At 44.9% G+C, this 46567-nt stretch carries 34 protein-coding genes and 1 riboswitch; of the genes, 23 read left to right on the forward strand and 11 right to left on the reverse strand.

What is annotated here, in order from left to right; all coding sequences use genetic code 11:
• Positions 1 to 81 precede the first annotated feature (81 nt).
• Positions 82 to 399, reverse strand: a complete 318-nt coding sequence (trxA, locus tag AC3A14_RS09745; protein WP_318732188.1) for a thioredoxin — start codon at positions 397 to 399, stop codon at positions 82 to 84.
• A 217-nt stretch (positions 400 to 616) separates the two neighbouring features.
• On the opposite strand from trxA, the gene fabG reads away from it, so the two are divergent.
• Entirely contained in the window at positions 617 to 1363 is a 747-nt protein-coding gene (fabG, locus tag AC3A14_RS09750) for a 3-oxoacyl-[acyl-carrier-protein] reductase (RefSeq protein ID WP_318732187.1), read from the forward strand.
• A 62-nt stretch (positions 1364 to 1425) separates the two neighbouring features.
• Here the strand turns inward: fabG and AC3A14_RS09755 are convergent, their stop codons facing one another.
• Positions 1426 to 2502, reverse strand: a complete 1077-nt coding sequence (locus AC3A14_RS09755; protein ID WP_318732186.1) for an ATP-dependent 6-phosphofructokinase — start codon at positions 2500 to 2502, stop codon at positions 1426 to 1428.
• Positions 2503 to 2648: 146 nt separating this feature from the next.
• On the opposite strand from AC3A14_RS09755, the gene era reads away from it, so the two are divergent.
• Positions 2649 to 3626, forward strand: a complete 978-nt coding sequence (era, locus tag AC3A14_RS09760; RefSeq protein ID WP_318732185.1) for a GTPase Era — start codon at positions 2649 to 2651, stop codon at positions 3624 to 3626.
• A 140-nt stretch (positions 3627 to 3766) separates the two neighbouring features.
• Here the strand turns inward: era and AC3A14_RS09765 are convergent, their stop codons facing one another.
• The 3 genes from AC3A14_RS09765 to AC3A14_RS09775 form a co-directional block, all read right to left on the reverse strand.
• A complete protein-coding gene (locus AC3A14_RS09765) occupies positions 3767 to 5569 on the reverse strand; it encodes a M3 family oligoendopeptidase (RefSeq protein WP_318732184.1) in 1803 nt (600 codons plus the stop codon).
• Between the two features lie 166 nt (positions 5570 to 5735).
• Positions 5736 to 7103, reverse strand: coding sequence for a UDP-glucose dehydrogenase family protein (locus AC3A14_RS09770; RefSeq protein WP_318732183.1), 1368 nt, complete (start codon positions 7101 to 7103; stop codon positions 5736 to 5738).
• An 81-nt stretch (positions 7104 to 7184) separates the two neighbouring features.
• On the reverse strand, positions 7185 to 8129 hold the full coding sequence (locus AC3A14_RS09775; RefSeq protein ID WP_318732182.1) for a UDP-glucuronic acid decarboxylase family protein: 945 nt from the start codon (positions 8127 to 8129) through the stop codon (positions 7185 to 7187).
• A gap of 190 nt (positions 8130 to 8319) precedes the next feature.
• Between AC3A14_RS09775 and AC3A14_RS09780 the strand changes: the two genes are divergently transcribed.
• Together AC3A14_RS09780 and AC3A14_RS09785 are read left to right on the forward strand one after the other, a co-directional pair.
• A complete protein-coding gene (locus tag AC3A14_RS09780; RefSeq protein WP_318732181.1) occupies positions 8320 to 10644 on the forward strand; it encodes an eCIS core domain-containing protein in 2325 nt (774 codons plus the stop codon).
• A 259-nt stretch (positions 10645 to 10903) separates the two neighbouring features.
• Positions 10904 to 11938 (forward strand): DNA cytosine methyltransferase, encoded by a 1035-nt coding sequence (locus AC3A14_RS09785; protein WP_318732180.1) that lies wholly within the window; start codon positions 10904 to 10906, stop codon positions 11936 to 11938.
• A gap of 5 nt (positions 11939 to 11943) precedes the next feature.
• On the opposite strand, the gene AC3A14_RS09790 is transcribed toward AC3A14_RS09785, so the two are convergent.
• From AC3A14_RS09790 to thiC, 3 genes are all read right to left on the reverse strand, one after another.
• On the reverse strand, positions 11944 to 12636 hold the full coding sequence (locus AC3A14_RS09790) for an MAE_28990/MAE_18760 family HEPN-like nuclease (RefSeq protein ID WP_318732179.1): 693 nt from the start codon (positions 12634 to 12636) through the stop codon (positions 11944 to 11946).
• Positions 12637 to 12638: 2 nt separating this feature from the next.
• Complete coding sequence (locus AC3A14_RS09795) at positions 12639 to 13739, reverse strand: DUF262 domain-containing protein (RefSeq protein ID WP_318732178.1); 1101 nt, start codon at positions 13737 to 13739, stop codon at positions 12639 to 12641.
• Between the two features lie 346 nt (positions 13740 to 14085).
• Entirely contained in the window at positions 14086 to 15471 is a 1386-nt protein-coding gene (gene thiC, locus AC3A14_RS09800; RefSeq protein ID WP_318732177.1) for a phosphomethylpyrimidine synthase, read from the reverse strand.
• Between the two features lie 8 nt (positions 15472 to 15479).
• Positions 15480 to 15578: riboswitch (TPP riboswitch) on the reverse strand.
• Positions 15579 to 15898: 320 nt separating this feature from the next.
• Here thiC and AC3A14_RS09805 point away from each other — a divergent pair.
• The 5 genes from AC3A14_RS09805 to AC3A14_RS09825 all read left to right on the forward strand — a co-directional run bounded on the left by AC3A14_RS09805 (position 15899) and on the right by AC3A14_RS09825 (position 23060).
• Positions 15899 to 16285: a hypothetical protein gene (locus AC3A14_RS09805; protein WP_318698271.1), complete on the forward strand. Its 387-nt coding sequence runs from the start codon at positions 15899 to 15901 to the stop codon at positions 16283 to 16285.
• A 146-nt stretch (positions 16286 to 16431) separates the two neighbouring features.
• Positions 16432 to 17397: a CAF17-like 4Fe-4S cluster assembly/insertion protein YgfZ gene (gene ygfZ / locus AC3A14_RS09810; RefSeq protein ID WP_318732176.1), complete on the forward strand. Its 966-nt coding sequence runs from the start codon at positions 16432 to 16434 to the stop codon at positions 17395 to 17397.
• A 174-nt stretch (positions 17398 to 17571) separates the two neighbouring features.
• Positions 17572 to 20898 carry a PAS domain S-box protein gene (locus AC3A14_RS09815; RefSeq protein WP_318732175.1) on the forward strand — a complete coding sequence of 1109 codons (3327 nt, stop codon included), beginning with the start codon at positions 17572 to 17574 and terminating at the stop codon, positions 20896 to 20898.
• Between the two features lie 15 nt (positions 20899 to 20913).
• Positions 20914 to 21615 (forward strand): response regulator, encoded by a 702-nt coding sequence (locus AC3A14_RS09820; RefSeq protein ID WP_318732189.1) that lies wholly within the window; start codon positions 20914 to 20916, stop codon positions 21613 to 21615.
• 2 nt (positions 21616 to 21617) lie between these two features.
• Positions 21618 to 23060, forward strand: coding sequence for a diguanylate cyclase domain-containing protein (locus AC3A14_RS09825; protein WP_318732174.1), 1443 nt, complete (start codon positions 21618 to 21620; stop codon positions 23058 to 23060).
• A gap of 89 nt (positions 23061 to 23149) precedes the next feature.
• On the opposite strand, the gene AC3A14_RS09830 is transcribed toward AC3A14_RS09825, so the two are convergent.
• Entirely contained in the window at positions 23150 to 24970 is a 1821-nt protein-coding gene (locus tag AC3A14_RS09830) for an aspartate kinase (protein WP_318732173.1), read from the reverse strand.
• 419 nt (positions 24971 to 25389) lie between these two features.
• Here AC3A14_RS09830 and sat point away from each other — a divergent pair, with 419 nt between their 5' ends.
• From sat to AC3A14_RS09845, 3 genes are all read left to right on the forward strand, one after another.
• A complete protein-coding gene (sat, locus tag AC3A14_RS09835; RefSeq protein ID WP_318698266.1) occupies positions 25390 to 26562 on the forward strand; it encodes a sulfate adenylyltransferase in 1173 nt (390 codons plus the stop codon).
• 141 nt (positions 26563 to 26703) lie between these two features.
• Entirely contained in the window at positions 26704 to 29013 is a 2310-nt protein-coding gene (locus AC3A14_RS09840) for a caspase family protein (protein WP_318732172.1), read from the forward strand.
• A 93-nt stretch (positions 29014 to 29106) separates the two neighbouring features.
• Positions 29107 to 30777, forward strand: coding sequence for a tetratricopeptide repeat protein (locus tag AC3A14_RS09845; protein ID WP_318732171.1), 1671 nt, complete (start codon positions 29107 to 29109; stop codon positions 30775 to 30777).
• A 53-nt stretch (positions 30778 to 30830) separates the two neighbouring features.
• Here AC3A14_RS09845 and AC3A14_RS09850 read toward each other — a convergent pair whose 3' ends face one another.
• Entirely contained in the window at positions 30831 to 31538 is a 708-nt protein-coding gene (locus AC3A14_RS09850) for a YdcF family protein (protein ID WP_318732170.1), read from the reverse strand.
• Between the two features lie 287 nt (positions 31539 to 31825).
• Between AC3A14_RS09850 and ctpB the strand changes: the two genes are divergently transcribed.
• From ctpB to AC3A14_RS09895, 9 genes are all read left to right on the forward strand, one after another.
• Entirely contained in the window at positions 31826 to 33130 is a 1305-nt protein-coding gene (ctpB, locus tag AC3A14_RS09855; protein WP_318732169.1) for a carboxyl-terminal processing protease CtpB, read from the forward strand.
• A gap of 212 nt (positions 33131 to 33342) precedes the next feature.
• Entirely contained in the window at positions 33343 to 33912 is a 570-nt protein-coding gene (locus AC3A14_RS09860; RefSeq protein ID WP_318732168.1) for a Uma2 family endonuclease, read from the forward strand.
• A 144-nt stretch (positions 33913 to 34056) separates the two neighbouring features.
• Complete coding sequence (locus tag AC3A14_RS09865; protein WP_318732167.1) at positions 34057 to 34554, forward strand: ureidoglycolate lyase; 498 nt, start codon at positions 34057 to 34059, stop codon at positions 34552 to 34554.
• A 101-nt stretch (positions 34555 to 34655) separates the two neighbouring features.
• A complete protein-coding gene (locus AC3A14_RS09870; RefSeq protein WP_318732166.1) occupies positions 34656 to 35378 on the forward strand; it encodes an HAD family hydrolase in 723 nt (240 codons plus the stop codon).
• Positions 35379 to 35478: 100 nt separating this feature from the next.
• Positions 35479 to 35838 carry a hypothetical protein gene (locus tag AC3A14_RS09875; RefSeq protein ID WP_318719981.1) on the forward strand — a complete coding sequence of 120 codons (360 nt, stop codon included), beginning with the start codon at positions 35479 to 35481 and terminating at the stop codon, positions 35836 to 35838.
• Between the two features lie 131 nt (positions 35839 to 35969).
• Positions 35970 to 37604 (forward strand): alpha-D-glucose phosphate-specific phosphoglucomutase, encoded by a 1635-nt coding sequence (locus tag AC3A14_RS09880; protein ID WP_318698257.1) that lies wholly within the window; start codon positions 35970 to 35972, stop codon positions 37602 to 37604.
• 100 nt (positions 37605 to 37704) lie between these two features.
• Complete coding sequence (locus tag AC3A14_RS09885) at positions 37705 to 38076, forward strand: cyclic nucleotide-binding domain-containing protein (protein ID WP_318698256.1); 372 nt, start codon at positions 37705 to 37707, stop codon at positions 38074 to 38076.
• Between the two features lie 196 nt (positions 38077 to 38272).
• On the forward strand, positions 38273 to 39271 hold the full coding sequence (locus tag AC3A14_RS09890) for a transaldolase (RefSeq protein WP_318698255.1): 999 nt from the start codon (positions 38273 to 38275) through the stop codon (positions 39269 to 39271).
• A 90-nt stretch (positions 39272 to 39361) separates the two neighbouring features.
• Positions 39362 to 39883: a tetratricopeptide repeat protein gene (locus tag AC3A14_RS09895; RefSeq protein WP_318698254.1), complete on the forward strand. Its 522-nt coding sequence runs from the start codon at positions 39362 to 39364 to the stop codon at positions 39881 to 39883.
• 499 nt (positions 39884 to 40382) lie between these two features.
• Here AC3A14_RS09895 and gltB read toward each other — a convergent pair whose 3' ends face one another.
• Positions 40383 to 45014 carry a glutamate synthase large subunit gene (gltB, locus tag AC3A14_RS09900; protein WP_318732165.1) on the reverse strand — a complete coding sequence of 1544 codons (4632 nt, stop codon included), beginning with the start codon at positions 45012 to 45014 and terminating at the stop codon, positions 40383 to 40385.
• A gap of 427 nt (positions 45015 to 45441) precedes the next feature.
• On the opposite strand from gltB, the gene AC3A14_RS09905 reads away from it, so the two are divergent.
• The gene (locus AC3A14_RS09905) at positions 45442 to 45906 is read left to right on the forward strand and encodes a hypothetical protein (protein WP_318732164.1); all 465 of its coding nucleotides are present in this window, start codon (positions 45442 to 45444) and stop codon (positions 45904 to 45906) included.
• Positions 45896 to 46339 (forward strand): tyrosine-type recombinase/integrase, encoded by a 444-nt coding sequence (locus AC3A14_RS09910; protein WP_413039064.1) that lies wholly within the window; start codon positions 45896 to 45898, stop codon positions 46337 to 46339. Before AC3A14_RS09905 ends, AC3A14_RS09910 begins: the two co-directional genes overlap by 11 nt.
• The last annotated feature ends 228 nt before the right edge of the window (positions 46340 to 46567 follow it).

A 46567-nucleotide genomic window follows, 5' to 3' on the forward strand; every position in this document is an offset into this window, starting at 1 on the left:
GTGGATTACACAATCTCTATTTTGTCAAGACCTTTAATTGATGACACGCCCTAGACTTTGGGGAAAATTTCTTCAAGTTCGTTAAATCAGGGTTTGGAGGCGAGCAATCAGGGGTTCTGCCTTAATCACGCCTTCAATTTTATCGACGGTTTTCCCCTGTTTAAAGAGGATCAGGGTCGGCAGAGCTTCCACCTGGTACTCAGAAGCGAGTTGGGGGTATTTATCTGAATCAATCTTCACGACTTGGAGAGCTTGGCCCATCTGAGTCTGTACTTGCTCCAAAATTGGCACCATTATTTTGCAGGGGCCGCACCAAGTGGCGTAGAAATCGACCAAAACTGGAACATCGGATTGGGCCAGGAGGTCAGCAAAACTCTTAAATTGTTTGTTAACCGCCATATTATATCAATTAAAAATTGGGTATGGGTTAAAGCAGAGTTACTTCTAGCAACGCTAATACAGGCTCTACAGGGCTACTCTCACCCATTTTACTTCCATTCGATGGTAGCAAACATTTAAGGATTTAATCTCAAATTCTGCAAAAGTTAGGCAATTCCCCCCGTTCTAAGGCAAAATGCCCTCAGCCTAACTTAAGAAATAGCAGGAGAAGTGGTTTATGGGAAACCAATTACAAAATCAAGTGGCCTTAGTAACCGGAGCGTCTAGGGGAATTGGTCGGGCGATCGCCCTTTCCTTAGCCGCAGAAGGGGCGAAAGTAGCAGTTAACTATGCCAGCTCTAGCGGTGCAGCCGAAGAAGTCGTCAGTCAAATCAAAGACCAAGGAGGAGAAGCGATCGCTCTCGGAGCGGATGTTTCCCAAGCAGAAGCCGTTGATACTCTGGTTAAAGCCGTTATGGATGAATGGGGACAGATTGATGTCCTTGTCAATAACGCCGGGATTACCAGAGATGGCTTACTCCTACGGATGAAACCGGAAGACTGGCAAGCCGTCATTAACCTCAACCTGACCGGAGTATTTCTCTGTACCCGTGCCATCAGTAAAATCATGATCAAAAAACGTCGAGGCCGAATTATCAACATTGCCTCGGTTTCTGGACAAATGGGAAATCCAGGTCAAGCCAACTATAGTGCCGCCAAAGCTGGAGTAATTGGATTTACCAAAACAGTTGCCAAAGAAATCGCCACTCGTGGCGTAACCGCTAATGCGGTTGCTCCTGGTTTTATCGCTACCGACATGACCAAAGATCTAGCAGCAGATGAAATCCTGAAACTGATTCCCCTGGGTCGCTATGGTCAACCCGAGGAAGTCGCGGGAATGGTGCGTTTCTTAGCGGCCGATCCCGCCGCCGCCTATATTACGGGTCAAGTCTTTAACGTTGATGGTGGTATGGTGATGGCCTAATGTCTCGATCCGGTTCGAGATCGGACAAGGGGCCCCTAGCCCCTTGTTGAAACTTGGGAGAACTAATCGCCCAAACAAATTCCTAGACCTCTGGCTGTTTTCACCAACGTGCCTTCAGGATCGACGGTTTGGTAATCTTTAATTGCATCTGAAATGGGCACACTCACGACTTTCCGATGTTGCCAAGTTACCACGTGATCGTACATCTCCTGAGCCACTAAATCGACGGCTGCTACTCCAAATGCCGAAGCCACCAGGCGGTCAATGGGTGCAGGAATCCCTCCCCGTTGGGTATGCCCTAACACCGTCACCCGTGTTTCTGCGCCGATTTCCGAGGTAATCCCTTTAGCAATCTCCTGCCCAATACCTCCATAGCGACTCTCTCCGAGACCAACCACATTGGTCATCGATCCACCTTCAACGCTTTTCACCGCTTCAGAGACAATCACCAGAGAATAGCTTTTACCCAGCTCTCGACGGTTAACAATGTGCTTACAAACCTTCTGAATATCGTAGGGAATTTCGGGAATCAGGATCACATCTGCACCACCAGCAATTCCAGCACTGATGGCAATATGACCCGCATCCCGGCCCATCACTTCTAGAATTAAGACTCGGCTATGGCTGGCGGCAGTAAATTGGAGGCGGTCTAAGGCTTCTGTGGCAATATTAACCGCCGTTTGGAAGCCAATGGAGCGTTCGGTAATGCCAATGTCATTATCAATGGTTTTGGGGATACCGATAATGTTCATATTGCCTTGTTGGGCCAGTTTACGCAGAATAGCTAGAGATCCATCTCCACCAATCACTAATAGGGCATCAAGCTCTAATTGGTGATATCCTTCGATCATTTCTTGGGAGCGATCGAGTAATGTCCCATCGGGCATGGGATAAGCGAAAGGGTCACCCTTGTTGGTGGTTCCTAATATGGTTCCGCCAGTGAGCAATAATCCACGAATGTTTGTACGGGTTAATTCTTTCACTTTTGGAGGACGCTCCAATAAGCCTAATGTGGCTTGATGAATTCCAAAGACTTCATAACCGTAGGTTCCTATGGCATGATAGACCACAGCCCGAATCGCAGCATTGAGACCTGCACAGTCTCCGCCACTGGTCAAAATACCAATGCGTTTTCCCATAACCTTGTGTCCTCCGGTAGCCTTTAAGTTGAATGAAGACAAAGGGCTAAGTAGCCCTTACAGGAGTAAATTAAACTCAAATTCTCTCAAAGTTCGATAACCTCAACTTGACTTAATCTTTGTTCTTTCCTAACTTACGATCCCCCATGACTCATTCTCGCGATCCCCAATCTGAAGCCTTGGACGATATTTCTCCTGCATCCTTTAATTTAATTCCTGAACCCCCTGCTGGCTTTAAGTCTGGGTTTGTGGGGATTATCGGTCGCCCCAATGTGGGTAAATCCACTATTATGAATCAGTTGGTGGGACAGAAAATTGCGATTACTTCCCCGGTGGCCCAAACGACACGCAACCGCTTACGGGGCATTCTGACGACTTCAGCCGCCCAATTTATTTTTGTGGATACCCCTGGAATTCATAAACCCCACCATGAGTTAGGGAAGGTTTTGGTGGAAAATGCGAAGTTGGCAATTAAATCGGTAGATGTGGTGTTATTTGTGGTCGATAGTTCTGTGCCTGCGGGAGGAGGCGATCGCTACATTGTTGAGCTACTCTCTAGTGTGAAACTGCCGATTATTCTTGGTCTCAATAAAGCGGATCAACAACCCGATGATTCTGAAGCGATCGACCAAACCTACGAACAACTCGCCCAAGCTCACCACTGGCCAATCCTAAAATTTTCTGCCCTTACGGGTGAGGGATTAGACTCTCTACAAAACCTGCTGGCAGACAATCTAGAACCCGGCCCCTACTATTATCCTCCCGATTTGGTCACTGACCAACCGGAACGCTTTATCATGGGCGAATTAATCCGGGAACAAATCTTACTCCTTACGCGCCAAGAAGTTCCTCATTCGGTAGCCGTAGAGATTGAACGAGTCGAAGAAACCCCAAAAATCACCCGCGTTTTTGCGGCTATTAATGTGGAACGAGACTCCCAAAAAGCCATTTTGATTGGTAAAAAGGGAGCCATGTTAAAAAGCATTGGTATGGCTGCACGAGAACAAATGCAAAAACTGATTTTAGGTCAAGTTTATCTGGAATTATTTGTTAAAGTCAGACCCAAATGGCGACAATCTCGCACTCGTCTTTCTCAATTTGGCTATCAAGTGGGAGAGGATTAATATAGCGCGAAACGCTAGGGAAGAGAGGATGGTAGCTAGGTTTTAGGATTCAACAGTGTTCTCACTTTGTCCTCCTCTTAGCCTAGCCCGCCCTTCGATAATTTTCTACAAAACAATGAACCATGAATAATTATTCGTTATTAATTTTTAAGGGTTAACGTTTCCTCCAATTGATCGATCAACCCTTGAACATATTCCAGCGCATGGCCAATCGTCGCTGGATCGGTTAAATCAACACCTACATACTGTTTGAGTGCTTTCACCTGATCCACACTTCCTCCTGTCGATAACAACTCTAAATATCCAGGGACAAACTCTTTACCCTGTTGTCGATATTGTTGATAACAAGCCAAGCTAACAATATGGGAAGCGGTGTATTGATAGCAATAGAATGGCTTAAAGAAAATATGACTAATTCTTGCCCAATCATATTGATGTTCGGGCAAAAGGGTAATCGCATCTCCGCAAAGCTGTTCATACAACTTCATCCATTCCTGATTGACAAAATGACGATCGAAACTGCCTTGGGTGGCTCGTTCGTGGATGAGTAATTCTAAGCGACTGATGGTACTCTGCCGGAAGAGTAAGCTTAATTGATCTTCGAGTTGTCCGGTCAAAATGGAGAGCTTTAAGTCCGGATCGGAGGATCCCAGGAGAAAATCTAGTAACAACAATTCGTTAAATGTGGAAGCGACTTCAGCGATAACCATGGGGGGATTGCTGTTAAAATAGCTTTGGCGATCGTCAATCCAGGCAAAATGTAAACCATGGCCCATTTCGTGGGCTAAGGTAAATAGGGAATTATAATCCTCTGTGTAGGAGAGGAGTAAATAACTATGTTTACCATGGCTATAGGCACAAAAAGCGCCACCTTGTTTTCCTGGTCTAACTTTGGCCTCTACCCAATTTTTGAGGAAAAATTCTTCGGCACGACGAGCATAGTTAATATCAAATTGCTCTAAGGCTTTTAACAGGGTTTCCACTCCTAAATTATACGGTAAGGAAGGGCTAGGATCTTGCGTCCAAGGGGCATAAATGTCACAACTACGGATGGGTTCCCCTAGGGTTTTAGCTTTGAGATGGTAATAGCGTTGGAAAAGATCGTAGCGGTCAGCCATCCCGGTCATAATGGCTTGGAATACGGGTTCAGAAACCTGGTCTTCTAAAAGTTGTTTGCTGAGGGTAGAGTCATAGCCTCGCATTTTGTTTTCGAGCTTATGATCTTGGGCAATACTGTTGAGAATATAGCCATAGAGCAAGTTATGCTGCTGCATGACTTCCCGGAGGGAAATATAGGACTGGTAGCGAATTTCTGGGGAAGGATGCAAACGTAAGGCAGAAAGATCGGCTTCGGTTTGGGCAGTTTTTCCTTCTGGGATGGTGACTGGGGTATAGTTTTGTTCGCCTAGGTGCAGAGAACGGAGTTGAATAAAGGTGCTACGACCGGTTAAGTTATCCTGATTTCGGGTTTGTTCAACTTCTTCGGAAAGGGCATAGGGGCGAAATTTGGCAATTTGTTCCAGGTAATGGTAATAGGAGGCTAAAATGGGTGATTTTTGCAGTTTTTCGAGTTGGGATATGGGTAACTTTTTGAGTTCTAAATCAAAAAAGAGAACCTCATTTTCTAGGGTGGTTACTGCTTCCATGATTTGGTCAAGCAGTTGTTTGGCGAGGCTGTTACGGGTATCGGCGGAAAAGACTAAGCTTGGATAGGTCCAAAGGTAGCCACAGGATTGAAAGAGGGTTTCGAGCTGTTGTAAGCAGTCGAGGATTTGCTCTGGGGAGAGTTGGTCAATTTGGCCGCGATAGGTTTGGCGAAAGGTGGTGGCTTGCTGTTGTAGATGCTCCAGGTCTTGTTGAATTTTGGGGTCTTCTAGTCGTTGGTAGAGGTCAGAAAGATCCCATTCTTGGGGGGTTTGGAGTGGGTTGCTGAGTGTGGTCATAGGAGAGATTAGGTCAAAGGCAACAGATTATGGTGCTATAGTTGATTTTAGGTTAGATGGGATTAATTTGACTGAGGAACAGAAACAAAAAAATAAGGGGGACTGAACCCCCTTTTACCGATCGCAATGACAGGCTGAAGTTAAGCGAAGTATTGCTCGAGAAAAACTAGTGGCCAATGCCTACATAACGGAAGCCGGCAGCCTCTAGGGTTTTGCGATCGAGGAAATTCCGACCATCAATCATGACAGGATGGGCCATTTTCTGGGCCATTTTGCCATAATCCAAGTTCAAGAATTGCTGCCAATCGGTGACTAATACCAAAGCATCACACCCATCAGCCAGCATTTCTGGATCAGTTTCTACAATCACATCCGAGAGACCATGACGCATTCCTGACTGGGAGATAATGGGATCGTAGGCTTTCAATTTTGCTCCTAAGCGGCTGAGTTGTTCGATCAAGTTCAGAGCTGGAGCATCCCGCATGTCATCGGTATCGGGTTTGAAGGTGAGTCCGAGCAGTCCAATGGTTTTCCCTTTGAGGATTTTCAGTTCCTGTTGTAGTTTTTCCACTGCCATGAGCCGTTGGCGTTTGTTGACTGTGACGGCTGCTTTGAGCAGTTCGGCTTCATAATTATAGTCATCGGCAGTATGAATTAAGGCAGAAACATCTTTGGGGAAACAGGAGCCACCCCAACCAATTCCGGCTTGTAGAAACTTATTACCAATCCGAGAATCGAGTCCAATACCTTTGGCAACTTGGGTAACATCTGCACCGACTTTATCGCAAATATTCGCCACTTCGTTGATAAAGCTAATTTTAGTGGCGAGGAAAGCGTTCGCAGCGTATTTGATCATCTCCGCAGAACTGAGATCGGTAACCACGACGGGAACCGGAGGTAAGGAGGCATCTGTGCCGACTTTGCGTTCTACAATGGGGGTATAAAGTTCTTGCATCAGAGCGATCGCCTTTTCGTTATTGCTGCCTAAGACGATGCGATCGGGGTTAAAAGTATCATAGACAGCCGATCCTTCCCGCAGAAATTCAGGGTTACTGACCACATCAAATTCCGCTTTAATCTCTTGCTCGCTCAAGCCTTCTTCTTTCTTGCGTTCAGCCATACCATCGAGGACAATCATCCGTACCCAGTCCCCCGATCCAATCGGAACGGTTGATTTATTAACAATCACTTTATAACCATCTCGCAGATGAGACCCAATGCCACGAGCCACGGCTTCCACATATCGGGTATCGCTATCTCCAGAGGGTAGAGCTGGCGTTCCTACAGCAATAAATAAGATATCCCCATGAGCCACTCCAGCCTTTAAATCGGAGCTAAATTCTAAGTTCCCTGCCTGGGCAGATTTTTGCATTAATTCAGACAATCCCGGTTCATAAATCGGGGATTGTCCGGACTTCATCAGCTTGACTTTCTCTTCATTGTTGTCAATACAGATGATGTGGTGGCCGCATTCCGCTAGACAGACACCGGTCACCAAACCAACGTAACCTGTACCAATTACACAAACTTTCATGGGTATACCTCAAGAGACTTGATTTTAGATTTACAGAGAGTAGATGCTTGCCTTATTGGATCTCTTCAATACCGAAAGGGATTATTCAGAGGGAAATAGGCGATCTCCAAAATCGGCGATCGTTTTGTCTAATCCTTCATTCAAGGGAATCGTCGGTTTCCATCCTAGCCATTCCTTAGCGCGAGTAATATCCGGTTTCCGTTTTCGGGGGTCATCCGCAGGAAGAGGCTGATACTGAATTTGGGCATCTGGATTAACCCTTTGTTGAATTTTTTGGGCTAATTCCAGAATTGTATACTCATCAGGATTTCCCAAATTGACCGGCCCTTCTTCTTCACGATTATCGCGATTCATCAACCGAATTAACCCTTCTACCAAATCAGAAACATAGCAGAAACTGCGGGTTTGAGAGCCATCACCATAAACAGTGAGCGGAATTCTCTTGAGGGCTTGTACCACAAAATTACTTACCACTCGACCATCATTTTCCAGCATTCGAGGGCCATAAGTATTAAAAATCCGAGCGACGCGAATTTCTAGACCATGCTCTCGATAGTAGTCAAAACATAGGGTTTCAGCAATTCGTTTGCCTTCGTCATAACAGGAACGAATGCCGATGGTATTTACGTTTCCCCGATATTCTTCCATCTGGGGGTGAACATCAGGATCGCCATAGATTTCTGAAGTAGATGCTAGTAATATGCGTGCCTTTACTCGCTTGGCTAGTCCTAACATATTAATAGTTCCCAAGACGCTGGTTTTGGTGGTCTTGATGGGATTGTATTGGTAGTGAATGGGTGATGCTGGACAAGCCAAGTGATAGATCTGATCGACCTCTAACCGGATGGGTTCGGTAACATCATGTCGGATCAGCTCAAAAAAGGGATTATCGAGCCACTGAAGAATATTTCGTTTGTTGCCTGTGTAGAAGTTATCTAAACAGATGACTTCATCACCCGCTTCCATCAAACGGTCAATGAGGTGGGAGCCAACAAAGCCAGCTCCCCCCGTTACAAGGATTCTCATAATGTGTGCAGGTATATTAAGCCAGCAAGGTTATATTAGCCTTTTCCTGGCTGATTTGGTGAGAACTGGAACATTAGTTAAAGTCTGAATTTGAGCGCCCTAGCTCTAGCATCATTATTGACATCTGGGTATAGCTTTCGATAGGGTAAGCAAAGAGTTAAAGTCGCTGGGCGATCGCCCAGAAACCACTATGGCACGTGGACAAATGCGAATCAAAAAACGTCCCTTCACTTCACCTAAGGGCAAAAAAGGATCGATTCTGCAAGCCAAGTTAAACTCTATGGCAGAGGGCAATAATTATACTCCTTCCATGGGCAAAGATTGCCCCCTAGTGCGGAGTGGCAATATCTTAAAGCAAATCATGGAACGAGATGCCCTCAAAGCGCAATCACAACAGGAACAAGGAACTGGGACATCTCAACTCTCACACAAACAGAGCAGCAGAACCCCCTTGTACCCCAATGTCATTCAGTCCTTAACTTCTGGAGTGGTGCAACGAAATGATCGAGAAAAGCCGGTTAATCTATACCCAACTGGGAAAGGGCGGTCTTTACCGGATGAGATTGTAGACAATTTTACTGGGCAAGGGCATCCGGAAGTCGAAGAAGCTGAAGTTCATGTTGATGATGCTGCTGCTCAAAGTATTGGCGCTCAGGCTTATACAACCGGGAAAAAACATATCGTGGTGCAATCAAGGGTCGCCAATGATAAAAAAGTATTAACCCATGAAGCCACCCATGTCGCCCAGCAACATAACATGGATGTGGAGCCAACTATTCCCAATACTCCGATCAATGATACGTTGGAAAAAGATGCCCAAGAGAATGAACAACGGATTACTCAAAATCAACCGGTTTCGGTACAACTCAAGGGTGGAGCCAGTATTCAACGTTCTACGAATCTTATACAGCGATCGCCAGAAACCATTTGGGGAACCCATGAAGATGCCTTAACTCAAGTCATAAAAAGCCCTGGGAAAGTACGTAAAGTTCTCAAAAAAGACTTTTATTCCAACTGGTTTATCGCCAAAGATTATTTAGTCGCCAACAAATGGCACAACAAATCCAAACGTGCCATTTCCGAGAAAAAGTCTCGCTTTGAAAAACTCATGCGGGCCCTATTAGCCGTCCGCGAATATGATACGAATAAACTACTGCGGCACATTCGCGATACCAAACTTCCTGCACAATATCCCCACATGAGGAAGATGGACCCTGCAAAACGACTTTCTTGGGCAGCCGCAGGTAGCACGACTCTAACCTCTGATATTGATGTTAACCTCAAAGGTGCTGGTTCAATTGCTGCTGTTGGTTTATTTAACAAACTCTTCAAAACCCAAGAAAAATGGGCTTATGATGCAGGGACAGTCTACGATGTCAATGTTTATGCCCAAGATTTTATGACCCCAGGTCAAACCAAAACCCTATCTGGAGGACATAAAAAACTCGGCTCTCCCTTTGAAAAACAAGAACAGGATAACCAAGTAACTTTAACTCCTGTCGAAGAAGTTTCACCTCTAACCGATGAAGATAGCATTGCCTTTGAAACCTTCTCCGCGAATCAAGATGTGTGGTCAATGGCTAAGATGCGGATGTATATGACGGATAATGAATGGAATGCTTATAAAGCCGATATGTTGGGCACAGAAATGAATAAGCAAATGATTGCGAACGATCCAGACAGCTATCAGAAAAAAGAACAACTGAAGCAGCAACTTTTAGATGCCGAATATTATTACGAAGACTATCTTGAGAGCATTGAACATGAAGTAAATATCATTAATACCAATGCCAACCATGTTTACGACCGGCTGCATGAGACTCTCGATCAAGGTGGCAATACAGTTTCCGAACACCACAAAGAGGAAACTAAAAAAATGATTGCAGCCAATCTGATTTATGAGCGCAAACTCAATCGAGTACAAACCCTGCGAAATCAGCTCCAAACACTGAAGCAACAGCGCCCTCGCACTCAAGAGGTCATTAAAGACATGAAAGAATGTGGCATTAACTTAAAAAATGCTCTTTCAGAAGCGATTATGTTTTCTAATGAAGCTTACTTTAGTCAAGGAGCAGTTCAGGATGTTGTCCTTGGTTATCAGATTGGACAAGGAATGGCCAAGAAAACAGGCAAAACAGTCGATTTGCAACTGGCAAACCAACTCAGATTACAATCGATGCGCGAACAAGTGGGCGATACCCTGAAAGTCTTGAAAGAATATGCCAATCAACCGGCATGGAAGGGAGTTTATAAAGCAGGTAAATACATTGACCGTATGATCTTAGCGGCAACTTCCCTACTTCCTAATGGATTATCGAATAATTTAACTCAAGATTTCACATTCATCCGAAACCTGGGACAAAAGGCAACTCAGCTCAAAGGTCAAGGAGCTGATCAAACGACTCAACGAGTAGAACTGAATAATCTAATTGGTCAGTCCAGTCTTGCCGATATTCGACGCATTATTATTCGGATTGGTACAATAGTGGATCAACACGCTAATCAAGTGTGGTGATGGCTAATGGGAAAACCATTTTTCCCTTCAAGCGGTAAGGTAGGAGAATAAGTCCTAATTAAACTTCTACAACTCTTACTCTGTCTACCCTACGATTATTTTACTTTATCCTCTTTTCACACACCACAAGCTCTTGATTACCATATGAAATCAAGCCCAAATGTCAAGCGTATGAGATCTTTAGTAAAACTTGTTTTAAGTTACCTCAAAATACGCTAAACTACTCCGTTGGATTGAATATCTTTATAAGAGGGAGTGAATGAATAGAAGTATCTCCACAGTAGATTTATTTTGTGGTGCTGGAGGGCTGACACACGGTTTTGAGCAAGCTGGCATTCCAGTCAACGCAGGATATGATATTGATCTGGCCTGTAAATTTCCTTATGAACACAATAACCCAGCCAAATTTATCTTACAGGATGTGGAAAATCTTAGCGGTTCCGATTTAGCTGAACATTTTTCTGGAATTAGCATTAAAGTTTTAGTCGGATGTGCCCCTTGTCAGCCATTTTCAAGTTATGCAAGACGTTATGATAAGTCTGTAAATTCAAAGTGGAAACTATTGCAAGATTTTGCTCGAATTGTCAAACAATGCGAACCAGATATTATTTCAATGGAAAATGTACTGCACTTAAAAAATCATGCAATTTTTCAGGAATTCATTAGCCAGTTGAAAGCCTTAAAGTATTACGTTAATTCTCATGAAGTCAATTGTCTTAATTACGGAATTCCTCAATCTCGAAAACGATTGGTCTTGCTGGCTTCAAAATTTGGCAAAATCAACCTCATTCCACCAACACATAACCCGAATAATTACCAAACCGTCAGACAAACTATTGAAAATTTAGAATCCCTGTCAGCAGGGCAATTTTCTCAAGTAGATCGTCTCCATAAATGTAGTAAACTTTCTGAACTCAATCTGCGCCGTATTCGTGCTTCTAAACCGGGAGGGACTTGGCGAGATTGGTCTCAAGACTTAATTGCAGAATGCCACTTAAAAAGCAGTGGTAAAACCTATCCAGCAGTATATGGTAGAATGGAATGGGATAAACCCAGTCCAACTATTACCACACAGTGTTTTGGTTTTGGTAACGGTCGGTTTGGTCATCCCGAACAAGATCGAGCTATTTCCCTGAGAGAAGCAGCTTTATTACAAACTTTTCCAAGAACATATCAGTTTGTTCCCTCTGATCGACCAGTAGTCTTTGATGTAGTAGGTCGATTAATTGGCAATGCTGTGCCTGTTAAGTTAGGCATGGTTATCGCTCGAAGTATTTTAGAACACATCAAATAGTCAAATTAAGGAGCTTGTATGGAATTATCTAAGTATTCTTGATTTTCTAAATAGTCTTGAATATTTTTTAATATTTGCTGAAGATATTCTATGACCTCTTCCTTCACTTTCAGTAAATCCTCAATACTCGTCTTTTGCCCAATTTCTGCAAAGGATTTATTACCATGTGCTAAATCGTTCCGATGCTGCATTATCTCATATAAATGTTCGCCATGTTTGGTTTTGGAGTAGTCAGTATCAAAAGAGAATCCATACTTTCTCGCTGTTTTGGTAATCTCATCTCGATCGACATTACCTGAAAACAATTCTCTCCGATTCAATCCAGCAGTAATAATATCAAGAGAAATATCCTTCATTCTAGAATGAATAGTATCAGAAGATCGATTCTTGAAGTTATGAATAACTATTTTCTTGATTTCGACTCTCATCAAGTTATAAGAAATCTTTTTACTACTTATTTCATCAAATATAGCTTCTATGGCATTCCGCATAGTTGATTCAACAAGATTGTATAAGATCAAAAAAGCATTCGCTTTAAAAATCTTAGCCAGCTCGGGATTAATAGCAATAGTTTTTTGCTCACCCTTCTCTCCGGACAATACTAATTTTGTTTTTTCTTGGATTAACCCCTCTAGAAATTCAAAATATTGATTAATTTCTTGGACACGGGTATGAAAATCTAAAAGAACTGTTTGCATAGTTAACTTAGAAGTTGATCTCGAACATATTCAATCCGTCGAATGACTTTAGGTCTGGAGTTGCTTGCATCTGAAGTCGTATATTCTTTGAATTCTGGCGAGTCCAGCCATGTAATTGACTTAGGTTTAAGATCGGGTTTTTCTCTCAAGGCAAGTGCAACACCGACAGAAATTGCCTCAAAGCGAATTCTCGGTGTTTTGACATGACCTTTAGATTTACTAAATCCATTGGGGAAGTATTTTTCAACAAAATCTAACATATTATGAAATTCGGTTCGCATGGCATTCTGGTTAATTCTAGAATCGTTATTTTTCTCTAGATATTCATTCAGAAATGCATTAACCTGTCTGTTGAAACTCTGATAGTTCTCTAAATATGCAAAGAAGCGTAAAACAAATTCTTCTGGTTCTCGTTTTTTAACCAGTGCTGCTGATATAGGGCAGAGTTTAATAAATTTTGAATCTTTACCAAGTTCTTCAAGAAGATTGACTAAGGGGCCAGGAGATATACCTCTACGCTTTTCCATTTCATTGAGTTGAACACTACCCGTATTAATACGTTCAAACATATCTCGGCGTGTTTCTTCATCAGCTTTCTCACTCAGCACAATCATGCGAATAGTAACACGGTTAAAACGCCTCTGTCTTGCCAGAGGTAAATCACTGAATTTGAAGTCGTTAAGCAGCTTTAACTTTTCTAGCCCGCAGAGCTTTAGATCGTTATTGAGAAATCTATCTAAAGTTCGGATACGTTGGGTTCCATCAACAATTTCTAACCGACCTAAGTCTTCCTCATTATCTTCTTGTTTTGGTCGCAAATCAGCTACAAAAATATAGGGTATGGGGAGTCCTAGCAATAGAGATTCAATAAACTTTGACTGCCGAGTTTCTTCCCAGATCATCTCTCTTTGATAGTCAGGTATATACAACTCATTCGTATCTTCTTCCAATCCTTCCTTATATTTTTTTACAAGAACTTCTACTGGATATTCCTTGGTGTCATATTCAACTACTTTTTTCTTCTCTCGAATTTCAAGTTCTGCTTCCTCTTTTTGTTCATTTGTTATCTCTGGTTCCACTAGTATTTTGGTAGATTTTGTCATGTAATTCTCCAGTTATAATGGGCAAAAATTCGTCAAACTCTCTACAATTGAGCAATCCTAACATCGTCGTTTTCTTATCGTCGCCGGAATCTTAAGATGAACCAAGGCTTTTTATAAAATACTAGGCTTGACACTCAAGCAGATTTGATTGCGGTCATCTTCAGTATAGCCTATGACTACAGCACCAATAGGAGAACCAACATCAGGATACATTTCTGGAATCATTTCTCCAGTATCTACAAAATCGGTAATCTGAACAATACCTCATTTTTAGAATTCTAGGATATTGGTAATATTGAAACTAAAAAACCCCAGGTTGTAGCAACTGGGGGTATAGGGGTGAAACTTAAACTTGAGCGACTTCTTTCTTTTGCTCTTCCTGAGCTAAGTATTTCTCTAACTCGGTGAGCGCGTCTGCATCTACCTTGGTTTGCATGGGGCAGAATTTAGGCCCGCACATGGAGCAGAATTCAGCCGTTTTGTAGATATCTGCGGGGAGGGTTTCGTCGTGATATTCCCGCGCGCGGTCGGGGTCGAGGGAGAGTTCAAACTGGCGATTCCAGTCGAAATTATACCGAGCGGCAGAGAGTTGGTCATCTCGGTCTCTGGCTCCTAGGCGGTGTCGGGCAATATCAGCAGCGTGAGCAGCGATTTTATAGGCAATTAAGCCATTGCGTACATCTTCGGCGTTGGGAAGTCCTAAATGTTCTTTGGGAGTAACGTAACAGAGCATGGCAGTTCCATGCCAACCGGCGATCGCCGCTCCAATGGCAGAGGTGATATGATCGTAACCAGGCGCAATGTCGGTCACCAACGGCCCCAGCACATAGAACGGAGCTTCCGAACACTCCTCCATCTGCTTCTTCACATTAAACTCAATTTGATCCATCGGTACATGGCCCGGCCCTTCAACCATCACCTGTACATTATGTTCCCAAGCTTTGCGGGTAAGTTGACCTAACGTCTTCAACTCCGCCAATTGTGCCTCATCCGAAGCATCATGGGTACAACCCGGACGCAGAGAATCCCCTAAACTAAACGAAACATCATGTTTCTTAAAGATTTCAATAATATCATTGAAATGGGTATACAGAGGATTTTGCTTATGATGGTGTAACATCCACCGAGCAATAATACCACCACCACGGGAAACAATCCCAGTAATCCGACTTCTCACCAACGGCAAATGTTCAATCAAAATCCCTGCATGGATGGTCATATAATCCACCCCTTGCTGGGCATGTTTATCGATAATATGCAAAAAGTCATCTGGCGTAAGTTTCTCTATTCTACCATTCACACTTTCTAGCGCTTGGTAGATGGGAACGGTACCAATCGGAACCGGGGACGCTTTAATAATCGCTGTACGAATCTCGTCTAAGTTTCCGCCTCCCGTAGACAAGTCCATCACCGTATCTGCACCATATTTAACCGCCAGATTCAGCTTATCGACTTCTTCTTGCAAATTAGAAGAATTGGGAGAAGCACCCAGGTTAGCATTCACCTTACACTTAGAAGCAATCCCGATCGCCATTGGCTCTAAATTTGGGTGATTAACATTCGCCGGAATAATCATCCGTCCCCGCGCAACCTCATCCCGAATCAATTCAGGGGTCAGATTTTCCCGTTGCGCCACATACTGCATCTCTTCCGTAATCAGGCCTTGACGAGCATAATTCATCTGCGTGACATTGGCTTGTCCCCGCCGTTTAGCAACCCATTCAGTTCGCATATGTTTAGTCCTCGAAGTGACAGCTTCCCTCCGCCGGTACTAGCCGGACTCAGGTTCTAAGGGTTTACTCTCAGCCCGATCGCCATCAGGCACCCCTAGCTTGCGCTAAATTTTAACATAATTTGGGCAGGCTAAGAGAAAAATTTGGCCTAGGGGGTCAGGTAGATAGTGCAGACACACATTTTTAATTCTCTTAAGCTTAAGTTCAATTATCTTTCTCTAATTGCTGGAGTCATTTCTCCAGTATCTACAAAATATTGTCCTTTTCCCTTTTGAGTTGCTTTATAGATAGTAACCATTTACATCTTACTTGGTGATGGTAATTGATTGAACATAAATTTACCAGATGGGCTAACCTGAACCACCAGAGTGATTGACAACTGAACCCTAAGTCTTCAACAATAATTAAAAGCCTTTAGCTGACTTCATGAGACCTAAATTTAAGGACACAATCGCATGGCAACAAGCCGAACTACTGATGCAACCTTCCCTCTTGAGGGTAGTCGATAATCTGCGTCAAGTTTTGGAAACCTCACCCTGGAAAGGAACTTATGAAGAGGTGCAAGACCCCTATCCTGGTTATGTATTGTGCTTAACCTATCAGGGAGAAGAAATGCGAGTGAATCTGTGGGAGCTATGTTTCCGTATTTGTTTTCTAGAATACCCAATGACCCATTCTCCCTATGACGCACAGAACGTAGAGATTGATACGAGCTTAATTGATGATACGGGAGATGTTGATTGGATACAATTGGAAGAAAAAACCAAGCAAACGATCGCGGAACTGTTTGAGAGTTTACCCAAAATGAGTTAATGGAGGCGTAGGGGCGGGTTGTTCCTAGGTGTAGGAAATCCACAGGTAACTCTAATAAGCCCGCCCAGTCATTGAATTAGGAGAGTTTTTCCTGCCATTGTTGATTAGGATTAAAGGTGACCTTTTAAGAAGCATCCGTAATTATTATGCCTGAAGAAACAGAAACTTTACTCTACGATCGCACCCATTGGGGCAGAATTGAAGTTAAAGGAAGCGATCGCATCCGCTTTCTACACAACCAGAGTACCAATGATTTCGAGCGCCTGCAACCCGGACAAGGCTGTGATACCGTCTTCGTTACCTCGACTGCTCGTACCCTGGATTTAGTCACAGCTTATCTGACCGAAGAGAGCGTGATTTTACTGGTTTCTCCCAATAGACAGGAACAGCTCTTCAAGTGGATGGATCGGTATATCTTCCCAATGGATCGAGTCGAGCTGGCGGATATTACTGAAAATACTGCTTGTATAAGTTTAATTGGAACTGACAGCGATCGCCTCTTAGAGACCCTTGAAATCGCCCCCTTAACCCACGCTCCCCAAGGAACCCACCAGCAAATTACCCTAGGGGAAATTCCCCTCAGAATAGCAGTAGGCAGTGGGTTAGCAACGGCTGGCTATACCCTTATGTTTGAGGCTCAACACCGAAGAGTTTTAGTCGAAAAACTGATAGCAAAAGGAGCAAAAGAAATCACCGATCTAGATTGGGAGCAGCTACGAATTCAACAAGGTCGTCCCGCACCCGATCGCGAATTAACCGAAGATTATAATCCCCTAGAAGCCGGATTATGGCAAACCATTTCCTTTGAAAAAGGCTGTTACATTGGTCAAGAAACCATCGCTCGTTTAAACACATATCAAGGGGTGAAACAGCAACTTTGGGGTCTCCAACTTTCCCAACCTGTTGATCCTGGAACCCCCATCCAAGTGGGAGAACAGAAAGCCGGAAGCATCACCAGTTGTATCGCTCTTTCAGAAGGAGCGATCGCCCTAGCCTATATTCGCACCAAAACAGGAGGAAAAGGCCTCACCGTTCAAGTCGGCAACCAATCCGCAACTCTCATCGATCTGCCCTTTCTATCTCGTGGGTATTTAGACACCCCATCCCAATAAACAGACCCTCCTTAGTCCCCAACCACACTCAGGTTCTAAAGTTGTCATTAGATGAGGTATTCGATAAGCTATTGAATATACCCTTAACTTCGATTCTCTGATAGTGTGGCTGGGCAATATTTCAAATTAAAATTACCGTGGATTTTCGGGTGTGTCCTATCTCTAGGAATCCTAGTGGTTTGGTCAAAGCTAGAAAGTCAAGACCGGGAATTAGTGCAACAGTCTATTCTAGAAGAGGCTGAAACACTACAAATTCATCTAGAATCACAGTTCAAGGAACAAATTTTAGCCCTACAACGGATGGGAGATCGCTGGGAAGCTGCGGGGGGAACCCCTGAAGTTCTGTGGCAAAAAGACGCTCTCAACTATGTTGAAGATTTTGCCGGACTGCAAGCTTTAGCCTGGGTGGATATGAACCATCAAATTCGTTGGAGTGTCAGTCCTGAAGATCCCCAACTGATTGCCCATATCAACTTAAATCAAAATGCAGATTATAAACGCACTCTAGAGCGCTCATACGACTACCAACAAATGACTCTAACAGAAAATTTTTTACTTTCTGGAGGAGATCGGGGTATTTTGATTGTTGATCCCCTATTCTTAGAGCTTGATCCAAACGCAGAAGACAGTACTTTTAATGGATGTATCGTTTCAGTTGTGAATTTAGAGACTTTGTTCGATCATCTTTTACAACCCTTGCGTCATCATCATTATCAATTAATCATTACTCAGGGAGAGCAAGTCATCTACCAAAAAGAACTCTCTCAAGAAATTGATATAGATCGCAAAGTCATAAAAACGGTTAACCTTTATGGTCAAATGCTCAAATTTACATTATATCCAAAAAAATGGTGGATTCAAAAACTTCATGCTCCTTTTCCCTCTCAATTTTTAGCCGGAGGATTATTAACCAGTTGGAGTATTGCCATTGGGATTGCTATGCTCCAAAGTTGGCGAAATAAACTCAATGTTATTCAGACGATCAATCAGAAACTCAATCAAGAAATGATGGATCGTCAACAAGCAGAATTAAAACTAGAAGAAAGAGAGGCAATGCTACGGAGTTTTTATAATAGCTCTCCCATAATGATGGGAATTGTAGAACTGCTCGAAAATGATGTTTTACATCTGTCCGATAATCAGGCATCCGCTCGTTTTTTTGGTACAACTCCAGAAGCAATGGCCAATCAGCGAGCGAGTCTAATGGGCGCTCCCCCCGAACATATTCAGCAATGGATTAGCCATTACCGAGAAGCAATGGCAACCCAAGAGGCAGTTGAATTTGAGTATGAAAACTATGTAGAAAACAGGTCATATTTCTTGTGGGCAACCGTGAGTTTTATCGGATTTGTCCATCCAGAGCGTCCCCGATTTTCCTATTTAGTACAAGATATTAGCGATCGCCGACTCGCCCAAATTGCTCTGGAAAACAGTGAACAACGCTTTCGAGTGCTAGTCTCCCATTCTCCGGTTGGTATTTTTCAGACCAATCTCCAAGGTCAATGCCTCTATGTTAATCCCCAATGGGCTGAGATGACAGGACGCTATCAACCCGAAAGCTATTTAGGAGATGCTTGGCAGCAAGCCCTACATCCAGAGGATCGAGAAGCTATTTTTGAGGAATGGACTGCATCAAGTCAACAAAGCCGTCCATTTGACCTGGAATACCGTTTTCAGAAACCGGATGGTCAAATCGTTTGGGTTTGGGGAAGTGCGATCGCCGTTCGCAATGATAATGGCGATATTACTGGTTATTTTGGTACAGTCATGGACATCACAGATCGCAAGAAAACTGAAACCACCAATCGCGCTTTAATGGATGCCATCCCTGACTTAATGATTCGATTAAGCCGAGAGGGTCAATTTATCAATGTGATGAACGTCAATCGTACCGATCAAAATGACTGGGGAACTGACAACCGATACCTAGGTAGGTATTTGATCAAACGTCTCCCTCAACTGGTGAGTCCAGAACGAATCGGGTATATTCAAACAACCCTCAATACCCAAACCATTCAGAGCTATGAATATGAAATCTCCCTTGAAGAAAAGGTTTACTGTGAAGAATGTCGTTTGATTCCCTTTGATAATGAGAGTGTATTAGCTGTTATTCGAGATATTACCCACCGCAAACAGCAAGAAGCCGCTCTAGTTTATCAACTCAACAAAGCCCTACTACTGCAAGAAATAACCACTGCTATTCGTCAAAGCCTAGAAATTGACACCATTTTTCAGGTGGCTGCTGAAAAAATTGGCCAAGCCTTCCAGGTAAACCGTTGCTTGATTCATTTTTATAACCCTGAATGGACAGTCTCTATCCCCGTTGTAGCAGAATATTTGAGGGGTAATTATGCTTCTTTGCAAGATTTTGCCGTTCCTCTAGAAGGGAATCCCCATATAGAACAATTGATGAGTCAGGAGGAGGCAATCTCCTGCGATAATGTCTATACCCATCCATTGCTTGCCAATGTGCAACCCACCTGCGAAAAAATCCACCTCAAATCCATGCTGTCAGTAGGGACATTTTACCAAGGACAAATTAATGGAGTGATTGGTCTACACCAATGTGATGATTATCGTCATTGGACCAAAGAGGATATTGAACTGATCGAAGCCTTAGCGGGGCAACTCGGTATTGCCATCGCCCAAGCTTCATTACTAGAAAAAGAAATTAGCCAACGAGAAGAATTAATCCAAAAAAATCAAGAATTAGAACAGGCCAAGGTGATGGCCGATAGTGCGAATCGAGCCAAAAGTGAATTTTTAGCCAATATGAGCCATGAAATTCGCACACCAATGAATGCCGTTTTGGGGTTTACCGAACTCCTTAAACCCTTAATTAAAGAACCCTTATCCCAAGAATACTTACAAGCGATTGCCGCTAGTAGTAAAACCTTACTCTCTTTAATTAACGATATCCTCGATCTGTCCAAAATCGAAGCCGGTAGGCTCGAACTTGACCCTGAACCCACACCTTTAAAAAACATCTTTAAGGATATCTATAATATTTTTCTGCATAAAGCTCAAGATAAAGGTCTTAGTCTCCAGATGAAATTGGATGACCATTTACCAGAGTTAGTCATATTTGATGAAGTGCGTTTGCGTCAAATTTTATTTAATGTGGTTGGAAATGCCATTAAATTTACTGCTTCAGGAACAGTTCAGATTAGCTCACAATGCTCTTTTAATTCTGATAACGAAGATAAAATTAATCTGGAAATTAGGATTAGAGATACTGGAATTGGGATTAGCCAAAGCGATCGAGACCATATCTTTGATGCCTTTACCCAAAGTCAAGGTCAAAGTAACCGTAAGTTTGGCGGTACAGGGTTAGGACTAGCCATTACACGCCGTTTAGTTGATATGATAGGAGGAACAATTGAACTCCAGAGTGAATTGGCTAAGGGCAGTCTCTTTATTTTTCGCTTTCCTGATGTTCCCATTAGTCACTCTCGAGTCCTCGCTAGTGTCCAAGAACAGCCGATTTCTGACTTAAATTAGTTTCAGCCCTCTACCATTTTAGTCGTTGATGATATTGTATCTAATCGAGAACTGATTCGAGGATATTTTAGAGATACGGCTCATACCTTATTGTTTGCTGAAGATGGAGAAGAAGCCATTCGAGTAACGTTTAATCACTTCCCAGATCTGATTTTACTGGATTTGCGGATGCCACGGATGAATGGCCGGGAAGTTGCCAATTTTCTCAAAGAAAGTCAACAAACACAACATATTCCCATTGTCATTGTTACTGCTTCTTCTGAATTTAAAGATGAACAACAACTCAAATCCATCTGTGAAGGATTTGTCCTCAAACCGGTCAAGATAAGTGATTTGATTAGGGTACTTCAGTCCCTACTCCCTCCCTCTCAAGAGCTGGATTCTTCCTCCAGCCCGAACGATATCGCCCCAGTTAATCCAGAAGTCAATTCTTTTGAGCCGGCACTCACTCCGGTTCATTTAGCTGAACTATTAGAAAAACTAACGATTCTCAAAAAAAACTCTTGGGTTAGCTTATCTGAAACGTTAGAAATTGAAGAAGTTGAGCGATTTGTTGAGGATTTACAGGCTCTTACGATACAATATTACTATTTACCCTTGGTCAATTATATTCAAAATTTAGAGAAACAATTGGATAACTTTGATTGGGATATGATACCTCAAACTATACTGAAATTCAAAACTCTTTTAGAGAGTGTCGCAGAGGAGGTGGACTGATCTTGACCGTACTTCTCAACTCTGAAGTCCAATTGATGAAGCCGGAAGATTGTTTATTGCTTGTTGTGGATGATAATCCAGACAATCTGAAAGTTTTGAGAGGTTTACTATCTCCTCCTGGCTATAAGCTGACATTTGCCATGGGAGGAAAACAAGCTCTAGACCGAGTAAAAAAGGCAAAACCTGATTTGATTTTACTGGATTTAATGATGCCAGATATGGATGGTTTTCAGGTTTGCGAGTGGCTGAAAGCGGACTCGGAGTTTAAAGATATTCCCCTCATTTTTTTAACGGCAAGTCAAGAGATGGATCATCTGCTCCAAGCCTTTGAGAAGGGAGCGATTGATTATTTAACGAAACCGTTTCATCCTCCGGAACTCTTGGCACGGGTGAAAACTCATTTAGAGTTAAAGCATTTACGGGAACAAAGTCAGCGCCAAGCCGAAAAAGAGCTGATTTTACTCAAAATTATTCAGGGAATTCATTATTCTCTGAATTTAGAAGAAATTTTAACGACTACAGTTTTCAGTATCCAGGGGTTGTTTGACGCGAGTCGAGTAATGATTTGTCGTTGTGTATCTGAGGGAGAATATGGAATTGTGGCGATCGCCCATTCTGCCAATGCCAAGACACTACCCATCGGTGAAACTGTGAAGATTCAACCCTTAGCCAATCCAGAATCGAAGGATCGCCAGTTTGAGATCTATTATCCAATCGGTCTAGATCGTAAAGAGGTGAAAACGCAACTAAGTGTCCCCATCTATCAACAGAATGACCTGTGGGGTATATTAATTGTCGATCGCGATGATATCTCTAAAGCCTGGAATTCTCCTGAATACCAGATTTTAGTCCGAATTATTGAACAAATTGCGATCGCCATTCAACAGTCCCAATTGTATGATGCCCTGCAACAAGCCAATCAAGAATTAGAGCGTCTGGTGAATGTGGATGCCTTAACCCAAGTCGCTAATCGTCGTTATTTCGATCGGTATTTAGAACAGGAATGGCGACGACTGCTAGGGGAAGCACTGCCATTGTCCCTCATTCTTTGTGATATTGATTATTTCAAGCAATATAATGATACCTATGGTCATATCATCGGCGATCGCTGTCTGGAACAAGTTGCCCAAGCCCTATCTTCGATCCTGAAACGCCCGGCTGATTTAATTGCTCGTTATGGCGGGGAAGAGTTTGCTGCGATTTTACCCAATACTCCTCTCAAAGGAGCAATTACTGTAGCAGAATACATGCAACAGGCGATCGGTGACCTAAAAATTCCCCATATGGCAACCAAGTTACCGGAACCTATTGTGACGATTAGCTTAGGGATTGCTTGTGTCACGCCAACTCCACACTCTCATCTGATCAGACTCTTAGATTTTGCGGATCGAGCATTGTATGAAGCGAAACACAAAGGGCGGAATCGGTATGCGATCGGTGTTTAGGACTATAGCGCTTCGCGCTAGGGAATAGGGAAATAGAAACCCGGTTTGTTCATGGCTTTCTCTGTGTCCCCGCGTCCCCCATTTTCCCATCAGGCAGGGACGGTGATTTTCTGGCTGCCAGCGAGACCAAAGGCAGCATGGATCGCTTGTAGTGCTTGTACTCCAGAATCTCGATCGACGACGCAACTAATTTTAATTTCAGAGGTGGCGATCATCTGAATGTTAATCCCTTCCTTAGATAGGGCAGCAAACATCATGGCGGCTACACCGGGATGATTAATCATTCCTGTACCTACAGCACTGACTTTGGAGATCGCTTCATCCACAACCACTTCTGACGATCCCCATTCTGAAGCGAGTTCCTCTAAGAGCGTCCGAGCGGTTTGGGCATCAGCTTGAGCAACAGTAAAGGCGATATCGCGGGTATAGAGGTCATTAATCACCCGACAGCGTTGGGATTGGATAATCATATCCACGCTAATGTTATGTTCGGCTAACAGTTTGAACAATTCGGCGGCAGTTCCGGGGCGATCGGGCACGCGGAGCAGGGCTAACCGAGCTTGTTTGAGATCTAAGGCGACACCTCGAACGGGGGGTTGAGTACCGGAGTCGATCGCTTTAGCTGCCTGAACTTGTACATCAAAGGTTGAGGTCAGAATTTCCACAGCGCGATCGCACTCTGTGGCTTCAACGACGCAACTAACTTTCACCTCAGAAGTTGAGATCATCTGAATGTTTACCCCTCCTTCAGATAGGGCTGTAAACATTTGTGCTGCGACCCCCGGTCGGCCAATCATCCCCGCACCAGAGATACTAATTTTGGCGATGTTTTCTTTGACGATGACTTCGGCCTTATCGAGGCTAGACCCTTGGGCAAGAACGGGTAAGATAGCAGTCGAAACAGCTTCTGCACGTTTGAGGGAATCTGTTGTCACCGTAAAGGCAATATCATTGGTTTGCCCTTCATTAATCGATTGGATAATTAGATCTACATCCAGATTCTGGTCGCCAATTTCACCAAACAACTGAGCTGCTACCCCTGGGCGATCGGGAACCCGCAATAGGGAAACTTTCGCCTGATCGGTGTCAAACTCCACTGCATCCACCGGACGCACCAGTTCCAATCCTTCCAAGGGGCGAGGGAAAGGTTTGGGAGAGGTTACCTTCGTACCCGGATCGTCCGTCCAACTCGACTTAACAACTAAAGGAATACCGTAATTGCGGGCAATTTCCACTGCCCTAGGATGCAAGACCTTGGCTCCTAAACTGGCTAATTCCAGCATCTCATCACTGGTAATTTCGCTCATCAATTGAGCATCGGGAATCAAACGGGGATCGGCCGTTAAAATACCGGGAACATCCGTATAAATTTCACAAATGTCAGCCTTTAATGCTGCGCCTAAAGCCACGGCTGAGGTATCCGAGCCGCCCCTTCCCAATGTAGTAATTTCTACTTCTGGAATTTTACTCTCGACATCCTCAGAAAGGGCGATCCCTTGAAAACCGGCCACAATCACGACTTGCCCTTCCCCCAAATGGCGCTCAATGCGTTGGGGATTAATGCTCAGAATACGGGCGCGGGTGTGCTGATTATTTTCTGTGACAATGCCCACTTGAGCGCCGGTTAAGGAGATTGCGGGTTGTCCGATTTCTTTCAGGGCCATACTCAGGAGAGCGATAGATACCTGCTCCCCAGTTGAGAGCAACATATCCATTTCTCTGCGGCAGGGGTTGGCGGAAATTTCTGAAGCGAGTTTTACTAATCCATCCGTGGTTTTGCCCATGGCGGAAACGACCACCACTACAGAATTACCAGCTTTTACGGTTCGTTGTACGCGATCGGCAACGGCTTGAATGCGATCGACTGTACCCACGGAAGTGCCACCATATTTTTGTACGATTAAGGCCATATGTCTTATTCCCCTGCCATGCTTACAAACCTGATTTCAATCAGACTAAGGGTGCATTTTACCCAATGGAGCCAACAGTGTAGAACTTACTATTGGCAGTTAGCTTAACTAATGTACCAGATCGATCGGCGATCGTCAGCCCAATCGACCCATACCCGTAATTTTTTTAATTTCTAATTTTGAATTCTGAATTGAAATGGGTTTCCTGATGGGGGAACAAAACTTGGTACGATGAAGGCGGCACAACCTGGTTTTATGTCCCCACGGACAGCTTTACAGCAATTTTTGCTGTTATCAGAAACGCTTCCTAGCACCGGTGAGCAGACCAGGCCAAACCTGTAATAAATGGGCATTTTTAAGGCCATACCTTCGGCTGACCCATTACCGATTACCCATTATCGCGCGAAGCGCTATATCTTATGACGATTCATCCTGACGGCATTCCTCCCCATGGTGGTCAACTAATCAACCGAGTGGTTACCCCAGAAGAAAAGCAAGAATATTTACAAAAAGCCGATACTCTTCCCCGGGTTCAACTCGACGATCGCGCCTTTTCCGACCTTGTATTAATTGCCATTGGCGGATTTAGCCCGTTAACCGGTTTTATGGAGCAAAAAGACTATGAAACCGTGGTCGCGGATATGCATCTCCAAAATGGAATCCCCTGGGCCATTCCCATTACCTTATCAGTAACCCCAGAAGTAGCAGAGCCTTTAAATGAAGGATCTTGGGTGCGTTTAGACGATCCTCAAGGGCGCTTTGTGGGCATTTTGGAGTTAACCCAAAAATATCAATATAACAAAACCCATGAAGTGAAAAATGTTTATCGTACAGACGACGAAAAACATCCCGGTGTAAAAGTCGTTTATGAACAAGGAGAAGTGAATTTAGCTGGCCCCATTTGGCTCTTACAACGCGACCCCCATCCCCTGTTCCCTAACTATCAAATTGACCCTGCAGATACGCGGGCCGCATTTAAAGAAAAAGGCTGGAAAACCATTGTTGGGTTTCAGACTCGCAACCCAGTTCATCGCGCCCATGAATATATTCAAAAATGTGCCATGGAAACGGTGGATGGTCTCTTGCTACATCCCCTAGTGGGAGCCACCAAGAGTGACGATATTCCGGCAGATGTGCGGATGCGCTGCTATGAAATTATTATCGAAAAATATTATCCCCAAGACCGGGTGATGTTGGCTATTAATCCGGCTGCCATGCGCTACGCTGGCCCCAGAGAAGCGATTTTCCATGCCATTCTGCGGAAAAATTATGGCTGTACTCACTTTATTGTCGGTCGAGATCATGCCGGGGTTGGTGACTATTATGGAACCTATGATGCTCAATATATTTTTGATGAGTTTGAACCGTCAGAATTGGGCATTGTGCCGATGAAATTTGAACATGCATTTTACTGCAAATTAACGGGAGGTATGGCTACGGCAAAAACCAGTCCCAGCAAAAAAGAAGATCGGATTCATTTGTCAGGCACTAAAGTCAGGGAAATGTTACGATCTGGTCAACTTCCGCCCCCAGAATTTTCTCGCCCAGAAGTAGCGGCCGAATTGGCCAAAGCGATGCAGATTCAGCAATAGACAGCTTCCAGAAGTCAGTGGTGGTAAGGTGGGCAATGTCTACCTTACTCCCAACTCCCCACTCCCGACTTCCCATTCCCAACGCAAAGGGCTAAAAAGCTGATAGGCTGATAGCGGAGAGCGGATAGCTGATGGCAAATTATGAAGCGGCGGGAATTTCTACAGCAGGCAGGTTTAGCCTTAGCGACGTTAGGCATAAGTGAAGCGAGTTTATGGCAGTGGAGCGATCGCGCTTTAGCGGCGATCGCCAAACCCACCTCTCGGAAGTTAGCCCTTTTGGTGGGCATTAATCAATATCCTCTGAAAGAGAGCCTCAAACTCCAAGGATGCCTAACCGATGTGGAACTGCAACGGGAACTGTTGGTCGATCGCTTAGGATTTAGTTCCCGCGATATCTTAACCCTCACCAATGAGCAAGCTACCCGCGAACAGATTGAATCGGCTTTTCTCAATCATCTGATTTCCCAAGTGCGACCCGATGATGTAGTAGTCTTCCACTTTAGCGGCTATGGTCGCTCTGTTCAAACCGGAGAGACTCCAGCAGAACTACAAAGTAGCTTAGTCCCCATTGATGGTAATGTCCCACAAGCCTCTGGGAGGCAAATCAACGATCTTCTAGAATCGACTCTACAACTGTTGCTCAAATCCCTAAAAACCACTCAAGTGGTGACCATTCTCGATACCAGTTATGGAACCCTGGAGCGCCAACAGGTGGGAGTGTTACGAGGGCGCTCTTATCCCCATTTAAAAGAAAGTTGGGAAACTCGCAGTATGGAACTGACTCCAGAAGTACAAGCACTGCAAGACCAACTGCGGGACGATCTCAAAGCCGATGCCGAGCAACTGCGGGTACAACGTCGGTTTGGACAACTGCCGGGTGTGGTGATTTCTGCGGCGATGCCGATTCAGCGACCCATTGAACAAGCCCCCAGTCAAGGATTGGGGGAACAAGCATTTGAGAGTCAATGGAATGGTTTTAGTGCAGGGTTGTTAACCTATCAGTTAACGCAACATCTGTGGTTAGCTGCCCCTGAAACTCGTTTATCGGTGAGTTTAGCAACTGTCTCGAATCAGGTGCAAAAATTGGCGGGCGATCGCGAACAACCCCATTTAAGTGGTGAAAAAAGTCAGGACGCGACTCAAACCCTTACCCAGTGGAAAGCGGCAGATCTCCAAGGAGCCGAAGGGAGGGTGGCAGAGATTGGTGAAGATGGTAAAAGCTTGACTCTGTGGCTCGGTGGACTGCCTCCAGAAGTCCTCAATAACTATCAGCCCTCTTCCCTATTTACTCTCACCCCAACGCCAGAGTCCCTTCCAGGGTCAACCCCCCTAATTCAACTGCGCTCGATTGAAGGCTTAAAGGCAAAAGCCGTAATGGTTCCTGGCAATAACGTTGACCTAGATATAGAAGAAGGAGACCTGATTCAAGAATCGGTGCGTTATCTCTCCCGTTCCCTAAACTTAGTCGTGGGGATCTGCCAAGACTTAGAACGTATAGAACGGGTTGATGCCACCAGTGCCTTCTCAGGTATTCCCAATGTGTCTACGGTGGTTTTAGGAGAATTAACCCAAGCGGTTAATTGTGTGTTTAGTAAGGGGATTAATTCCAATCTCTCCCAGGGCATTAATTCCCACAACAGCTATGGCTTATTTTCCCCTGGATTAGACTTAATTCCCCATACCATGGGAGAAACTGATGAAGCGGTCAAAACAGCAATTCGGCGGTTAATGCCCACCTTGGATGCCCTCTGGGCGATGAAACTGTTACAGTTAACGGTTAATCCTGGATCGTCTCGTTTGGCAGTGCGAGCCACTTTGGAGAAGTTTACCCCCGAACGAGAAATTATCGCTAGACAGGAACCGGTGCGATCGCCCATTCCCCGGACTTCAGCCGCTAAAATCCCCTCCTTACTTAATCTAGAGATCGGCAGTCGCATCGGTTACCGTCTCCATAACCAGGAAGATCGCCCCTTATACGTGATGTTGTTCGGCTTGGATCGTTCTGGAGCATTAGAGCTATTTCAACCCTCTAAAGTCTCCTTATCCCTCAAAAGCGCCAGCCCAAGTTCTGGAAGCCAGACAGAGCTAAATGTTACCGTAGAGAATCAACAGTTAGTCATTCCTCCAGGAGCCAGTATTTTTCTGCCAGAGGCGATCGCCCCGGTTGAATGGACAGTATGCTGTGGGGATGGATTAGCCCACACGCAAATACTCTTTAGTGTGGCTCCCTTTACGCAAACGGCTAAAGTCTTGAAGTTAGCTGAATCTTCAACTGGATCAAAGGGCGTATCGGGTACGGTCAAAAATCCTGGAGCTACAGCTAAAGCGATTTTAGAAGATCTACACCAAGCCAGTCGGGCCGAACTTGCTCCAGAATGGATTAAACCCGATAGTTATGCGTTTTCGGTTAAGGCTTGGTGTTCATTAAGCTTTATTTACCGTGTCGTTTAGAAGTGAATTAGAATACACTCGTCAATTTAACGAAAAATGGGATAATTTGGAGAAATCTGGCAGGTTTTACTGGGCACTCAAATGAACAATCAGATGGCATTCATCCTCTCTACTCTCATATGGTCTACGGGAGGACTGGCAAATTTGGCAGTGGTTGAACCTTCAACCGCTCAAGGGTTACAGGAAGAACAGCTTATTGCACAGGGGGGAAGATTAGATTCTGACATGCGGGATGCGATCGCCAATGAAGTAGAGGCGACGTTTTTTAGTACGATGATCTCCATGAATGCCTTGTTTGTGGCGTTTTTGGCGCTGTTTTTTGCCCTAGTGACCATTGGCTTTTGGCTCCAACTGCAACGGTTAAAGCAGCAAACGGAGTTTCATAAACAAGAGTTGGCCAGCTTTGAACAGGATGCGGTATCCTCGATTAAACAGACCATTGGTTCTGCCGAAACCGTGTTAGAGGCGATCGCTGAAAAGGAATTATTAGCTGAACAACAAATCAGTCACGCTAAGTCAGAAGCCGTATCGGAACTTAGGGAAATTGCGGCTGAGACCGAAAAAGCAAAAGATGAAATTTATCAAAAATTAGCAGAAGTTTTACCTCGGTTAACAGAAGCAGCCAATGCCGTGCAAAATGGGCATGGGGTAATCAATGGAATCAATGGTGCAAATGGGGCAAATGGTACAAATGGAGCAAATCCTGCCCAACCCCCTCCCCCTCCATCCTATTCTAAAGCAGCCAATGAGTATCTGAGGCAAGGAGATACCCAATTTTTGCAAGGTCGGTATCATGAGGCGATTACCCTTTACGATCAGGCGATCGCTCATCAAACCCATTTCCCTGAAGCCTGGAATAATCGTGGTGGTGCATTAGCCAAACTCGGCCGCCATTCAGAAGCGATCGCCTCCTACGATCGGGCGTTAAAATTACGGGAGAATTTTCCTGAAGCCTGGAATAATCGTGGTGGAACTTTGGCCAAATTACAACAATATGAAGAATCTTTAGAGTCCTATAATAAAGCCGTTGCGTATAAACAATCTGACCCCTTAATTTGGATGAATTTAGCCAATGTCTTGGTAAAACTTCAGCGCTATGAAGAAGCTGTTTCTGCCTATGATAAAGCGATTCAATATCGTGCCGACGATCCCTTACTTTGGCAACAACGCGGTAATTCTTTAGCCCAAATTCGGCGCTATGAACCCGCTTTAGATTCCTATAACCAGGTGCTGAGTTTGCAAGCCAATAATCCCGAAATTTGGTATGCAAAAGGCTATGTGCTGTATGAATTACACCGATATGAAGAAGCCCTGGAAGCCTACGATCGAGCGATCGAATTAGAAGAGAATAAAGCCGATTATTGGAATAATCGGGGCAATGCTTTAGAAAAATTAGATCGCTTTGATGAGGCAATTGCTTCCTATGAACAAGCCCTTCGCATACAACCTGATAAATATGAAGCCTGGGATAACCGGGGATATACTCTCAGTAAACTGAAACGCTATAAAGAAGCCCTATCCAGTCTTGATGAAGCCTTAAAATGTAAACCCGATCATGCCAATGCTCATTACAATAAAGCCTATTGTTATGCCTTAATGGGCGATCAAAAATCTTCCCTAATTAGTCTCCATCGCGCCATTAAAATTAATCCCATGTATCGGGAAGTGGCTCAAAATGATGCTGACTTAGAATCGGTTCGCAACCATCAGGTCTTTAAGCGAATCATGGCAGGAGAATTAAAAGTTGCTGGTTCTGCCTCTTAGGGGAACATGGGGAACACGGAGATAACCTCCTATTATCTATTCCCTATTCCCCATTACGGCATCTCCTTGAAAATATGGCGTAAATCCCATTGATCTTCACAGCCATATCCTTTTTCTATCCACTCTTGTAAATTAGAGTCCACGAGGCGATAAAACTGCCGGCAACTGGGTTGATAAAATTGGCTAATTCCTGCCCAAATGAGGCTACGAATCACATCTAATCCAGTTTTTAAACTCGATTCTGTATTGCCAGGAATGCCTTGTTCTTTGACCGTATATGTTTCCATCCAGATGCCATGACTACCAAGGATAATTGTTCCTAACCATTGGGCGCGGGGGAGATGCCGAGCAGAGGTGATCGTTTGCACGTGGTGAACTCCCCATTGTTTCAGAATGGGTAACGTATAGTAAAAGTTTTCAAAGGTGGAATGGGCGCAACGTTCTAACCACACTTGATTTTGGGGAGCAGTATTAACTTCAAATAGGCGAATAATGCACGGATCGTCAGCTCCTTGGGAGATTAAAATAGGAATGTTAGGATCATCTTTGGCGACTTGCGTCATATGGACTTCTCGGCGAATACTTCCCCCTAGCATTAAATAGGCATCAAGGGGAGATTGGGAAGCAGCAGAGAGTTTTTGTGAAGTGGCGATCGCCCACCCACTGCCAATCACTATAATCAGACTAAGTCCTACCAAAGTGCCAAACAGCAACCAACGAGGCAGCACCCAAGAGCCGAGTCGCGCCCAAATCTTCATCATCACCTCCCAACGAACCGACCATCCATGCGATTCTGAGTATAGGCGATTGCCATTTTGCTGAGTCGATGTAAAGTTATGTTATGTTCACTGGTCGAACCATGGGAAAAGTGGCTCACAATAGGGAAAGTGAGATTTTCCCCTTGAAGTAGACTCAAAGGGCTTCCTTGAGCATTTTGCCTTCTTCGATTAATTCAGTATTGCGGCTCATCGACTAAATTAATCGATAAAATGAAGATGAAGACCAAATAGGACGGCTCACTCTCTAACCTCCATCGCGAATAATCCCAATGAATTGGTATAAAAACTGCTTAAAACCGCTTCAAATTGCCTTGCTCAGTGGCACCTTAACTACCACAGCAAGCTTAGGTTTACTGGGTACAGCCTGGTGTCAATCCGTAAGTGCAGCCCTACAGGATAGTCCCAAATCCATTGTGGATGAAACCTGGCAAATTGTGAACCGCGAGTATGTTGACCCCAATTTTAATCAAGTCGATTGGTTAAATGTGCGACAGGATCTCCTGGATCGCCAATATACCAGTCCGGATCAAGCCTATAGAGCTATTCGAGCCGCTCTCAAACAGCTTAACGATCCCTATACCCGTTTTCTTGACCCGAAGCAGTTTCAACGACTGACCGAGCAAACCTCTGGGGAATTATCAGGGGTGGGTATTTCCTTAGAAATCCATCCCCAAACTCGCCGATTAACCGTGGTTAAACCCTATGAAAATTCTCCTGCCTTAAAAGCGGGGATTCTGGCTGGAGATATCATTTTAGCGATTGATGGTCAGTCTACGGAAGGCATGTCTCTACAAACGGTTAGCCAACTGATTCGGGGGGATGTGGGCAGTCAAGTTAAACTGAAACTAACCCGACCCGGATGGGGGGCTTTTGAATTAGAATTAGTCCGAGCTACGGTGGAAGTTCCTGCGGTTAATTATGAAGTGAAACAAGAGGGTTCCCTGCGAGTCGGCTATATTCGCTTAGATGAATTTAGCTCCCATGCAGCAGAACAAATGGAGCGCTCGATTAAGGATTTAGAACATCAAAACGTTGATGGGTTTGTGTTGGATTTGCGCGGTAACCCAGGGGGATTATTAGAATCAAGTATTGAAATTGCCCGTATGTGGCTTGACAATGGGGCAATTGTCAGTACCATTGACCGCGATGGTAATTGGGAGTCTGTGCGAGCTAACCGTACTGCCTTAACGAAAAGACCTTTAGCGGTTTTAGTCGATCAAAAATCGGCTAGTTCTAGTGAAATTCTCACTGGCGCTCTGCAAGATAATCATCGCGCTCAAATTGTGGGAATGAAAACCTTTGGTAAAGCTTTAGTGCAGGCAGTTCATTCCCTCTCCGATGGCTCTGGATTAGCGGTGACCGTTGCCCATTATTACACGCCGAAGGGAACCGATATCAGTAAAACGGGGATTACGCCAGATGTGACGATAGAGTTGAGTCAACAAGAGCAACGGCGCTTAGTACGAAATGCCCGTTTACGTGCAACGTCTTCCGATCGCCATTATACCCAGGCGATCGCCTCTTTAGTCGCTCAATTGTCTCCGAAACCGTTAGCGACAACATTTGAAGAGTGATATAGTACTTCCCCCTAGCCAATAGGCAACAGGCACTCTAGCAATAGCTCCCATTGCTTAGGTTCTAAGCCTTCAAGCTGTACTTCATAGAAGAGAGAATCGCCATAATGGGTAATAGATTAACTGTTTTTCCCTACTTTGGGGATAAGATGGCGATCGATACCGGTGGTGGCGGTTATGCTGGAAGAAATCTCTCAAAATAGGACAAATTTATGAAAGTTTCTACAGCATTTATTTCCGTACCGGACTATCTGGAAGCAGAAAAAATAAGTCCCATTCGCCATGAATATCTGGGCGGTCAAATCTTCGCCATGTCTGGGGGTAGCGAAGCACATAATCGGATTGCTATCAATATTGTCAGTCTCTTAAACATTCGCTTGCGGGGGAGTGGTTGTAAAACGTTCATGTCAGATATGAAAGTCAATATACCTATCGCTCGCGATACGGCAGACATTTTTTATTATCCCGATGTCATGGTGACTTGCGACCCCCAAGATACGGCAAAATATCATAAAACTCGTCCTTGTTTAATTGTGGAAGTACTTTCTCCTTCCACTGAAAGTTTAGATCGGCGAGAAAAATGGATAAATTATCAAAGTTTGCCCAGTTTACAGGAATATGTGCTCGTGTCGCAAACGGAAATGAAGGTGGAAATGTATCGACGGAATACAGCGGGAAATTGGTCTCTGGAAATTTTAGAGGAAGGCGATCGTTTAGAGTTAAAATCAGTAGGTTTAACCTTCACAATGACAGATATTTATGATGAGGTTTTGATGGAATAATGAATGATTTCTACTATTTCTAAATGTTGTAGATCATTATACAAGTTTCTTGATAAATATCTTCTATCGAACTCGTCGATTTTTAGCCAAGTATGCAGCGCTATATAGTATACTCTTTATCCTCTTTATCACCCCTTGAGTCTGATGACCCAACCTCTCAAATTGCAAACCCTTCCAGCTCCCTGGATCTCCCCAGAAAACTTCGCCCCCTACGGTCAAGCGATCTGGGCTACTGATGACGACAAACCCTATGATTTCCAGGATGCCCAACTGATCCTCGATCGCGGAGAGCCTCGATTTTACATCATGCGCTTGCACCAAAACGGGCGACAATTTTCCGCCATTACCCGTCATCAAAACTGCACCCAATGCCTAGGATCGCTTGAAGGTAAAGATTGGTTTTTAGGCGTTGCACCACCGAGTGAAAACCCGCAACCTGACCTCAATGAGATCCGAGCCTTTCATATTCCTGGTAACTGCTTCGTGAAACTCCACCTGGGAACCTGGCACGCAGGGCCTTATATTGACCACGATCGGGTCGATTTTTATAACCTGGAATTAAGTGATACAAATAGTACCGATCATCACACCTGTAATCTGCGCTCAAGTTATGGTGTAACGTTTGACATCATAGATCTTTAGGGCGCGATCGCCTGGAATCTTGGGGCACAACTTTGAGCCATAAGCTGATGATTTCATATTATTATACGTTTTTGAACAAACATCGTTATCTGGACTTCAATATGTTGAAATTTCAACACAATATCCAACACATTTGGTGGGATTTTGGGGAAACTCTTTATAAAACATTGCCTACTTTTTATGAAAAGAAAACAAAACGATTTATAGAACTTTATGCTTCAATTATCGGGCAGACTGTAACTCCTCAGATAGAGCAGGAATGTCTACAAGCTTATGAAGAGCATGGCAGTCGCTGTATGGTTTTTATGAGCTTGGGCAAAGATAAAGATTTTTGGTTAAGAAATCGTAATATTTCTGTAAAAGACTACATCGTACCTGATGAATCCATTAAACAAACCTTTTACAAGTTGACTCAACGGTTTCCACCCCACTCCCTATTTAGTGGAAAGAAACGCAATGATACGAAAGAAATGCTAAAATATATAGGCATTGATATAAATATTTTTGCACATATTATCACTAACGATGAGTTACATTATCCTAAACCTAATAGCGAAGGTTTTAACAAAATTCTTCAGCTATCAAATATATCTGCTCAAGAGATTTTATATATTGGAGATAGAATAAAAGCAGATTTGATGCCCGCAAAAAAAGCTGGTATGAGAACCGCATTGATGAGTCTGAATAAAAAAAATGAACCAAATGAGGAAGAGATAAATTATGTTGACTATATTATAAAGCACCCTGCTGAAATACTGGATGCGACTATAGCTGTAGCGACCCGCAAACATCGAGACTCTGACCCACAAACAGAGGGATTTTGAGACCCAATTTAGGATCGCCAGCTCCACTCAGGAAAATGCGCAGAGGTGATGGTTGAGCGAAGCGGTGGCAAGGGAGCAGAATATTCTTGATTTATAGCAAATGGTCTTTTTTCGCTCCCTTACCATAAACCATCGCTGTAGCAAGCATTTTCCCTACAAGTTGGGTTGCCAACGTACAGTCAATCAATTATTGTTTCGCCACTCCCAAGGTGGAATAGGGTTACCTGTTCACAACCCAATCTTTTTCTGTTTAGCGATTGATCGCCTCCCCGTCAGAAATTCCCATTTTATTTGGGCAGTTACCAGAGTAGCGCTTGTAGTGCCAGACGTATTGTCGACTTTAGTAGACTGCCAAGGCGCAACTAAGCTCATTCATTTATCTCTCAATGAGATGGAACAGCAACAACTACATCATTCAGCACAAGTGCTACAGGAGATTATTAGTCAACTGGATTTGTAGGGTTCAGGGACTTTAGGGGCGCTCTCTCCTAACTATTGCTCATAATGCGCCAAAGATTTTCCCACTCCCTGCTTCAAGAGGCACGAAATGCTCGAAAATAAAGAGGCTGAAGATCCGAGCATCAGCTTTTTATGAGTATAAAGACCATTTCAACTCAACCGTTTACCGACCAAAAACCGGGAACCTCCGGTTTACGCAAACAGGTTCCGGTATTTCAACAACCGCATTATTTGGAAAATTTCATCCAATCCATTTTTGATAGTTTAGAGGACTTTCAGGGTAAAACCTTAGTTTTAGGTGGAGATAGTCGCTATTATAACCGACCAGCTATCCAGACGATTTTGAAAATTGCGGCCGCAAATGGTGTAGGTCGAACTCTAGTGGGACAAGGAGGAATTTTATCCACTCCTGCTGCTTCTTGCATTATCCGTAAAAATGGGGCATTTGGAGGTATTGTTCTTTCTGCTAGTCATAACCCAGGAGGGCCAGAAGGGGATTTTGGCGTGAAGTATAACGTCAGTAATGGCGGGCCAGCTCCAGAAAAGGTGACCAGCGCCATTTACGATCGCTCCAAAACCATCGATCGCTATACAATCTTAGAAGCGGCCGACCTCAATCTTGATCAGTTAGGCAGCTTCAAACTAGGAGATATGAGCGTCGAGGTGATTAACTCGGTTGCTGACTATGCCGAGTTGATGGAGTCCCTGTTTGACTTTAACGTGATTCGCGATTACCTCAGTTCTGGCCAGTTTCGCATGTGTATGGACTCCCTGCACGCCGTTACCGGGCCCTATGCCAAAGAACTGTTTGAAACTCGTCTCGGAGCACCTGCGGGAACCGTGCAAAATGGAGTTCCCCTAGAAGACTTTGGTGGCGGTCATCCCGATCCGAACTTAGTCTACGCCCATGATTTAGTCGAGATTCTCTATGGAGATAATGCACCTGACTTTGGTGCAGCGTCTGATGGAGACGGCGATCGCAATATGATATTGGGCAACCACTTTTTTGTTACCCCTAGCGATAGTTTAGCCGTCCTCGCCGCCAACGCCACCCTCGTCCCCGGATACAAAGAAGGCCTAGCCGGCATTGCCCGTTCCATGCCCACCAGTGAAGCACCAGATCGCGTGGCCGAAAAACTGGGTATCGACTGTTACGAAACGCCCACCGGCTGGAAATTCTTTGGTAATCTTCTCGATGCTGGAAAAGCAACCCTTTGCGGCGAAGAAAGTTTTGGAACCGGTTCCAATCACGTGCGCGAAAAAGATGGTCTCTGGGCCGTTTTATTTTGGCTCAATATCCTCGCGGTTAAACAGCAATCTGTCGAGGAAATTGTCCAAGAACATTGGCAAACCTACGGTCGGAATTACTATTCTCGTCATGACTATGAAGGAGTAGAGACTAAACCCGCTAATACCTTAATGGAAAACTTGCGCTCTCTCGTTCCTACACTCCAAGGAAAACAGTATGGAAAGTATGAAGTCAAATATGCCGATGACTTCAGCTATACTGACCCCATAGATGGTAGTGTAGCAACGAAACAAGGGATTCGCATTGGGTTTACCGATGGCTCGCGTATTGTCTTCCGTTTATCCGGAACTGGAACCCAAGGGGCAACTTTGCGCGTGTATTTAGAACGATATGAACCCGATTCTAAAGCACATCATCAAGACCCACAAGAGGCTTTAGCTTCTTTAATTGAACTCGCTGACGAAATTGCTCAAATCCAAGCTTTAACCGGCAGAGAAAAACCCACCGTAATCACTTAATCTCTGGAGAGGAAGAACTAAAAAAAGGGGCCCCCAGCCCCTTGCCCTTGAAATGAGTCAAGGCATAGATTAAACACAATAGGAGGTAAATTGAGTGTTTATGGCTGCGCTAGAAACGATTAAATTATTTCAAAAACAACCCGAACCACGCCACTTTAAGGTGGGCGATATTATCTTTGAAGATGGCCATAAAGGGCAACATATGTATGGCATCATTGAAGGAACGGTGGAATTAAAAGTCAATGGTGAAGTTGTCGAAACTATTGAAAAGGGTGATGTATTTGGGGAAGGTGCTTTAGTGCATCACGAAGGGACTCGCGCTTCTACCGCAGTAGCAAAAACTGATTGCACCCTAGCATTTATCGATAAAGGGCGCTTTTTATTTGCGGTGCAAGAAACGCCAGAATTTGCCCTAGAGGTGCTCCGGAGTTATTCCGATCGCTTGCGACGGCTTAAACGTCATGAAATGTAAGCCCTACGTGCTAGTCATGGGTAATTCGTGAAGCGCTATACTTTAATCCTAAAATAATCCTTAAACTTTTTTGCCATACCCCCTAAATTTTTAAGGGTTATTTAATTTCAGGACAGAACTCGAATTCCTATGATTGAATTAGGCAAGTTGTATCTTTCCAAAGACTTGCCTAATTCAATCGTTATTAGGAGATAATATGAGTCAGACGTTACTCGAACAACTGCGCCAAATGACAGTTGTAGTTGCCGATACGGGGGATATGCAATCGATGGAAAAATTCACCCCCCGCGATGCGACCACGAATCCCTCTTTGATTACTGCAGCCGCTCAAATGCCGGAATATCAAGAGATTGTCGATAGTACGGTGAAAAAAGCCAGAAAAGACTTAGGAAATGCAGCAACGATTCAGGAGGTGGCTAATTTAGCCTTTGATCGCCTAGCTGTCGAATTTGGGCTAAAAATCTTGGATATTATCTCCGGACGGGTGTCTACAGAAGTAGATGCTCGCTTATCCTATGATACGGAAGGCACGATCGCCAAAGCTAGAGACATTATCGCCCAATATGAAGCGGCTGGGGTATCTCGCGATCGCATCTTAATTAAAATTGCTTCCACTTGGGAAGGCATCCAAGCAGCAGAAATTCTGGAAAAAGAAGGTATCCATTGTAATTTAACCCTCTTGTTTGGATTCCACCAGGCGATCGCCTGCGCAGAAGCCGGAGTTACCCTAATCTCCCCCTTTGTGGGTCGGATTTTAGACTGGTACAAGAAACAAACGGGACGCGATAGCTATCCCTCTGCCGAAGATCCCGGTGTATTGTCGGTCACTAAAATCTACAACTACTACAAGAAATTTGGCTATTCCACGGAAGTCATGGGAGCCAGTTTCCGCAACATTGGCGAAATCACTGAATTAGCGGGATGCGATCTACTCACGATTTCCCCGAAACTCCTAGGGGAACTCGATGCAACGGTTGGGGAATTACCAAGAAAACTCTGTCCAGATGCAGCTCAGGAAATGGCGATCGAAAAAATCCCCATGGATAAGGACACCTTCGACAAAATGCACGCTGAAGATCCCATGGCTTCAGAAAAACTCGACGAAGGGATTAAAGGATTCTCTAAAGCCTTAGAACAGTTAGAGAGTCTTTTGGCAGAGCGCTTAAATCACTTAGAAGCAACCGTTGCCGTTTAATCTGTCGAAAAAAGTCGTAGGGGCGAAAAACTTTTCGCCCCTACAGTAGGCTCGGCGGGATCATACATCCTAATGAGAATTACTAAAATTATGTTGTCAATTTTTCATTATGTAGGGGCGATGTACCTCTCACCTCTACAGGATCTATCCATTCTTATTCATCAATTCTTCGGAGAAAATATCATAAAATCTTTGCACAAAGCGATCGCCGTTTACACTGCTCTCTCGATTATTGGCAGTTTGGGCACATTCTTAACGTTGAGATACTTAAAATCTCGCCAGTTTTCTCAAGGGATAGCCCACGCAGAACAGGGAAATTATACTGAAGCGATTGCAGAGTATACTGAAGTTTTGGCTAAGAATGCCAAGCAAGCAGAGGTTTACAATAATCGAGCTACTGCTAACTTTGAAGCCGGAAATTATGCAGAAGCGATCGCTGATTTTGATCAAGCACTGGAGTTAGACCCTAATCTTACACAAGCTTACTACAACCGAGGTTATACTCGCTACCGTACCTTAGATGTAGAAGGGGCGATCGCTTCTTTTATCTCAATGATGTTGATTTACATCCTTGGAGGGCAGAACTCGAAAGTATCACCCTCGCGGAAGTGATTCGTGAAAATTCTACAGTAACTTCTATTCAAGACCAAGCTTTTCTAGCCAGTCAAGATATAGTGAATTCGATTAACAATGAGACATTGTTGTAGGGGCAGGTTTGAAACCCGCCCCTTGTATCTTAAGAGAGTAGGAGATCGGGCCAAGTCAGAGATCGTTAAACAGCCAGCTCCATCGATGTAGATAAGGAGGGAAATAAAGAATAGACAAGACAACAGTTCCAGTGGGTTAGAGGAGAGGGAAAAGAAAGAAATGCTCTCTCTTCTGATGCCCTAAGTACAGTTTCCGTAGAAAATAGGAGTGATGTGGCATCCGTTGAGTTGAAGCGGCCCCGCCCCTTAGATACAGTTCTTCTAAGCTAGTAGTCATTGTGGAGGATGGTGCTGATGTTTGGTAACTTTCAGCTTACTCCATCCTCCTTTCCTTATCCCGAACTCAGGTTAGTCTAAAAAACGTTAACGATTAGGGGTCAACAAGCATTGACCCCTGATGTAAATTAAGCCTCAACAGCCACCTTATCCACAACCAGATTATCATTCACCTCTGGAGAATTAGCTTCCGAAGGGGGAACGACTTGCCAGAACTTAGGCAAATAGGTTTCCCAGTTCTCTAAAATCATCTTGGCTTTCGGACTTCCCGTGCGGGAATAGTGCAACTCAATCAACTCTCGCACAGAAACTGCACCCACCTTCGAGGTTACCCGTTGAAGGGTCACAATCTCGGGATTAATTTTTTCCGGGAAATTCTCATCTTCATCAAGAATATAAGCCAATCCTCCGGTCATCCCTGCCCCCACATTGCGGCCAGTCGATCCGAGAACTACAACCACACCACCCGTCATATACTCGCAGCAGTGGTCGCCCGCCCCTTCAATGACAGCTTTGCCGAGGGAGTTGCGAACCGCAAAACGCTCTCCAGCTTGACCATTGGCAAACAGAGTACCGCCGGTTGCACCATAGAGACAGGTATTGCCGACAATGACATTTTCCGAGGGGTCAAATGTTGCATTGGTTGCTGGAACGATGACAATTTCGCCCCCATGCATTCCTTTACCCACATAATCATTCGCATCTCCGGTCAGGTGCAGGTGCATTCGGGGTAAATTAAATGCACCAAAACTTTGCCCCGCATTGCCGGTAAAGGACAGTTTCAACTCTCCGCTAAAGCCGCTATTGCCGTAGCGACGGGCAATTTCACCAGAGATTCGCGCTCCTACGGAGCGGTCAGTGTTGACAATTTTCCAGGTTTTGCTCACCTTGCCTTGTTCAGAAATAGCGGATTTAATCTGGGCATCGGCTAAGATGTCATCATCTAAAACCGGGCCGTTGGAGTGAACGGGGCCGTGGCCCAGCCAACTGCGATCGCTTCTAGTATCAGGTAAATCGTCAATTAGGGACAGGACATGAATATGGTTAGTTTTGGCTAACTCCACATTCCGCACCTGCAATAGGTCAGCACGACCGATAATTTCGTTTAAGGAACGATAGCCCAACCGTGCCAAGAGTTGACGTACTTCTTCAGCGATAAAATAGAAGAAGTTGACTACATGGCCCGGGATACCGGTAAACTTCTGGCGTAGTCGTTCTTGTTGGGTAGCAACTCCTACGGGGCAATTGTTGGTGTGGCAAATGCGAGCCATAATGCAGCCTTCAGCAATCATGGCAATGGAGCCAAATCCATATTCTTCAGCTCCCAAGAGTGCGGCCATGACCACATCCCAGCCGGTTTTGAGACCGCCATCAGCCCGGAGTAAAACGCGATCGCGCAATCCATTTTCCATCAGCATCCGATGCACTTCAGTTACGCCCAATTCCCAGGGCACTCCCGCATGTTTAATCGAACTCAGGGGACTCGCACCCGTTCCACCATCGTGGCCGGAAATTTGGATAATATCGGCATTAGCTTTAGCGACTCCACAGGCAACTGTACCGATACCAACTTCTGACACCAGTTTGACACTCACGCCTGCATTCGGATTAATTTGATGCAGGTCAAAAATAAGCTGTGCTAAATCTTCAATGGAATAAATATCGTGGTGGGGAGGAGGAGAAATCAGAGGTACACCGGGTTTAGATCTCCGCAACATGGCGATATAGGGACTCACCTTTTTACCGGGAAGTTGGCCCCCTTCTCCGGGTTTGGCTCCTTGGGCCATCTTAATCTCAATCTGCTTGCCATTCATCAGGTATTCAGGAGTCACGCCAAAGCGCCCCGAAGCCACCTGTTTAATGGCACTGCTGGCCGTATCTCCAGCTTGCAGACCCTTGAGGTGGGCAAAACTAGCACTATTTCCTTCACCATCGACATCGTGAAGGGTGGTATAGCGCAAGGGATCTTCGCCCCCTTCTCCAGAGTTCGATTTACCGCCCAGACGGTTCATGGCGATCGCTAAAGTTTCATGGGCTTCCCGTCCCAAGGCTCCTAGGGACATTCCCCCGGTACAGAACCGTTTAACAATGTTTTCGACCGGTTCTACTTCTTCGAGGGGAATAGATTGAGTATCGGGGCGAAACTCCAGTAAATCCCGCAGGGCACAAGGGGGACGCTCTTGCAGCATTTTTTGGTACAACTCGTAATGGTCATATCCATCCGTCCCATTTTTCACCGCCTTATGCAATGCCTTGGACATTTCCGGGGAATTCATATGATACTCTAGGCCGGTACGATATTGGATAAAGCCGCGATTTTCCAGTTTTTTGCCGTCCAGTTCTGGGAACGCTTTGGCGTGGAATTGCAGAGTTTCTTGGGCCAATTCATCCAGAGATAAGCCACCAACGCGCGAAACCGTGCCTTCAAAGGCTAGATCGAGCAACTCTTCCCCAATACCGATCGCCTCAAAAATCTGTGCCCCATGATAGGAAGAGAGTAGAGAAATCCCCATTTTCGATAAAATCTTCAGCAGTCCCAACTCGATCGCATGGCGGGTGTTATCTAAGGCTTGTTCCATGGAGATCTTGGGCAGTTTGCCGCGCTCCATAAACCCTTGGGTGCGATCGCTGCTCCACCAATGGCGCACGGTTTCCAAAGCCAGATAGGGACACACTGCGGACGCACCATAGCCCACTAAACAAGCCACATGATGGGTACTCCAACATTGAGCTGTATCGATCACAATGGAGGTTTCACAGCGCAGTTGATTGCGAATCAAATGGTAGTGAACTGCACCGGTTGCCACTAGGGGCGGAATATAGGTTTGGTCGGGGGTAAGATTGCGGTCTGTAAGAACAACCACTTTCGCGCCTTCTCTGACTGCGGTATCTACGCGATCGCACAGTTGGTCAATGGCAACCTTCAGGGATTCTCCCACCGGATACAATGTGGAAACCTCCCGCGCTTTGAGTAGGGAATGTTCCAGCGTTGATAACTCCGCCTCACTTAAAATCGGTGTCGGCAGGCGCAATTGGGTCGTTTTCCGGGACTGAGGATCGAGCAGGTTAGGATGGTCGCCTAAACGAATTTGCAGAGACATCACCAATTTTTCCCGCAGGGGGTCAATGGGGGGGTTCGTGACCTGAGCGAAGCGCTGCTTAAAGTAGTCATACAGCACATGAGGTTTCTGGGACAGCACTGCTAAGGGAATATCATCCCCCATGCAGAAGGTTGGCTCTTTGCCCAGTTCAGCCATGGACTGTACCACCATTTCCACATCTTCCGAGGTATAGCCAAAAGCAGTTTGGGATCTGAGTAGAGTTTTCTCGTCTAGGTTTAGGTGAGTATCCCAAGGCAGTTCGGCAAGATCGTGGGTTCCTGCTTTCAGCCATTCTCCATAGGGATATTGACTGGCGACCTGTTGTTTAATTTCCCAGTTGTGCAGTACTTGGTGATTTTCCAGGTCAATGGCCATCATTTGTCCCGGGCCTAAGCGACCTTTTTCGATGACTTCGGATTCATCCAGGAGAATACTACCGGTTTCCGAAGCAATCACAATATAGCCATCTTTGGTTAAACTGTAGCGAGCTGGGCGCAGACCATTGCGGTCTAGGGCTGCTCCCACATAGCGACCATCGCTAAACACCAGTAGGGCTGGGCCATCCCACGGTTCTTGGATGCCGGCATAGTATTCGTAAAAGTCGATAATTTCTTGACGATTGTCTAAAGCCGGTTGATTGTGGAAGGCTTCGGGAACCAGGATCATTAAGGCTTCCATGGGGGTGCGTCCGGAGAGTACCATCAACTCGAAGACATTATCGAGGTTAGCCGAGTCGGAGGCGCTGCGGTTGGTCAGAGGAAGCAGTTCTTTCAGGCGATCGCCCCATACGGGTGAGGTAAATTCGATTTCGCGAGTCCGCATCCAGTTCAAATTGCCCAAGAGGGTGTTAATTTCTCCGTTATGCCCCAACATCCGTAGGGGTTGGGCTAACGACCATCTTGGCATCGTGTTTGTACTGAATCTTCGGTGAAAAATAGCATAACTGCTGGTATAGAGAGGATTTTTGAGATCCAGATAAAAGTCTCCCAAGATAACGGAGCGTACCATGCCTTTGTAGAGAATTTGGCGAGTAGAAAAGGAAACAATATAGATCTCAACTCCGGAGCGATCGGCATCTAAATGGGTTTTCTTCCGAGTTAAATACAACAGGCGCTCTAGCTCCTGTCCCGATAGATTTGGAGACTCAACCAGTAATTGTTCAATTTGCGGTTCATTTTCCCGTGCTTGGGGCCCTAAAATCTCCAGGTTTACTGGAACCACGCGCCATCCAAGTGGCTTCAACCCTTCTTCTCTCAGATGTTGTTCAAATAAGGCTTTGGCTTTGTTGCGGGCCGATCCATCCTGGGGTAAAAAGACCATTGCCACTCCCATATGGCTAGGACTTGGCAGCGTAATGTCTTCTGTCTGGCTCCAGTCTTGGAATAAGTCCCAGGGAATACCGGTCATTACCCCCGCCCCATCTCCAGAGTCTCGATCGGCGCTACAACCTCCCCGATGTTCGAGACAGGTTAAACCCGATAAGGCTTTGGTAATTAAATCATGGCTGGCAATCCCTTGGGGATGGGCAATGACTCCCACCCCACAGGCATCTCGTTCTTCTGTGAGTTGGCGTAAAACTTTTTCTTCTCGTCCTGAAGTCCCCAGGTCGGAAGAACCAGTTAGTGGATGCAGTTGATCTTGAGTTAAAATTCTGTCCATGGGATTCATCAAAGGTATTTTTGGATTGGGAGTTTCTGACGCTGCGTGCTTTTTGTGCTATAGGAGCTGGTCAACTCAGCGATGCAGACATCATATCCCTATTGATCGATAAGATTTCGTATCAATTACTGCTGGATGTTGGCAGGGATTTTGCTTTCTGTCGGGACAAGCGAATCCAGAGAGTGCTGTGTATTTACCCGCCCCGAATTTGATGTGGATAATGATTGTATCGAATTCTAGTCAGTTCTGGCAATTGTTTCGATCTTGGAGGCATGGTAGACGCGAAGTTTCTTCTCGAAGAGTACTCCCAAGATTGGCCGGCTTTCATCCCGATGCTCGTCTAGTCCCTTCAGCAATGTGCAGCACGAGGACAACTTTAAAGATCCAGTTGATCCAGCAAAACGCGATGATTTCCCCAAACCGGAAAATGCAAAAAATTGCGGATCAACTCGCTGAAAACGATGATTATTGCGAAAGTTCAGAGGAAATTGATAGCACGCCGTTACATTCCGTTACAGACTCAACGCCAGGGACTGAGGCGTTAAAGGTGGGCGATCGCATGGGATTCTTGATTGAGAACTTATTCACAGAGAAGCCGGTTCCCTGTTGTGGGTTGGTTCACGAAATAAGGGGTAACCGAGTGTTGGTCACCGCTAGAGCGAATGATTCGATAAACTTGGGAGACCTCGGCTCTAACATGTGGGATAAGAAAAGGCTGCCCACACAGACAGATAAGCTTTTTATCCCCTGGCGCTTGTTGAGGAAGTTTCTCTCCATCCCCAAGCCTCCGGATCGATCGCAACCCTCACCCAACCCTGAATTACCCAAGAAGGGAGATCGCGTCTACTACCGGGTGCAGACCCGAAGAAGCGATCTCCCTGCTGTGGTCTGACTTGTTTTGGCCCCAGGCTAGTTGCGAAGCTTCCATCACCAAAGTCTTTTCTAAAAACATCCTCAAGCCGTACACCAAAAACCACCTCATCCGAACTATTCCCATCTCCCTAGCCCTTCAGGACCTATTAGAGGAGCGAAAGAGGCGATCGGGCTTAGTCTTCCCCTCGCCTCACAAAAAGTACATCGACCAAAGCAACTTTTCTAGTCGGGTCTGGAATTGCGTCCTTCACTCCTTAGTAGCCGAAGGAGAAATCCGCAAGCGCCTACGCCCCTACTGCCTACGCCATTCCTTCGTCACCAACATTCATCACGAACATGGAGTCCCCTTCCCCACCATTGCCCACCTGATTGGCGACAAAATTGAAACCGTCATCCGCTTTTACTCAGGAACCAAACCCTTAACCACCCAAACCTTCCCCAACCTCTATTAAACCCCTCCAAACTGGTACGATTTGGGATCGGAATTTTCAATCCAGATTGCGCTCCCTGTAAGGGCTAGTGAGTTCTATCCCCAGAAAAAACATGCCCAAAAGTGGTACGATTTTGGTACAGGGCAATTTTCCCTAAAAATTTCCGAATCGCTGAAACCCTTGCTGTGACTGGGATGGAGGTAAGCGGACTCGAACCGACTCTCTTAAACTGAGCTAACGCTATTTGAA

The sequence above is a fragment of the Roseofilum sp. genome, assembly GCF_982964205.1.

Excerpts from the sequence above, each read along its gene's own strand:
- trxA (WP_318732188.1), bottom strand. The coding sequence starts at position 399 with ATGGCGGTTAACAAACAATTTAAGAGTTTTGCTGACCTCCTGGCCCAA.
- fabG (WP_318732187.1), top strand. The coding sequence starts at position 617 with ATGGGAAACCAATTACAAAATCAAGTGGCCTTAGTAACCGGAGCGTCT.
- AC3A14_RS09755 (WP_318732186.1), bottom strand. The coding sequence starts at position 2,502 with ATGGGAAAACGCATTGGTATTTTGACCAGTGGCGGAGACTGTGCAGGT.
- era (WP_318732185.1), top strand. The coding sequence starts at position 2,649 with ATGACTCATTCTCGCGATCCCCAATCTGAAGCCTTGGACGATATTTCT.
- AC3A14_RS09765 (WP_318732184.1), bottom strand. The coding sequence starts at position 5,569 with ATGACCACACTCAGCAACCCACTCCAAACCCCCCAAGAATGGGATCTT.
- AC3A14_RS09770 (WP_318732183.1), bottom strand. The coding sequence starts at position 7,103 with ATGAAAGTTTGTGTAATTGGTACAGGTTACGTTGGTTTGGTGACCGGT.
- AC3A14_RS09775 (WP_318732182.1), bottom strand. The coding sequence starts at position 8,129 with ATGAGAATCCTTGTAACGGGGGGAGCTGGCTTTGTTGGCTCCCACCTC.
- AC3A14_RS09780 (WP_318732181.1), top strand. The coding sequence starts at position 8,320 with ATGGCACGTGGACAAATGCGAATCAAAAAACGTCCCTTCACTTCACCT.
- AC3A14_RS09785 (WP_318732180.1), top strand. The coding sequence starts at position 10,904 with ATGAATAGAAGTATCTCCACAGTAGATTTATTTTGTGGTGCTGGAGGG.
- AC3A14_RS09790 (WP_318732179.1), bottom strand. The coding sequence starts at position 12,636 with ATGCAAACAGTTCTTTTAGATTTTCATACCCGTGTCCAAGAAATTAAT.
- AC3A14_RS09795 (WP_318732178.1), bottom strand. The coding sequence starts at position 13,739 with ATGACAAAATCTACCAAAATACTAGTGGAACCAGAGATAACAAATGAA.
- thiC (WP_318732177.1), bottom strand. The coding sequence starts at position 15,471 with ATGCGAACTGAATGGGTTGCTAAACGGCGGGGACAAGCCAATGTCACG.
- AC3A14_RS09805 (WP_318698271.1), top strand. The coding sequence starts at position 15,899 with ATGAGACCTAAATTTAAGGACACAATCGCATGGCAACAAGCCGAACTA.
- ygfZ (WP_318732176.1), top strand. The coding sequence starts at position 16,432 with ATGCCTGAAGAAACAGAAACTTTACTCTACGATCGCACCCATTGGGGC.
- AC3A14_RS09830 (WP_318732173.1), bottom strand. The coding sequence starts at position 24,970 with ATGGCCTTAATCGTACAAAAATATGGTGGCACTTCCGTGGGTACAGTC.
- sat (WP_318698266.1), top strand. The coding sequence starts at position 25,390 with ATGACGATTCATCCTGACGGCATTCCTCCCCATGGTGGTCAACTAATC.
- AC3A14_RS09840 (WP_318732172.1), top strand. The coding sequence starts at position 26,704 with ATGAAGCGGCGGGAATTTCTACAGCAGGCAGGTTTAGCCTTAGCGACG.
- AC3A14_RS09845 (WP_318732171.1), top strand. The coding sequence starts at position 29,107 with ATGGCATTCATCCTCTCTACTCTCATATGGTCTACGGGAGGACTGGCA.
- AC3A14_RS09850 (WP_318732170.1), bottom strand. The coding sequence starts at position 31,538 with ATGATGAAGATTTGGGCGCGACTCGGCTCTTGGGTGCTGCCTCGTTGG.
- ctpB (WP_318732169.1), top strand. The coding sequence starts at position 31,826 with ATGAATTGGTATAAAAACTGCTTAAAACCGCTTCAAATTGCCTTGCTC.
- AC3A14_RS09860 (WP_318732168.1), top strand. The coding sequence starts at position 33,343 with ATGAAAGTTTCTACAGCATTTATTTCCGTACCGGACTATCTGGAAGCA.
- AC3A14_RS09865 (WP_318732167.1), top strand. The coding sequence starts at position 34,057 with ATGACCCAACCTCTCAAATTGCAAACCCTTCCAGCTCCCTGGATCTCC.
- AC3A14_RS09870 (WP_318732166.1), top strand. The coding sequence starts at position 34,656 with ATGTTGAAATTTCAACACAATATCCAACACATTTGGTGGGATTTTGGG.
- AC3A14_RS09875 (WP_318719981.1), top strand. The coding sequence starts at position 35,479 with ATGGTCTTTTTTCGCTCCCTTACCATAAACCATCGCTGTAGCAAGCAT.
- AC3A14_RS09880 (WP_318698257.1), top strand. The coding sequence starts at position 35,970 with ATGAGTATAAAGACCATTTCAACTCAACCGTTTACCGACCAAAAACCG.
- AC3A14_RS09885 (WP_318698256.1), top strand. The coding sequence starts at position 37,705 with ATGGCTGCGCTAGAAACGATTAAATTATTTCAAAAACAACCCGAACCA.
- AC3A14_RS09890 (WP_318698255.1), top strand. The coding sequence starts at position 38,273 with ATGAGTCAGACGTTACTCGAACAACTGCGCCAAATGACAGTTGTAGTT.
- AC3A14_RS09895 (WP_318698254.1), top strand. The coding sequence starts at position 39,362 with ATGTTGTCAATTTTTCATTATGTAGGGGCGATGTACCTCTCACCTCTA.
- gltB (WP_318732165.1), bottom strand. The coding sequence starts at position 45,014 with ATGGACAGAATTTTAACTCAAGATCAACTGCATCCACTAACTGGTTCT.
- AC3A14_RS09905 (WP_318732164.1), top strand. The coding sequence starts at position 45,442 with ATGCAAAAAATTGCGGATCAACTCGCTGAAAACGATGATTATTGCGAA.